Annotated in this window: 53 protein-coding genes (2 of these 53 running past the window's edge); 21 read left to right on the forward strand and 32 right to left on the reverse strand. The window is 61.3% G+C overall.

Annotated features, from left to right (window positions below; genetic code table 11):
- On the forward strand, window positions 1–128 hold the final stretch of the coding sequence (locus HALAL_RS0104025) for a phosphocholine cytidylyltransferase family protein (protein ID WP_025272766.1). Its footprint begins 565 nt before the window's first position; only the last 128 of its 693 coding nucleotides appear in the window; its start codon lies beyond the left edge, outside the window; its stop codon occupies window positions 126–128.
- A 130-nt stretch (window positions 129–258) separates the two neighbouring features.
- On the opposite strand, the gene HALAL_RS0104035 is transcribed toward HALAL_RS0104025, so the two are convergent.
- The 4 genes from HALAL_RS0104035 to HALAL_RS0104050 form a co-directional block, all read right to left on the reverse strand.
- Entirely contained in the window at window positions 259–1,476 is a 1,218-nt protein-coding gene (locus tag HALAL_RS0104035) for a fumarylacetoacetate hydrolase family protein (RefSeq protein ID WP_025272767.1), read from the reverse strand.
- A gap of 87 nt (window positions 1,477–1,563) precedes the next feature.
- Entirely contained in the window at window positions 1,564–2,397 is an 834-nt protein-coding gene (locus HALAL_RS0104040) for a tetratricopeptide repeat protein (protein WP_025272768.1), read from the reverse strand.
- 237 nt (window positions 2,398–2,634) lie between these two features.
- Window positions 2,635–3,126 carry a 2-C-methyl-D-erythritol 2,4-cyclodiphosphate synthase gene (ispF, locus tag HALAL_RS0104045; RefSeq protein ID WP_029767347.1) on the reverse strand — a complete coding sequence of 164 codons (492 nt, stop codon included), beginning with the start codon at window positions 3,124–3,126 and terminating at the stop codon, window positions 2,635–2,637.
- Between the two features lie 108 nt (window positions 3,127–3,234).
- The gene (locus HALAL_RS0104050) at window positions 3,235–3,732 is read right to left on the reverse strand and encodes a CarD family transcriptional regulator (protein ID WP_025272770.1); all 498 of its coding nucleotides are present in this window, start codon (window positions 3,730–3,732) and stop codon (window positions 3,235–3,237) included.
- Window positions 3,733–4,002: 270 nt separating this feature from the next.
- Between HALAL_RS0104050 and HALAL_RS17330 the strand changes: the two genes are divergently transcribed.
- The gene (locus HALAL_RS17330) at window positions 4,003–4,872 is read left to right on the forward strand and encodes a hypothetical protein (protein WP_025272771.1); all 870 of its coding nucleotides are present in this window, start codon (window positions 4,003–4,005) and stop codon (window positions 4,870–4,872) included.
- Between the two features lie 499 nt (window positions 4,873–5,371).
- Here HALAL_RS17330 and HALAL_RS0104065 read toward each other — a convergent pair whose 3' ends face one another.
- Complete coding sequence (locus tag HALAL_RS0104065) at window positions 5,372–6,052, reverse strand: exonuclease domain-containing protein (RefSeq protein ID WP_025272772.1); 681 nt, start codon at window positions 6,050–6,052, stop codon at window positions 5,372–5,374.
- A 277-nt stretch (window positions 6,053–6,329) separates the two neighbouring features.
- Here HALAL_RS0104065 and HALAL_RS0104070 point away from each other — a divergent pair, with 277 nt between their 5' ends.
- Both HALAL_RS0104070 and recD2 read left to right on the forward strand, forming a co-directional pair.
- Window positions 6,330–7,784, forward strand: a complete 1,455-nt coding sequence (locus tag HALAL_RS0104070; RefSeq protein ID WP_025272773.1) for an alanine/glycine:cation symporter family protein — start codon at window positions 6,330–6,332, stop codon at window positions 7,782–7,784.
- A gap of 79 nt (window positions 7,785–7,863) precedes the next feature.
- Complete coding sequence (gene recD2, locus HALAL_RS0104075; RefSeq protein WP_025272774.1) at window positions 7,864–10,104, forward strand: SF1B family DNA helicase RecD2; 2,241 nt, start codon at window positions 7,864–7,866, stop codon at window positions 10,102–10,104.
- Here the strand turns inward: recD2 and HALAL_RS0104080 are convergent.
- The gene (locus HALAL_RS0104080) at window positions 10,091–11,578 is read right to left on the reverse strand and encodes a glycosyltransferase family 2 protein (protein WP_211240421.1); all 1,488 of its coding nucleotides are present in this window, start codon (window positions 11,576–11,578) and stop codon (window positions 10,091–10,093) included. The two genes, recD2 and HALAL_RS0104080, sit on opposite strands and share 14 nt — an antisense overlap.
- A gap of 400 nt (window positions 11,579–11,978) precedes the next feature.
- On the opposite strand from HALAL_RS0104080, the gene HALAL_RS0104085 reads away from it, so the two are divergent.
- Window positions 11,979–12,821 (forward strand): ABC transporter ATP-binding protein, encoded by an 843-nt coding sequence (locus HALAL_RS0104085; protein ID WP_025272776.1) that lies wholly within the window; start codon window positions 11,979–11,981, stop codon window positions 12,819–12,821.
- The gene (locus HALAL_RS0104090) at window positions 12,818–14,746 is read left to right on the forward strand and encodes a CDP-alcohol phosphatidyltransferase family protein (RefSeq protein WP_025272777.1); all 1,929 of its coding nucleotides are present in this window, start codon (window positions 12,818–12,820) and stop codon (window positions 14,744–14,746) included. The genes HALAL_RS0104085 and HALAL_RS0104090 overlap by 4 nt, the downstream gene beginning before the upstream one ends.
- Before the next feature lie 141 nt (window positions 14,747–14,887).
- Here the strand turns inward: HALAL_RS0104090 and HALAL_RS0104095 are convergent, their stop codons facing one another.
- The 8 genes from HALAL_RS0104095 to HALAL_RS0104130 form a co-directional block, all read right to left on the reverse strand.
- On the reverse strand, window positions 14,888–15,286 hold the full coding sequence (locus HALAL_RS0104095; protein ID WP_025272778.1) for a type II toxin-antitoxin system VapC family toxin: 399 nt from the start codon (window positions 15,284–15,286) through the stop codon (window positions 14,888–14,890).
- The gene (locus HALAL_RS0104100; protein WP_025272779.1) at window positions 15,283–15,537 is read right to left on the reverse strand and encodes an AbrB/MazE/SpoVT family DNA-binding domain-containing protein; all 255 of its coding nucleotides are present in this window, start codon (window positions 15,535–15,537) and stop codon (window positions 15,283–15,285) included. Before HALAL_RS0104100 ends, HALAL_RS0104095 begins: the two co-directional genes overlap by 4 nt.
- A 359-nt stretch (window positions 15,538–15,896) precedes the next feature.
- On the reverse strand, window positions 15,897–16,796 hold the full coding sequence (mqnP, locus tag HALAL_RS0104105) for a menaquinone biosynthesis prenyltransferase MqnP (RefSeq protein ID WP_025272780.1): 900 nt from the start codon (window positions 16,794–16,796) through the stop codon (window positions 15,897–15,899).
- On the reverse strand, window positions 16,786–18,249 hold the full coding sequence (locus tag HALAL_RS0104110; RefSeq protein ID WP_025272781.1) for a menaquinone biosynthesis decarboxylase: 1,464 nt from the start codon (window positions 18,247–18,249) through the stop codon (window positions 16,786–16,788). The genes mqnP and HALAL_RS0104110 overlap by 11 nt, the downstream gene beginning before the upstream one ends.
- Window positions 18,250–18,429: 180 nt before the next feature.
- Window positions 18,430–19,251 (reverse strand): ectoine/hydroxyectoine ABC transporter ATP-binding protein EhuA, encoded by an 822-nt coding sequence (gene ehuA / locus HALAL_RS0104115; protein ID WP_342670452.1) that lies wholly within the window; start codon window positions 19,249–19,251, stop codon window positions 18,430–18,432.
- Window positions 19,232–19,903 carry an amino acid ABC transporter permease gene (locus HALAL_RS0104120; protein WP_025272783.1) on the reverse strand — a complete coding sequence of 224 codons (672 nt, stop codon included), beginning with the start codon at window positions 19,901–19,903 and terminating at the stop codon, window positions 19,232–19,234. Before HALAL_RS0104120 ends, ehuA begins: the two co-directional genes overlap by 20 nt.
- Entirely contained in the window at window positions 19,903–20,610 is a 708-nt protein-coding gene (locus HALAL_RS0104125; RefSeq protein ID WP_084471852.1) for an amino acid ABC transporter permease, read from the reverse strand. The genes HALAL_RS0104120 and HALAL_RS0104125 overlap by 1 nt, the downstream gene beginning before the upstream one ends.
- Window positions 20,611–20,720: 110 nt before the next feature.
- The gene (locus tag HALAL_RS0104130; protein ID WP_025272785.1) at window positions 20,721–21,647 is read right to left on the reverse strand and encodes a transporter substrate-binding domain-containing protein; all 927 of its coding nucleotides are present in this window, start codon (window positions 21,645–21,647) and stop codon (window positions 20,721–20,723) included.
- A gap of 362 nt (window positions 21,648–22,009) precedes the next feature.
- Between HALAL_RS0104130 and HALAL_RS0104135 the strand changes: the two genes are divergently transcribed.
- Entirely contained in the window at window positions 22,010–22,768 is a 759-nt protein-coding gene (locus HALAL_RS0104135; RefSeq protein WP_084471853.1) for a GntR family transcriptional regulator, read from the forward strand.
- Window positions 22,769–22,901: 133 nt separating this feature from the next.
- Here the strand turns inward: HALAL_RS0104135 and HALAL_RS0104140 are convergent, their stop codons facing one another.
- The 8 genes from HALAL_RS0104140 to HALAL_RS0104175 form a co-directional block, all read right to left on the reverse strand.
- Window positions 22,902–23,477, reverse strand: a complete 576-nt coding sequence (locus HALAL_RS0104140) for an Rv0361 family membrane protein (protein ID WP_156937591.1) — start codon at window positions 23,475–23,477, stop codon at window positions 22,902–22,904.
- Between the two features lie 152 nt (window positions 23,478–23,629).
- Window positions 23,630–24,886, reverse strand: a complete 1,257-nt coding sequence (locus HALAL_RS0104145) for an RNA-guided endonuclease InsQ/TnpB family protein (protein ID WP_029767355.1) — start codon at window positions 24,884–24,886, stop codon at window positions 23,630–23,632.
- A 578-nt stretch (window positions 24,887–25,464) separates the two neighbouring features.
- Window positions 25,465–26,067, reverse strand: coding sequence for an Rv0361 family membrane protein (locus HALAL_RS0104150; RefSeq protein WP_025272789.1), 603 nt, complete (start codon window positions 26,065–26,067; stop codon window positions 25,465–25,467).
- A gap of 271 nt (window positions 26,068–26,338) precedes the next feature.
- Window positions 26,339–26,980, reverse strand: coding sequence for an Rv0361 family membrane protein (locus HALAL_RS0104155; RefSeq protein ID WP_025272790.1), 642 nt, complete (start codon window positions 26,978–26,980; stop codon window positions 26,339–26,341).
- 205 nt (window positions 26,981–27,185) lie between these two features.
- Window positions 27,186–27,944 (reverse strand): nuclear transport factor 2 family protein, encoded by a 759-nt coding sequence (locus tag HALAL_RS18450; protein WP_156937592.1) that lies wholly within the window; start codon window positions 27,942–27,944, stop codon window positions 27,186–27,188.
- A gap of 188 nt (window positions 27,945–28,132) precedes the next feature.
- Window positions 28,133–30,025: a potassium channel family protein gene (locus HALAL_RS0104165; RefSeq protein WP_025272792.1), complete on the reverse strand. Its 1,893-nt coding sequence runs from the start codon at window positions 30,023–30,025 to the stop codon at window positions 28,133–28,135.
- Between the two features lie 81 nt (window positions 30,026–30,106).
- Entirely contained in the window at window positions 30,107–31,126 is a 1,020-nt protein-coding gene (locus HALAL_RS0104170; protein WP_025272793.1) for a GNAT family N-acetyltransferase, read from the reverse strand.
- A 224-nt stretch (window positions 31,127–31,350) separates the two neighbouring features.
- A complete protein-coding gene (locus HALAL_RS0104175) occupies window positions 31,351–32,205 on the reverse strand; it encodes a lytic transglycosylase domain-containing protein (protein ID WP_025272794.1) in 855 nt (284 codons plus the stop codon).
- A 604-nt stretch (window positions 32,206–32,809) separates the two neighbouring features.
- On the opposite strand from HALAL_RS0104175, the gene HALAL_RS0104180 reads away from it, so the two are divergent.
- The 8 genes from HALAL_RS0104180 to HALAL_RS0104215 all read left to right on the forward strand — a co-directional run bounded on the left by HALAL_RS0104180 (window position 32,810) and on the right by HALAL_RS0104215 (window position 41,364).
- A complete protein-coding gene (locus HALAL_RS0104180) occupies window positions 32,810–34,456 on the forward strand; it encodes an adenylate/guanylate cyclase domain-containing protein (protein ID WP_169732403.1) in 1,647 nt (548 codons plus the stop codon).
- A 101-nt stretch (window positions 34,457–34,557) separates the two neighbouring features.
- A complete protein-coding gene (hemL, locus tag HALAL_RS0104185; protein WP_029767356.1) occupies window positions 34,558–35,847 on the forward strand; it encodes a glutamate-1-semialdehyde 2,1-aminomutase in 1,290 nt (429 codons plus the stop codon).
- Window positions 35,844–36,497, forward strand: coding sequence for a histidine phosphatase family protein (locus HALAL_RS0104190; RefSeq protein ID WP_025272797.1), 654 nt, complete (start codon window positions 35,844–35,846; stop codon window positions 36,495–36,497). Before hemL ends, HALAL_RS0104190 begins: the two co-directional genes overlap by 4 nt.
- Window positions 36,498–36,638: 141 nt before the next feature.
- Window positions 36,639–37,241, forward strand: coding sequence for a TlpA family protein disulfide reductase (locus HALAL_RS0104195; RefSeq protein WP_029767357.1), 603 nt, complete (start codon window positions 36,639–36,641; stop codon window positions 37,239–37,241).
- Window positions 37,238–37,999, forward strand: a complete 762-nt coding sequence (locus HALAL_RS0104200) for a cytochrome c biogenesis CcdA family protein (protein WP_025272799.1) — start codon at window positions 37,238–37,240, stop codon at window positions 37,997–37,999. The genes HALAL_RS0104195 and HALAL_RS0104200 overlap by 4 nt, the downstream gene beginning before the upstream one ends.
- A 16-nt stretch (window positions 38,000–38,015) precedes the next feature.
- Window positions 38,016–39,602 (forward strand): cytochrome c biogenesis protein ResB, encoded by a 1,587-nt coding sequence (gene resB / locus HALAL_RS0104205; RefSeq protein WP_025272800.1) that lies wholly within the window; start codon window positions 38,016–38,018, stop codon window positions 39,600–39,602.
- Complete coding sequence (gene ccsB, locus HALAL_RS0104210; protein WP_025272801.1) at window positions 39,599–40,570, forward strand: c-type cytochrome biogenesis protein CcsB; 972 nt, start codon at window positions 39,599–39,601, stop codon at window positions 40,568–40,570. Before resB ends, ccsB begins: the two co-directional genes overlap by 4 nt.
- Window positions 40,571–40,731: 161 nt before the next feature.
- Window positions 40,732–41,364: a histidine phosphatase family protein gene (locus HALAL_RS0104215; RefSeq protein WP_025272802.1), complete on the forward strand. Its 633-nt coding sequence runs from the start codon at window positions 40,732–40,734 to the stop codon at window positions 41,362–41,364.
- Window positions 41,365–41,754: 390 nt separating this feature from the next.
- On the opposite strand, the gene HALAL_RS0104225 is transcribed toward HALAL_RS0104215, so the two are convergent.
- On the reverse strand, window positions 41,755–42,588 hold the full coding sequence (locus HALAL_RS0104225) for a hypothetical protein (RefSeq protein ID WP_035534353.1): 834 nt from the start codon (window positions 42,586–42,588) through the stop codon (window positions 41,755–41,757).
- 119 nt (window positions 42,589–42,707) lie between these two features.
- Between HALAL_RS0104225 and HALAL_RS17335 the strand changes: the two genes are divergently transcribed.
- Both HALAL_RS17335 and HALAL_RS0104235 read left to right on the forward strand, forming a co-directional pair.
- Window positions 42,708–43,379 (forward strand): winged helix-turn-helix domain-containing protein, encoded by a 672-nt coding sequence (locus HALAL_RS17335; RefSeq protein ID WP_084471855.1) that lies wholly within the window; start codon window positions 42,708–42,710, stop codon window positions 43,377–43,379.
- 70 nt (window positions 43,380–43,449) lie between these two features.
- On the forward strand, window positions 43,450–44,751 hold the full coding sequence (locus tag HALAL_RS0104235; protein WP_025272806.1) for an MFS transporter: 1,302 nt from the start codon (window positions 43,450–43,452) through the stop codon (window positions 44,749–44,751).
- Between the two features lie 101 nt (window positions 44,752–44,852).
- On the opposite strand, the gene ptsP is transcribed toward HALAL_RS0104235, so the two are convergent.
- The 5 genes from ptsP to HALAL_RS0104260 all read right to left on the reverse strand — a co-directional run bounded on the left by ptsP (window position 44,853) and on the right by HALAL_RS0104260 (window position 49,135).
- Window positions 44,853–46,535 carry a phosphoenolpyruvate--protein phosphotransferase gene (ptsP, locus tag HALAL_RS0104240; protein ID WP_051462724.1) on the reverse strand — a complete coding sequence of 561 codons (1,683 nt, stop codon included), beginning with the start codon at window positions 46,533–46,535 and terminating at the stop codon, window positions 44,853–44,855.
- A complete protein-coding gene (locus tag HALAL_RS0104245; RefSeq protein WP_025272808.1) occupies window positions 46,528–46,779 on the reverse strand; it encodes an HPr family phosphocarrier protein in 252 nt (83 codons plus the stop codon). Before HALAL_RS0104245 ends, ptsP begins: the two co-directional genes overlap by 8 nt.
- A gap of 29 nt (window positions 46,780–46,808) precedes the next feature.
- Window positions 46,809–47,255, reverse strand: coding sequence for a PTS sugar transporter subunit IIA (locus tag HALAL_RS0104250; protein WP_025272809.1), 447 nt, complete (start codon window positions 47,253–47,255; stop codon window positions 46,809–46,811).
- Between the two features lie 11 nt (window positions 47,256–47,266).
- Complete coding sequence (locus tag HALAL_RS0104255; protein WP_025272810.1) at window positions 47,267–47,497, reverse strand: PTS sugar transporter subunit IIB; 231 nt, start codon at window positions 47,495–47,497, stop codon at window positions 47,267–47,269.
- 270 nt (window positions 47,498–47,767) lie between these two features.
- Window positions 47,768–49,135 (reverse strand): PTS transporter subunit EIIC, encoded by a 1,368-nt coding sequence (locus HALAL_RS0104260; RefSeq protein WP_029767360.1) that lies wholly within the window; start codon window positions 49,133–49,135, stop codon window positions 47,768–47,770.
- 359 nt (window positions 49,136–49,494) lie between these two features.
- Between HALAL_RS0104260 and HALAL_RS0104265 the strand changes: the two genes are divergently transcribed.
- On the forward strand, window positions 49,495–51,735 hold the full coding sequence (locus HALAL_RS0104265) for a DEAD/DEAH box helicase (protein ID WP_025272812.1): 2,241 nt from the start codon (window positions 49,495–49,497) through the stop codon (window positions 51,733–51,735).
- A 13-nt stretch (window positions 51,736–51,748) separates the two neighbouring features.
- On the opposite strand, the gene HALAL_RS0104270 is transcribed toward HALAL_RS0104265, so the two are convergent.
- A complete protein-coding gene (locus HALAL_RS0104270) occupies window positions 51,749–52,342 on the reverse strand; it encodes a heme-binding beta-barrel domain-containing protein (protein ID WP_025272813.1) in 594 nt (197 codons plus the stop codon).
- Between the two features lie 270 nt (window positions 52,343–52,612).
- Here HALAL_RS0104270 and HALAL_RS0104275 point away from each other — a divergent pair, with 270 nt between their 5' ends.
- Entirely contained in the window at window positions 52,613–53,404 is a 792-nt protein-coding gene (locus tag HALAL_RS0104275) for an HAD-IIA family hydrolase (RefSeq protein WP_025272814.1), read from the forward strand.
- Between the two features lie 9 nt (window positions 53,405–53,413).
- On the forward strand, window positions 53,414–53,659 hold the full coding sequence (locus HALAL_RS0104280) for a DUF3263 domain-containing protein (RefSeq protein ID WP_025272815.1): 246 nt from the start codon (window positions 53,414–53,416) through the stop codon (window positions 53,657–53,659).
- Here the strand turns inward: HALAL_RS0104280 and HALAL_RS0104285 are convergent.
- The 3 genes from HALAL_RS0104285 to mdh form a co-directional block, all read right to left on the reverse strand.
- The gene (locus tag HALAL_RS0104285; RefSeq protein ID WP_025272816.1) at window positions 53,656–54,894 is read right to left on the reverse strand and encodes an APC family permease; all 1,239 of its coding nucleotides are present in this window, start codon (window positions 54,892–54,894) and stop codon (window positions 53,656–53,658) included. The genes HALAL_RS0104280 and HALAL_RS0104285 overlap by 4 nt on opposite strands.
- Before the next feature lie 4 nt (window positions 54,895–54,898).
- A complete protein-coding gene (locus HALAL_RS0104290) occupies window positions 54,899–55,687 on the reverse strand; it encodes a phosphatase PAP2 family protein (RefSeq protein WP_156937593.1) in 789 nt (262 codons plus the stop codon).
- Between the two features lie 184 nt (window positions 55,688–55,871).
- Window positions 55,872–56,822 carry a malate dehydrogenase gene (mdh, locus tag HALAL_RS0104295; protein WP_025272818.1) on the reverse strand — a complete coding sequence of 317 codons (951 nt, stop codon included), beginning with the start codon at window positions 56,820–56,822 and terminating at the stop codon, window positions 55,872–55,874.
- A 278-nt stretch (window positions 56,823–57,100) separates the two neighbouring features.
- Here mdh and HALAL_RS0104300 point away from each other — a divergent pair, with 278 nt between their 5' ends.
- On the forward strand, window positions 57,101–57,671 hold the 5' portion of the coding sequence (locus HALAL_RS0104300) for a sulfite exporter TauE/SafE family protein (RefSeq protein ID WP_025272819.1). 362 nt of this gene lie beyond the right edge of the window; 571 of the gene's 933 nt are visible here — the first part of the coding sequence; it begins with the start codon at window positions 57,101–57,103; its stop codon lies off the right edge, out of view.

The following is a 57,671-nucleotide window of genomic DNA, read 5'->3' on the forward strand; positions in this document are numbered from 1 at the left end:
AGCGCGGAGTGGAACTGGCGATCGAAAAGGACGGCCTACAGTTCGAGGCCATCGACATTTCCGCCCACAGCGTGATCGAAGTCGATTTCGCCGAGGACCTCGACGACGTCAACCAGCACTTCAACTAAGTCCACGACGGGCGACTCATGTCGCGCTTCGAATCGTGCAGTTTGACCGATCCGACGTTCGCCTGAACGCCGGTTCCGACTCTCAGCGCGCGGTCGATGCATCGACCGCGATCGGAACCGGCCGGGCGTCCTACCGGCGCGCCGGTTGAATCACCGTCTCCACTTCCCCAAGAGCGATCGTCGCTCCTTGCGGACCGGGTGCCGTGGCCGTCAGACGCACCTCGTCACCGTCCTCCAGATAGATCCTGGGCTCATTGCCCACCCGGAGCGGTTCCTGACCCGCCCAGGTCATCTCCAGAAGCGTCCCGCACTGTTCGCGCACCGCGCCGGACACGGCACCGGAACCGAACAACGTTCCCGCCCGGACCGGTACGCCGTTACTCGTCAACTGGCTCATCAGCTGCGGAGGCGTCCAGTAATTGTCCCCGAACTGTGGACGCGACACCACCTGACCGTTGATTTCCAACGCCAGCTGAATGTCGTAGCCAAAGCGATCGGATTCCTTCAGGTGGCCGACGGCCTGTCCGTCCTGTGCGGGGGCCATGGAAATGGCCGCGTCCAGAGCCTCCAGCGGCGTCACCCACGCGCTCATGGAGGTGGCGAATCCCTTGGACGCCTGCGGTCCGGTGGCGATGTTCTCCTCGACGCTAAAGTCGCGGGCCGTCCAATCGTTCAAAAGGACCGCACCGAAGACATGGCCGGAAAAGTCGTCCGGGCTAAGGGTGACCCCCAGTCCCGATTCACCTCCGACGATGAACCCGACCTCGGCCTCCACATCAAGTGCCCGCGTCGGGCCGTACTGCACGACACCGGTCTGATCGCGCCGATACCCCATGGGTCGGGCCAATTCGAGCCCGGAGGGAAACACGCTGGACGCCCTTCCGCTGTAGCTCTGGGGTTGTGCCCTCCAACCGGCCGGAAGCACCTCCGCACCGCTGCGACGCAACCGCCCCATGTTCGCGGCGTGCGCTTCTGAGGAATTGAAATCCACAAAATCCGTGACCAGCAACGGCGAATGCATCGCCACCTCGGAAAGCGGATGCATCCAGGTTTCGGCGACCTCCTCCAGACTCGGCTCCGTGACCGCCTGTACCACCTGGGCACGGACCGTCTGCCACACCGACTTACCCATCATGAGGAAACGGTTGAGAGCGGGGTCTCGCAATGCCGTACAGGACGGGCAGGTTTGGCAATCGCCGGATTCTACCGCCTTGTGCAGGTCCAGAACGTAATCTCCGATTCGAGCCCCGATGTGCGGAGTCTCGTCCTCCGCGGTGGAAAAAACCCCGAGGGGAAGATTGTGGCTGTTGAACAGGCTCTCATCGGCGCCCTTTATCCAGCTGCTCATGTATTCTCGCTCCTTGTGTCAAACCTGTTGGCACTGGAATAACGAGCGAGGCAGGCGAGGGTGACTCCGGGCGGCCACCGATACGGCTCAGTTCGGGTCCTGGCGATGTTTCTGCAGAACGATGGCCCAAGCGATACCGGCGGCCAAGGCAATGATCCCGAACATGACCCGACCCCCGGTCGGAGTGGCGGTACTCAACAACGCCAATACCCCGAACACTCCGGTGATCCCGGCCAGAACCGACCGCAGGAGCGGGCCACGCAGCGGACCTCCCGAGAACAATTTCTCGCGCCACTGCGGGTCGTCCGCACTGACCTCCACCGGTCGCGACTTCCCCGATTCCTCCTCCGGGCCCCGTTTGTCACGCAGTTCCTGTGGAGTGACGGTCTCCTGATCCACATCCTGCGCCGCCTGACGAGCGCGCTTGGCCAGGTCGTCCATATCCAGACTCTCGGCCACGGCCGCGAGAGTCAGATGCGTTCGCTGTTCGTCCGGTGCCAGACGCACCGCATTCCACGCCGCGTCCAAAGCCGGTTGAGCCGCACCGGACTCCCGAACGATCAAGGCGTAATGCACATTGAGCATCCACGAATCCGGATTGGTGGTCAACAAGGTCTCGGCCGCCTGTTTCGCCTCGTCGCGGCGCTTCAGACGTGCGAGCGCGTAGCCGCGGGTGATCCAAGCACGTTCGTGCAATGGTTCAAAACTGAGGGCCGTGGACGCATAGGTCAACGCGCCCTCGGCGTCCTCCTCCGCCAACGCGAGGGACGCCGCCAAAGCGTTGGCATCGACGTGGAACGGTTCGACGGCCAGGGCGGATTCGATCTCGGTTTTCGCTTCCGGCAGTCGATCGAGGTCGTAAAAGACCTCGGCTCGTTGGGTGAATTCGTCGGCCGTCCGGCGGGTGGAATCGTCGTCCAAGGCACATCCTTATATCGGTCGAGGCCGCTCAGGCGCCGCGCGGCACGTCGCCTGGCAGAGAGCGCGGTCACGCTCAACGCCGGTGCGGGAGGCCGGTCGGCACGCGTTGCGTGGCCCCGCAACACCGAGTCGTATGACCTCCGCCCCGCTTCACGTCGTTGGCGCTCGCGACCCTGTTCACATCGTTACAAGTCGTCTATTGGGTGGGAAACGGGTCGTCACCCACGTCCGGCCAGTTTAGCGCGAGTCGGTTGTCCCGGTGGGAGGCCGGATGCCGTACAGCAGCGCGGTGGAGGTGGCGGCCACACCTTCCCCACGTCCGGTGAAACCGAGACCGTCGGTCGTGGTGGCCGACAAGCGTACCGGCGCGTGAAGTATCCCGCTCATCGCGGATTCGGCTTCATGGCGTCGCGGGGCGATTTTGGGGCGCTTGCCAATGATCTGGATGCTGACGTTGACGATGCGCCATTCCGTCTGTTCCAGTCGTCGCAGCGTTTCACGCAACAGTTCGGCACCGGTGGCATTGGCCCATTCCGGCCGAGAGGTGCCGAAATTGCTACCGAGATCACCCAGTCCTGACGCACTCAGTAGTGCGTCGCATACCGAGTGTGCGGCCACGTCTCCATCGGAGTGCCCCGCCAGCCCGGGGGAGTCGGGCCATTCCAGACAGGCGAGACGACAGGGAGCATCCACATCGAAGCGATGGACGTCACTACCGTGCCCGATCACCAGTGCGGGCGGAGGAGGGACACTCGCGCCGGCCCTTGGTGTATTCGAATCGTCGTGGATTGCGGATGCGGTCTGTTCGTCGTTCACATCCGAAACGTAGCAGTCGCCTTAGCGAATGTGAGTCTCGGCGACCAGAATCTTGTCCATGATGACTTCGGCCTTGTCTTTATCGCATTGTTCGGCGAGTGCGATTTCTCCCACGAGGATTTCGCGCGCCTTGGTCAACATGCGCTTTTCCCCGGCGGACAGGCCACGATCTTGCTCTCGACGCCAGAGGTCACGAACGACTTCGGCTATTTTCAGCGGGGAACCGGAGGCGACTTTTTCGACGTTGGCCTTGTACCGGCGCGACCAGTTTGACGGTTCTTCAGTGAAAGGCTCACGAAGTACATCGAACACTTCGGTGAGTCCATCGCTGCCGACGACCTCGCGGACGCCGACCATCTCCACATTGTTCGCGGGAACCTTAACCGTGAGATCCCCTTGCTCGACTCGTAGTACGAGATATTCCTGTTGCACGCCTTTTATGACGCGTGTTTCAACAGCCTCAATCAAAGCAGCCCCATGATGGGGATATACAACGGTTTCACCAACACTAAAACCCATAGGATTGAAACCCCTTTCGCTGTGTCTAGCCTAACACGCGGGGACGGTTGGCCCCGAACGCTGATGACAGCTGACGCCCTGTTCAAATGGTATGTGATTGATTACTCTACGGCAGAAGAGCATGTATGAACCGATGAAACCTTGAAATGAGTGATCTTCGCACGCCCGTAAAGTAGTGGTCGCCACTCCATTTTCACCAGGTTGGTTCAGGCCGACTCACGACGTCCTTTAGGCTACGGGTAGTGCCTAAATTCCAAGGAGGAACCGACGGTGGCATCCGGAAACTTCAATCGCCGTCTCATGGGACGGACGGCAGCCCTTGCGATCGCTGCTGCTGCCGGCATCGGCCTGTCAGCATGCGGAGCGGGACTCAACTCCCAAACTGAAATCAAGCAGAGTGCCGTTGCGGGCATCAACGCGGATGCCGGCCCGGTCTCCCTACGTGACTTGCAGGTCGAATTCGACTCCCCCGAGGGCTACGCGGAAGGCGACAACGCCGCACTCCGCGTGTGGCTCGGAATCGGCCCCGACTCCACCGCCACTCTTACCGACGTCACGACCGACGCGGCCGACGACGTCACGTTCGTCTCCGCCGACGCGGCCGAGCCCGAACCGGAACAACCGGAAGAGGAGCCCGCCGACGAAACCGAAGGTGAAGGCGAAGAAGACGGCGAAACGGCCGACGAAGAGCAAGGCGACGGCGAGACCGCCGACGACGCAGCCGAAAACGACGCCAACGAAGGCACCGACCAAGAGGACGCCGAGGACGGCACCCAGGAAGGTGAAGACGCCGAAGGCGACGTTGACACAACCGAAGAGGATGCCGAAGGCACCGAGGACGAACAAATCACCGGCGGTGACATTGACATCACCCTCGAGAAGAACGGTTTCGTCCGTCTCGACAAGAACAGCCTCGAAGGCGACCAAACGCCCGGCTACCTACAGCTGGAAGGCCTCAACGAATCACTGGCGTCCGGACAAGATGTGGAGGTCACCTTCACCTTCGACATCACCACCACCGACCGCGACGGTGAGACCTCCGAAAGCACCGAGACGATCACGCTCAACCTCCCGGTAGGACAGGCCACTCAACAAGAAGAAGCCGAGCACGTCGAAGCCCCGGGGATGGGTGGACATTAGGTGAGGTGACCGCTCAGCTTGCCCCAGGCACTCCATCTTTGCGCTGTGGGGGCCTCTTGCGGCCATGAGGCCGCTGCGAGTCCTCCTCGCGCAAATCTGAAGCACCTGGAACAACCTGAGCTCTTCTCCAGCTCTACCGCCGCTGCACACGCGCTTCGCGCGTTGTTAGCGGCTCGCCAGTTGGTATATCCGTGGGAACCGTGCAGTGGTTGAGCTCTTTAGGGATCACAGGCAGCACTACCGCCGTGGGACACGCGCTGCGCGCGTAGTTAGCAGCTCGCCAGTTGGCTCGTCCCTGAGGATGGAGTGACGGCAACGCTCTATAGGGATCACAGGCAGCACTACCGCTTCTGCGTTCCGCAGGAAACTCGCTGGCTTTATGGCGCATGTTCAGTTCTGATGGCTGTTGATCACGTAACTTGATTTCTTGGACCCCGGCTTAGGCCGGGGTCCAATTTTGTGTTTGTGGAGCTGACACCGTTGGACGGGTCGCGCTGTTTTAGAGCGCCAGCGGCCACCGGCGATCGATATCGGCGTCACGGCCCTTCGACCGCAGCCAGGCTTCGAAGCGTTCTTTATCCGCCGCATACCATTCCTTCTGCGCCGCACACAGTTCCGCCGCGTCCATAGCGGCCAGATCCGCGAACCGTTCTCCCAGAATCCGTGCCAATGCCACCGAAGCACGGGCATCGGCCAACGCGGAATGGGCGTCGGACAGTTCGACGCGGTAATGGGCGGCGACGATGTCGAGCTTGCGCTTTCCCTTTCGGAAACGATCCATTTGCTTATCAAGCACGAGCGGATCGACGATGAGGAGGCGCTCCAGATCCACATCGGTGATGCCATGACGTTCGAACTCGTAGTACATCAGGGTGAGGTCGAACGGCGCGTTGTAGATCACGACGGGAATTCGCTCCTCGATCGCCGTTCTCAAGTGGGCGGCGACCTCTTCCAGAGCGGCCTTGGGATCGATTCCTTCGGCCTTTACCTTGTCATCGCTGATTCCGTGGACGGCCACCGCACCGGGGTCGATGGGGACCTGAGGATTGATCAACCAGTCGTGGTCCTTCTTCTCGGTGACGATTCCGGCCTGTATGACGCGATCTTTTTTCGGTACGACGCCGGTGGTCTCAGTGTCGAAACCCATCAACGGCCCTTGGTACCAAGCATTCTCAGACATGCCACTGACTGTAACGTCATGGTGTGTCAAACCGCTCGAACGGTGGCGTTGTCGCGTGGCCCGGCGTCGAGACCGAGCGGCGAAAGTACTATGATGGGGGCCACTTATAGGACCGATGATGCGACCCGCACGGCACGGGCCGCCCTGAATCGTCGGTCGCGTCCGTGCCCGCTGTCGCGTTGGCCAACCCAACGCAACCACCCCAGGAGAATCCGTGAATTTCCTAGACGAATTTGGCTCCAAGCTGGAAGAGTGGGTCAATTCCGCCACGGCCCCGATTGAGGGGGTCGTGAGCGCCACCAGCACTTTTGTATGGGGACCTTTTCTTCTGATCCCGCTCTTGCTTGGTGCCGGTATTATTTTGACCAGCGCCTTGGGCGGAATTCAGTTCCGCCGACTCGGTTACGGTCTCTGGCTGGCGTTCTTCAAACGCCACGAAGCCCGTGACACCGAAGGCGACATCAGCCACTATCAAGCCCTGTCGGTGGCCCTGGCCGCCACGGTCGGTGTGGGGAACATCGGTGGTGTGGCCGCCGCGTTCACCCTCGGCGGACCGGGTGCGCTGTTCTGGATGTGGATCACCGGTCTGCTCGGTATGGCCACCAAATACTCGGAAGCGCTGCTCGGTGTCAAGTACCGCACTGTCAATGAGCACGGGGAGCAATCCGGTGGACCGCAGCAATACTTGACTCGCGGCCTCGCCGACATCACCTACCTGTCCGAACCGGTCAAGAAACGCATCGGTGCGATTCTCGGCCTGTCCTTCGCCGTCTTCGGCGTTGTCGCCTCGTTCGGTATCGGTAACGCCCTCCAATCGGGCAACGTGTCGTCCGCTATCACCGGACAGTGGGAAGGCGTTGACAACAGCCTGGTCGGAATCATCATGATGGTCGTCGCCGGTTTGGTGATTCTGGGCGGTATCAAATGGATCGGACGTGTCACGTCCTTGTTCGTACCGTTCATGATCGTCCTGTACATCGCCGGAACACTGGCGGTCCTGATATTGAACATCGATCAACTCGGCGCGGCTCTCAATTCGATCTTCTCCGACGCCTTCACCGGCTCGTCGGCGGTCGGCGGGTTCGTCGGTGCCGGTATCATCACCGTGGTCCGCGCGGGTGTCGCCCGAGGGATCTTCTCCAACGAGTCCGGCCTCGGTACCGGCGGTATCGCGGCCGCAGCCGCCAAGACCGACGCCGCGCCACGCCAGGCCATGGTGTCCATGACGCAGACGTTCATCGACACCATCATCGTGGTCACCCTGACCGGCTTGACCATCGCCGTCACCGGCGTGCTGGGCACGGAACGGGTCAACGACGACGGCGAAACGGTCATGGTCGAAGGAGCCGACCTCACCCGTCTAGCCTTCGAGGAAGGCCTCTCCGGCTGGGGCGACGCCGGTGGTCTGATCGTCGCTCTGGCGGTGGTGCTGTTCGCCATGTCCACCATCTTCGGTTGGTCCTACTACGGGGAAAAGTGCCTGGAGCGCTTTGCCGGTGACCGCTTCAAACTTCTCTACCGCACGCTGTTCGTGCTAGTGGTGTTCGTGGGTGCCGTCACCAGCCTCGACGTCCTCTGGGGCATCTCCGACGTCTTCAACGGCCTCATGGCCATTCCGAACCTGATCGGACTGATCATGCTGACGCCCATCCTGCGGAAGGAGACCTCCAAGTTCTTCTCCAACCGCGATTGGCGTCTGCTGCCCACCGACGCACTGGAAAAGAACGGTTAGTTCCTCAGACGGAGTCACGCGCTAGACGGCGGGGCGAACGGGAGAGAATCCTGTCCGCCCCGCCGTTTAGACTGACACCATGACCGATGCGGGTGGGCACCACCAATCACAGCACCCCGGGCGCACGCTCGAGGTCGTCCTCGAACGCATTACCTTCGCCTCCGAAGAAACCGGCTACACCATCGCCCGGGCCTCACAGGGTCGGTCGAGCGAACTCATCACCATTGTGGGCCCGCTTTTGGGAGCCCAGATCGGAGAAAGCCTGGTGGTGACCGGACGCTGGACCGTTCACGCCAAATACGGGCGGCAATTCGAAGTCTGGTCATACCGCACCGTTCTGCCCGCCACGGTCCAGGGCATTGAGAAGTATCTGGGGAGTGGGTTGATAAAAGGTGTCGGCCCCAAGACGGCCGAAAAGATCGTGGGCCATTTCGGCCCCGACACACTGGACGTCATCGACACCGATCCCGACCGGCTGATCGAGGTTCCCAGCCTGGGCCCCAAACGCACCGCCACCATCACCGCCGCGTGGGAAGAGCAGCGGGCCATCAAAGAGGTGATGGTTTTCCTCCAGTCGGTGGACGTGTCCACCTCACTGGCGGTCAAGATCTACAAAAAGTACGAAGACGCCGCCATCGGCGTGGTCAAGAACGAGCCGTATCGACTGGCCAACGACGTGTGGGGCATCGGGTTCAAAACCGCCGACTCGATCGCCCAGGCGGTCGGCATCGCCCACGACTCCCCCGAACGCATCAAAGCCGCCCTGCAATACAGCCTGTCTCAAGCGACCGACGGTGGACACTGTTTCCTTCCGGAACCGAATCTCATCTCCGATACGGCCGCGATGCTGGAACTCGATACCGAATTGGTGGACAAGGCGCTCGAAGAACTGATCGCGGAAGACGAGTACGTGAAAGCCGACGACATCCCCTCGGCAGACGACTCCACGGTCCCGGCCCGCTATCTCACCCCGTTCTACCACGCCGAAGGTGGGTTGGCCCGCACCGTCGCACAGCTCCTGTCGGAGAAGGCCGACCGCATGTCGACGTTCCAGTCGGTGGACTGGGACCGGGCCCTGGATTGGCTGCGTCGTCAGACGGGCGCGGATTTGGCCGAACAGCAACGCGAAGCAGTCAGGCTGGCGTTGACGAGTAAGTTCGCCGTTCTGACCGGTGGCCCGGGCTGTGGGAAGAGCTTTACCGTTTCGTCGATCGTGGCCTTGGCGCGAGCAAAGAAGGCGAAGGTCATGTTGACCGCGCCCACCGGGCGCGCCGCCAAACGGCTTGCGGAGCTGACCGGTCACGAGGCGACGACGGTGCACCGCTTGTTGTCGCTACGTCCGGGTGGAGACGCCGCCTATGATCGGGACAATCCCCTGGACGTCGATCTTCTCGTGGTGGACGAATCATCCATGTTGGACACTATTTTGGCCAATAAGCTGGTGAAGGCCGTCCCTCCGGGGGCTCACGTTCTATTCGTCGGCGACGTGGATCAGCTGCCCTCGGTGGGTGCAGGTGAGGTTCTCCGAGACCTGTTGGCGGCGAATGATATTCCGCGCGTACGCCTGACCGAGGTGTTCCGTCAGGCCGCTGAATCGGGTGTCGTGGCCGGAGCGCACCAGGTCAATCACGGGCAGGAACCGGACGTCAAAGGCTACGACGACTTCTTCTTTTTCTCGTGCGAGGACAAGGAGATTCTGCCGGAGAAGGTGGTGGAGATCGTGGCACAGCGTATCCCGCAGCGTTTCGGCCTGCACCCCACGCGCGACGTCCAGGTGCTCACGCCGATGCATCGGGGCCCCTCCGGAGCGGGAAATCTCAATCGCCTCCTGCAGGAGACCCTCACCCCGGCGCGGGAGGGACAACCTGAGAAGCAGTACGGCGGTCGGATCTATCGCTCTGGTGACAAGGTCATTCAACTGCGCAATAACTACGACAAGGGCGCCAACGGCGTCTTCAACGGGACGGTCGGCAGGGTGATCGACATCGATACCGTCGCGCAGGCGGCCACGATCCGCACCGATGAGGACGAAGAGGTGGGGTACGACTTCTCCGAATTGGACGAGCTCACCCACGCCTACGCCATCACCGTGCACCGCAGCCAAGGCAGCGAGTATCCCGCCGTGGTCGTTCCCATGACCACCTCCGCCTACACCATGTTGCGGCGCAACCTCCTCTACACCGCGATCACTCGCGCCAAGCGTCTGGTGGTGTTGGTGGGTTCCAAGCGCGCCATGATGATCGCGGTGAAGTCAAAGGGAACCGGAAAGCGCCACACCGGCCTGACGGCCCGGCTGGAACGCAGTTTCAGCGACCTCTGAGGCGGTTCAGGTTTCGTTTCAACCAGCGGCGTTGGCGAGCGCTGAACAGGCGACGTATCGCTCGGCGTGGGAGGGAGTCGTGGCCTCCGGCGTTGGGGTCGAAGACCGTGGGGCAGAGGTTGAAGTCCGAGGTGTAGATATTGGCGTGTCCCCACACTCGATTCACCTCGGAGTCCAGGTCGTGCGGCTCGTATTGGCGTGCGCGGGCGAACGCCGCCTGTCGTTCCATCCTGACCTGTACGGCACCTCCGGTGGTGAGGAGCCCGAGGCGGTCGGCTTCCATGCGTTCGAAGAGGAATCGGATGCTGTCGAGTCCGGTGCGTCCTTCGTGCCAGTGGAGGCGGAAGGGGACGGCGGGGTCGACGTCGGGTTCGGTCCGGCCGAGTACGACGCGGGGTTCGGCGGCGTAGAGTTCGCGCACCAGGGGCCAGTGGCCGCCTTTGGCGTCGAGTACTTTTCCGCGTGGGGTGTCGGTGGCCTCGGCGGGGTTGATCAGGTGGACGCGGATGTCCGGCACGCTTCCGCCGAGAAGTGGGGCGAGGAGCTTATCCACCTGGGAGATTTTCATGTTATCCCGGTATTCCACGATGACGTCGACCAATGGGACCCGCCAGTTTCGTGCCGGTGCCAGGCGACGTTGCCGGTAGAGGGGGATGCGTTGGGTGAGAAAGGGGAGGCGTTGTTGTTGCCCTGCCTTGCGGGCGGTTTTCATCTGTCCCATTCCCAAGTGCCAGGATGAGGAGTTCGATTCGGGTATGAACACCGCTCCGGCCTGATTCAGGCGGTATCCGAATTCGGTGTCGGAGCCGAGTTTCATATCGCCGTCGAAGCCGCCGACGTCGTTGTAGAGCGTGCGGGGCAGTGATCCGGTCGCTCCGGTGAAGACGCGGAAGAGGTCGGAGGTTCCATACCGCAGGTCGTCGTGGTCGGAGATATAGCCTTCGATCCAGTGCGGTTCGGACATGGCCGTGTCGAACAGTTCGTTCGCTTTCCCGGAGGAGACGGCGTCGGTGACCTGTTGCGCCTCAAACGTTCCGGGTTTCCAGTCCACGAACCGTTTGTGGCCGAGTACGACGAGGTTGTCGGCGGCGTGGTGGTAGCGCATGTGGGCGGAGACGTGGTCGTGGAACACGAGCATGTCGGCGTCGAGACGCAGGACGATGTCGCCCTCGGCCCGCCGTACTCCGCTGTTGACGGCGTGGGCCGAACCCCAGTTGGCGTCGTCGGACAGGATGATCGTGGTGTTGGCCGGGTGGGGCCGTGACAGTTCCAGCGCGGGATCGCTGTGGTCGTCCACGACTATGACTTCGGTCAAGTCCTCGGGGTAGTCCTGTGCGGCGAGCGCGGCCAGGACGATATCTAGTTTCTCTTGACCACCGTATGCGGGGATGACAATCGACACAGTGAGGTGCGGGGTCCACGTGGCGGTGTCGGGGGGACGCAGCACGCTCCAGTCGTTGCGTCGGATTCGCACGGGGTTGTGTGCCGGGTTTGGCCGCCAATGGGGCGCTTGGGACGAAGACACATTGTGAGTCATGGTGTCAGCGAGCTTATCGGAATCGAATGCCCGGCATGGCTCGGGGCAAAGAATTTCGTCAACATAATTGCAGCTCACAATCCTGATAAGACCCTGGAAAGCCTAGCTTTTCCGGTAATTGGCGTAATATTCACATTACTGTCAGGTTTGTCCCGGGCCAAGTGCGTCGTCACCCGGTGTCGGAAGAGGCTTCCCGTTCCCCCGGGACTGCCAGCTGGGCTTCATCCGGGTTAAACTTGCCCACGAGGCCGCATGGCAGGGTCGCGGGTGGTGCCGTACCGCGCGTCGCGGGCCTCACCATGTATTTTCAAGCTACATCGTCATCTGGGAGGACGTCGTGATAGAGCCCATAATTCAGGCTCGCGACCTCGGTATTTGTTTCCCGAAGGGTTCAAAGAAAAAGGGTCGGCTGAAGGATCTGTTCGTCCGGCGTTCCAAGAACAAAGAAGGCAGCGCCAGCCAGGACTTCTGGCCGCTGCGCCACGTTAACTTCGACATCTTCCCCGGTGACGCGGTCGGTGTCATCGGATCGAACGGCACAGGAAAATCCACCCTGCTTCGCTTGATCACCGGCGTGTTGATTCCCGACGAGGGTTATGTCCGTCGGGAGGGGCGAGTGGCACCGCTCATCGCTCTCTCGGCCGGTTTCAGCGGTGACCTGACGGGCCGCGAGAACGTTAACCTGGTGGGCTCGTTGCACGGCATGTCGCGCAAGGAGATCAATGCCAGGTTCGACGACATCATTGAGTTCGCCGAGCTGGAAGACTTCGTCGACACTCCGGTCAAGCACTATTCCTCGGGTATGAAGGTTCGGCTCGGTTTTGCCGTCATCACCCAGCTGCCGCACCCCATTCTGTTGGTCGACGAGGCGTTGGCCGTAGGCGACCGGGCCTTTAAGGAAAAGTGCCACGGAGTGATTCAGGACCTGCTGGCCGAGGGCCGCACGCTGGTGTTCGTCTCCCACTCCGCCGGTGACCTCAAGCGTTACTGCAACCGCGGCCTCTTCCTCGACAAGGGCGAAGTGATCGTCGACAGTGATGTGGAGGAAGCTCTGACGGCGTACAACAAGGTCATCGATAAGAAGACCGCCGCGCGGAAGAAGAAAAAGAAAAAGCAGCAGCAGGCCGCCACCCCGGAAGCGGCGACAGCAGAGGCGTCATCGGTCAAGGCGGCCCAGTGACAACAGCGGTCGTCATTGACAACGATTCACCACTGTTCGCCGACGGCACCCCTCTCCGCACTCGTCTGGAAGAACAGCTCACCGAGGCCGGAGTCGACCGCATCGTGCACTCCGACGGTTCATGGGACGAGCTGGTATCCCTGGCCGAATCCGGCTCCGGGCATATGTACTTTGTGGACAGTCATCTGGTGGCCAGCCAGACGACTGTCAATACGGTCGTGGCCGATTCGTCACGACGGTCGGGGCTGCTGGTCGGCTCCGACCCCACCGACGGCCCCACGGTCGTCGTCGACCGAGGCCTGATCGTCCAAGAAGGACCGTCTGCGTCGTTCTACGCGGGACTCGTCAAACTGTCCAGCGCACATCGCGACGCCATGCACGGACACTGGGGACAACCCGGCGAACAACGCAATACCGTGCTCGCCCTGACCGAGGCACTGGCTCGCCAGGCCATCCCCGTCACCGCCTACCGCAGCGCGGGACTCCCCTATCTTTTGGCCACCGACCCACAACAGGCCGGCTCCACCCGCGAAAAAGCCGACGCGGTCGACCTCCGGCAATGGCGGCTGCGTAACGCGGTGAAAGCCGACGACGACATCTTCGCCACCTACACGGTCAGCTCCTGGTCGCCATGGTTGGTCAAACTAGCCGAACGTCTACGGCTCAAACCCACCACCATCACCTGGTGGTCCATCGCCTTCGCCGTAGCGGCCGCCGGAATCTTCGCGGCGGGATTCTCACCCTGGTACATCGCCGGTGCGGGATTGATGTACTTCAGCTTCGTCTTCGACTGCGTCGACGGGCAACTGGCACGTTTCACCCAGCAGTTCTCCTCCTTCGGCGGCTGGCTGGACATGATGGCCGACCGCACCAAGGAATACGTGATCTATGCCGGTCTCGCCGTCGGAGCCGCACAGAGCGGCGAATCGGCATGGTGGATCGCGCTTCTGGCCTTGGTGGTGCAGACCGTGCGCCACACCGCCGACACCTGGTACGCCGTACAGCTGGATACCGCTGTCGCCGAACGGGCACGCAACTTCGCCCGAGGAGAAGGCACACGCCTGAGTTCCGGAGCCGGATCAGCGCTCGGAGCCAAACTTGAGGCGGCGTCGAACAACGTCATCAGCGCCCACCGCTCGTTCCTCTACTGGGTCAAGCGCACGATCGTGGCCGGAGTCGGCGACCGTTGGGCGGTATTGGCCGTCGTCGCCGTGATCTGGGGACCGCAAATAGGACTGAGCGTCCTACTGGGCTGGCAACTGTTCGCGCTCGCCTACACCAGCGCGGGCCGACTGGTCCGTACCCTGGCCGCTCGCGCCGCAGCGTTGGACCGCTCCGACCGGGACACCCACCGCGACGACGGACTCTTGCTGATCATCGGCGGTCGCCTGTGGCCCTTGGGGACCGTGGCGCTCGGCGTCATCGCCGCCGCCATTGCCGTCGTACTGGCACTGGTGCTACCCACACAGCAGCAGTGGATCACCTTGGCCGTCGGTACCGTCGCCGTCGTGATCGGACTGGCGGGAGCCCGAGCCGCACACGTGCAGCTGTTCGACTGGTGGATACCGGCCGGATTGCGTGCCTTGGAGTTCGGAGTCATCGCCGCAGCCGGAATCGCCGCCGACGTCCCGCTCTGGGCCATTTACACGCTCATCGCCGTCATCGCCCTGTACTTCTACGACCTCGCAGCAGGGCTGGACAAAGCCGCCTCACCGGTGGACAACCGGAGTCTGGGGCTGGGGTGGCCGGTGCGTGCCGTCGCCATCCTCGCAATTACGGCAGTGGCGCTCGCCTTTGACGCTGCGGGTATCGCGACCGTGGTGTTCGTATTCCTCGCCGTCTACATGGCCAGTGTGTTCATTGGAGCCGTGCTCAGTGGAATGCGCAGCGCGAACAAGGCGAAAGAACCAGAGTTGGTTGTCTAGAGCGTTTGAGGGTTCCTCGACCTGAGCAGCGGGAACCCGGACAGTCCGCGAGGATTCCGCGCCATTCGGGCTCACCGCTTGGCGGGGAATCCTCCGGTTTTAGCCGTGGTGAGGAAGTCGAAGTTGCCATGCCTCGATACCTCAATCGCCGATCAAACGCATTCCCGCCCGATTTGCGGCACGTCGATCAAACGTCACGGTACATCCCACTCCCGCACGCAGCCCGATCCCAGCGATAAGCGCATCGGCGAGGTCCGAGCCTTGACGCTCGGCCGACCGGAGCCCGGCGAAGAAGACGTCAGGTTGTTCAACCTCTATTTCAGTGGATTCAGCGAGGTCGCGGAGCGCCTCGAGCGTGTCTGAAACAGGAAGTCGATAAACGCGGGAAAGGACCCAATACAACTCAACAGTTGTTATTAGGGTTACAAAACCCGGATTCTCCGCTGAAAGGGAGTCGATGACCTCCTCGGCAATCTCAGCCTGCTTGACGTCGTCACGAACGATATAGCGCGCTAGAACATTGGTGTCGAGACCAATCACTCTATATCTCCCATCCCGTCAGACGCGGCTTGAGCGATCGCTTCGTTCATTTCTTCAATGGAGACCGCGGGACCGGACCGGGAAAACCGTCCTTTCAATTCTCGAATCGACTTCTCAGCAGGCATCAATTCATACGTACCGTGGTCAGTAGCAACGAACCTGACGACCGATCCATCATGCAAACCCATAGCACGACGGATTGCCGCAGGTACTGTGACCTGTCCCTTACTTGTCACCTTCGCAATCGACATATCCTTCTCCTCATTCTCCTTACCTTATTGTAAGGAGAATTGGAAAGTGTGTCAATCAGACCGCTGTTTCGCCATGGTTTCCGTGGAGATGCGCCTTGGAGGCGACGGTTTACTATTCAAAATTCGCGTTACCCATGGGTATGAATTCGAGCGAGAGCACGGCAACTTAGGTCAATCAATACAGCGACCAATACGGAAACCACCACACGCAAGGTAAAATCGTCCAACCAGGAGACGGTGACGAAAACCGTCGCTGGGGCCACCACAAGGATCCCTCATACAACACGGGGCCCTTAGCTGTGGGAGATCACGTCGAACCCCAACGATGAAGCGGCGTCGCGCATGACGCCGCGTTCCCGCTAAAACCCTACGTACAAATCGAGACAGGCGAACACGAACAGTGCCACCGCCACGAATCCGTTGGCGGTGAAGAACGCCCGATTCGCTCGGCTCAGGTCATGCGGCTTGACGATGCTGTGTTCATACACCAGAATCGCCGCGACGACGGCAACTCCCATCCAGTACCACAGGCCTGCCGAAATCAGGAGCCCAAAGGTCACGAACAATGCCACGGCCACCGCGTGCGTAGCGGACGAAATGTGCAAGGCCGCCGCCTTGCCCCACCGTGCGGGAGTGGATTTCACTCCGATCTCGCGGTCGACCTCAATGTCCTGGCAGGCGTAGATCAGGTCGAAACCGCCGACCCACAGACCCACGGCCACCCCAAGCGCGATGGCAGGCCACGACCCGGCGAAGGTGCCGGTGACGGCCAGCCACGCCCCGACCGGCGCGACCGCCTGAGCCAGACCGAGAATCGCGTGCGGAAAGTTGGTGAAACGTTTTCCATAGGGGTAAACGATCAAAGGCGCTACCGCCAGCGGAGCCAATACCAGACACAACGGATTCAACATCGCTGCCGCCAGCACGAACACCACCAGCGACACCGCACAGCCCCAATAGGCCGTACGGAGGCTGACCGCACCGGTCACCAGCTCACGGCCGGCGGTACGCGGGTTCTGAGCGTCAATGGCACGGTCGATGATGCGATTGGCCGCCATCGCCAGTGTCCGCCCCGACACCATCGCCAGAGTCACCCACAACAACACCGTCCAGCTGAAAGCGTCGTTCAGACTCATGGCCGTCAACGCCGACAGGTACGCGAACGGCAACGCGAACACCGAATGCTCGAATGCCACCAGCTTCAGAAAAGCGCGGACGGGGTTGGAGGGTGCCTCGGAGGCGTCAAGGTTAGTGGTCAATGCCGTATTCTTTCCAGCGGTCGCTGACCGTCGCCTTGACGGCAGCGGTCATGGTCATCATGTCGGGCCAACCCCGAGTATATCCCTCCGTGGGGAATTTGGCCGTCGCGTCGATCCCGGCCTTACCTCCCCAGAACTGCTGGTATGAAGCGTGGTCGAGGTGGTCGACCGGTCCCTCACCCACTTGCAGATCACGGCTGTAGTCGACGTTTCCGAAAGCGCGCCAAGCAACTTCCCGCATATCGTGCACATCGCAGTCGGCGTCCACCACGATGATGAGCTTTGTGAGGCTCATCATGTGCGCACCCCAAATGGCGTTCATGACCTTCTGCGCGTGCTTGGGGAACTTCTTGTCGATCGACACGATCGCGCAGTTGTGAAACCCGCCCGACTCCGGTAGGTGGTAATCCACGATGTCGGGGATCATCACCTTCAACAGCGGGAGGAAAATCCGCTCGGTGGCCTTCCCCAGGCCGTAATCCTCCTGCGGAGGAGCCGAAGTGATGATGGAGTGGTAAATCGGGTTCTCCCGCATGGTCATGGTTTCCACGTGCATGTACGGGAAATCCTCGACGGGAGTATAAAAGCCGGTGTGGTCCCCGAAAGGCCCTTCGGGCAGTCGCTCGCCCGGCTCCGCCCAGCCTTCCAGGACGATCTGCGACGTTGCCGGAACCTGTAGCGGAACCGTCAGGCAGTCGACCATCTCGACGCGCTCGCCGCGTAGGAAACCCGCGAACAGGTATTCGTCGATGTCGGAGGGCAGCGGGGCGGTGGCTGCATAGGCCATGACCGGATCGGGCCCGATGGCGATGGCGACCGGCAGACGGTCGCCACGACGCTCGGCGTCAGCGTAGTGTGAGGTCGAGTTCTTATGGATCTGCCAATGCAGGCCCAGCGTGCGTTCATCGTGTTGCTGCAGGCGATAGAGCCCGACATTGCGTTTCGCCGATTCCGGGTGCTTGGTGTGCACGAGACCGAAATTGTGGAAGATGCCCCCGTCGCCGGGCCACACCTGCAGCCCCGGAAGGCGATTGAGATCGACCTCGTCGCCCCGGTAGACCACCTCCTGGCACGGCGCCTTACGTACCTTCTTGGGCGGAACACTCTTGAGTTGCATCAATTTGCCCAGGCCGTCGCGTACTCCGGCCCAGCCGACCGGGAGTTCCGGTTTGGCCAGCTCTCCGATTCGGTCGCCGATCTCATTGAGATCGTCCACGCCGAACGCCAACGCGGTTCGTTCCAATGTGGAGAAAAGATTGATCGCGATGGGCATCTCGCCCCGCGTGGGGTTCTCGAACAAAAGCGCCGGTCCGTCCTCTGCGATCACCCGATTGACGATCTCGGTGACCTCCAGGGTGGGATCGACAGGAGCGCTCACGCGTTTGAGCTCTCCGGCTTCTTCCAGAGTCGTCAGATACGACTGCAAGTCACTGTAAGGAAATTTAGTAGCCACGAACTCATTATGGACCACAACGAGCGACCGGTCAGCCTCCCGTACGCCGGGAATTCGTCGGCGTCATCGACTGCCCCTCCCGCAGCTGGGCATGCAATGGCACCGGCGCAAAAAGAAGAGGCCGACCGCCGATGCCTGAGCACCGTGCGGTCGGCCCCAAAATTCAACTCACCGCAGAAGTTAACCGGCAACGGCCTTGAGGAAGTCCTTTGTACGTTCCTCTTCGGGAGCCGTGAACATCTGCTCGGGGTTACCTTCCTCCACGATGACACCCTTGTCGAACATCATCACGCGATTCGACACGTCACGGGCGAAGCTCATCTCGTGCGTCACGATCAACATGGTGATGTCGGTGCTTGAGGCAATATCACGCAAGACTTCGAGGACATCGGCCACCAGCTCGGGGTCCAGAGCCGAGGTCACCTCGTCCAAGAGGAGAACCTCCGGCTGCATGGCCAGAGCACGGGCGATCGCCACACGCTGCTGCTGCCCACCCGACAACTGACTCGGGTAGTGGTCCAGCTTGTCGGACAGGCCCACCAGCTCCAAGTACTCCTTGGCGCGGACGTTGACCTCGTCCTTGTCCTGCTTCAGCGCGTGAATCGGGGCCTCAGTGACGTTCCGCAGCACCTTCATGTTGGGAAACAGATTGAACTGCTGAAACACCATGCCGACCTTGCTGCGTGCACGACGCAGATAAGCCTCGTGAGCAGGACGGAGCTTGCCGTGCTTTTCCTGGTGGCTATAGGGTTGCCCATCCAGGTAAATGACCCCGCCGTCCTTCTCAGGATGCTTGGTGGGCGTGACGTGTTCCAAGGTCATAAGCAGACGGAGAATCGTCGTCTTACCCGAACCACTGGGGCCGATGAGCGTCACGCGCTCACCCTTGTCAATCCCCATGTTCAACTGGTTGAGGACCGTCAAATCCCCGAACCGCTTCATCACGCGGTCAAAGTGAATATACGGATGCTGGTCGTCTGAATTAGAAGTTTGATTTGGCAAGACGGATCTCCAATCTTCTCGAAGCCAAGGCAATCGGGTACGACGCCACCAGGAACAGCAGACCCGCCATGGTATAGCCCTCAATACCTCCCACATAGGAGATGCTGGCGTACTCGCGAACCCGAGCGATCATCTCCATGACACCGATGGCGGTAAGGACGGGTACCTCTTTGAACATCGCCACCAACCAGTTGGTGACGGACGGCAGCGACCGCTTCAGCATTTGAGGCCCGATGACCGTACGCCACGTGTGAGTGCGAGGTAGCGACAGGGCCGTGGCCGCCTCCCATTGTCCTTTGGGAATGGCCTCGATACCGGCCCGGAACGACTCCATTACGTAAGAGGAATAGTGCACTCCCAACACAATGGCACCTACCACCATCGCCGTCAGGTTCAGTCCATTGAGAACGGTACTGGTGAAAGTGAACACCAAAAGGACTTGGACCAACAGGGGGGTATTGCGAATAAACTGCATGACACCGCTGATCGTGGCCGCGGCCCATCGTGGCGCGATCTGCAGAGCGATGGCCGCCAGGAGACCGAGCACGGTCGCGAGGAGCGCCGACCAGACGGCAATCTGTAGCACGACCAGGAATCCTTCCCACACATAGGGAAAGACGTTCTTAGCCGCTTCATTATCCCAATCGGTCATTACTTGCCTCCTGCTCCGGTCGCCATCCGCTGCTTCGGATCAATGCCGAGTCCTCGTTTGGCTCGATTCTCCAGAGCGCGCATTCCGCTCCAGATGAGCCAGGCCAGGAGGAAGTAGACGACCAGTACGAAGCTCAACTGGACCAGGCGATCCTGATCGGGGCGTTCACCGATCGTCTTGGCCATCTCGGTCAAGTCGACGACCGCGATCATCGACACCAGTGCGCTCGCTTTCAACAGCATGACGGCGAACGAGCACAGGGACGGAATCATTTCCGGCCACGCTTGGGGGAGAATGACGCGCCAGAACTTCTTGACTCCATGTATTCCCAGAGCGGTACACGCCTCATGCTGCGAATGCGGTACCGCCTGTAGGGCTCCGCGCACCACTTCGCTGCTGTAGGCACCGTAGTTGATGGCAAGCGCGATGATTCCCGCGACAATGAGGTAGTCGAATCGGAAATTAAAAAGGGCGGGCATCGCGTAAGCGAACCAGAACAGCTGCACTACGACCGAGGATCCGCGAATGAACTCGACAAAAGTCCGGGCGGGGGCTCGTAGAATCAATTTTGGGGAGTGCGTGGCCAGACCGAGACCGAAGGCAATGACCAGAGCCAGTGCCGCCGACGATACGGTAATGAATACCGTAGTGCCCAGGGGCTCGGCATAGTTGGGAAGCACTCCCACGACATCTGTAATTGCATCCAAGGATTCTCATCCTTAATTATGATCGTGCTGCCGCACGGATTTCCTTGATGGACCTTCCAGATTAATGGGGTGGTGCAACCATCTGTGCCACCACCCCATTCACGGATTGTCTACTGGTAATTCTCCGGACACAATGACTCAGCGGTCATGTCTTCCGGCGGGAAGTTCTCTTCCACGGTGAATCCGTAGTCGCCGACAAGGGACAGCCACTTGTCCTTGTCGTTGAGTACTTCGGCGATCTTCTCGTTGTACTGGTCGCGCAGCTTCTTATTGGCTTCACTGAATACGGCGGCACCGGCCCCGATAATTTCTTCGCCGTTCTCATCCTTAGGGTAGAAACCCTCGGTGACCTCGAGCTCGTCGTCCTGTTCTGCCTCCAGAGCGAGGTTGATCTGAGTCAGCTCGATGGCGTCGCAGCGACCGGCCTTCAGCTCGAGTTTGAGACCTTCCAAGTCGTCCTGCACATTAAGCTGATCCTCCGGAATACCCATATCCTTCGCAATGGTGTGACCGGTGGTTCCGTTCATGACACCCATAACGGCATCGTCGCTTTCGGCGACGTCCTCAATGGTGTGAATGTCCTTGGGGTTACCGTTCAACACCATCATGGCGTCGGGCATGACGTAGTCCGGGTCGGCGAAGTAGGCGTTTTTGCAACGCTTTTCATTGACGAACATACCGGCGATGACGATGTCGTGGGTGTTTCCCAGTCCGGCGATGAGACCGTCCCAGCCCGGGTCCGTCCACTCGATGCGGTCGGGGTCGGCTCCGAACTGCTCCAGAATATAAGTGTGGAGGGCGACTGACTGCCCTTCAACCTCATTGGTGTCCGGGTTACGGAACGAGTACGGGTTCTCATTGGCGTAGGCGATTGTAATGTCCTGGCCGCTAAGGTCAATGGTACCGTCGTCACCTTCGGAATCGCCGAGCGAATCGCGCTCGGCTTTGGAGCAGGCGGACGTGGCCAGTGCAATTGCCGCTGCCCCTCCCCCGGCTGCCATGAGTTGACGGCGGTTGAGGCTTGTGCGCTTGAACACGGGTTATCCCTCCAGAGGTTTTTTCGGATACCGGCAACAGACTACAGTCCGATTGTTCATATGTCTACAATCTGAACTCTGACAAACGATAACAATATCATCAATATTTCAGACGTCGACCTGGAGCCCAGCGTGTATATACAGTATGTGAGTAGGCGACTCCATTCCTGGTGTTGACATTGAGAATGTAGACTGTTGACAAATGAACGCCACATGAGAGAATTCTGGTGAGCGTCATTCGTATCGAACACACTGAACACGACGAGCATTCTCGCTGGGGACAGTGACGCATACGCGTCCGCCGGTAGTCACCCCGCCGGCCAACCATCCACGTGCACAACGACGACCATAGGGAGCGTGACATGGCTATTCCGAATCAGCGGCGACCAGGCGGTCTTGCGCCTGTGCGGCGCGCTTCAACCGTCGACCTCATTACGGAGGCGCTTAAAGAAGCAATAATGAACGGACAGCTGCGCCCCGGGTCCGCCTTGCGCGAAACCGAACTCTCCCAACAGCTCAACGTCAGTCGAGGACCGCTTCGTGAAGCACTGCAACGTCTCTGCACCGAAGGTATTGCCGTCTCTCGTGGACGGCGCGGCCTCGCCGTCGCGTCCATGGAAGCCAGCGACATCGTGGAGGTCCACTTCCTCCGCAAGGACATTGCCCTGAAAGCGATCGCTCGCCTGCATACGGTTGACGACGATATTTACGATCAAGCGCTGGATAGCCTGCGGCAGCTGCTGCATCGAATGAACGGAGCGGTGGACGACGAACACGCCCGCCAGTTGGGCGACAGCTACCACGTCTTCCACCAAACGCTGACCGACCTTGCCGGTTCTCAACGCCTCTCACGATTCATGCGCACCCTGTTGGTCGAGACCCGCCTGTGCACCTACACTGTCTACACCGACTACAAGATCCACTCCTCACTGGTCGAAGAACACGAGGACATCTGGAAAGCCCTGCGGAGGAAGAACTTCAACGAGGTTGAACAGCTTCTGGAGTCACACTTCCAGAACGAGATCGAACACCTGACGGGCGAACCTGAAGAGGACGAACAGTTGGAACACTCCGTTCCCCACAAACCACAACCCCTCGATCCCATCGACATCGCCTGGTAACTTCGCCGGAGTTACAAAGCATATGTACAACTCGGTGCCGCCCATTACAACTGAGGGCGGCACCGAGTTGTGTCGTTGGAACCTCCATCGATCTAACGTTGAAGCCAATCCTCTGGCCGGGAATCACCGTTGGTCACAGTTGCGGGTCGCAGATTCTCCAGACTCCGTCTTCTTTCCGCATCTGCCAAGGGAACCGCTCGACACTCAGCTCCGATTCAACGTCCTGACTCGAAGTGACCATCATTTTTACGTCGACCATCGCGCTGTCACCATCAACCTCGCTGCCCTTGACTTCCATGTCCACCTGCATGGAATTTCGCATGGGGAGGGCGGAACCGGTCTCGTATTCGTCGTTGTATTCGGCCTGGAGTTCAGGACAGAAAAACGATAGGCCCTCATCCCACGCGGCTTCATGGTCACCGTCCAAAAAATCCTGCACGGGGCCGTCGATGTACTTCTGCACCACGTCTTCAGGAGTGTCGTCTCGAGATGGCCCATTATTTCCACCGTTCAAAACGATGTACGCCGCGCCTCCGACGAGGGCCAGAATGACCACCCCGGCAACGAGGACAACGATCGGGGTTTTATTACCGCTCTTCTGCGGCGGTTCCTCGGAGTTCGGAGGATTGCCGTTCAGCTGCTGGGACTGTGGTTCCGGTCGCTGTCGGTTTGGGTCAGAACTCGGCCGTGAGGGTTGAGGTACCATCATCGTCCTCTATCGGGTAGGCAAAACGTAAGGCACGCTCAGGATAAGCATGTCGATCTTATGCTTGCCCCGCACCCCTTTGTCAGCAATTTGACATCCTCGTTTCCCTGAAGGGGAAGCGATTCCTGGCTTGGCTTCCAGCGTGGCTGGAGGCTCTACGGGCGGGTTACTGCTTCGACGCGCTGTGCCGGGACTCTCCTGGTCCTACCTGCGCTCCACGAGTCGTTTACCGTCTCCGCACGTCCTGCGGCGACCAAGCGCCTGCCTTCGGCGCGGATATTCTTCTCAGCGTTGGCATCCCGGTCATGGGACACCCCACACCCGCACTCCCAACGACGGACGGCCAAGCCCTCCAGGCCGGTCGGCCCGGTGAGCGCTCCGCACGCCGAGCACAGGCGGGTGGAGGGGAAGAACCGGTCGACCGTCACAAACGTCCGCCCCGCCCGGGCGGCCTCCGATTCCAGCCGGGTGAAAAACATCCCGAACGCCGCATCCTGTATCGACTTGGACATACCGGACCGCTGCAATCCCTTCACATTCAGATCCTCCACGATGATGCTATGGTTCTCGGCAACAATCGCGCAGACCTGTTTGTGTATCCAATCGGAACGGGAGTTAGTGATCTTTTCGTGGACCTTCGCCACACGGAGGCGCGCTTTGGCCCGATTGATAGAGCCCTTCTCCTTACGGCTCAGGGACCGCTGTGCCTTCTTCAGCTTGCGCTCCAGACGTTTAAAGAATCTTGGGTTGTCGATAGTCGTCCCGTCACGCAACACCGCGAAGTCCTTCAACCCCAGGTCGATCCCCGTGCCAGCGTCGTCGGGCAACGGATCAAGAAGGTCGGCACCGTCGTCTACCGCAACCACAAACGACGCGAAGTACTTGCCCGTGGGGGTTTTGATGATTGTGACGCTGGAGGGGTCGGAGGGAAGCTCTCTGCTCCAGGCGACCGTGAGGTCCCCAATCTTGGGCAGCCGCAACCGCCCGTTGCCGAGCACGCGGAACCGGGCGGCTTTTGTGAACCTGACCGTCTGTGTGCTCGCCCGGCGTTTGAACCGCGGTGGGCCGACACGCGGCCCCTGCCGCCTTCCGGTGAGAGAGTCAAAGAAGTTCTTATAGGCCCTATCGCAGTCCCGCATAGCCTGCTGCAGCACGACTGCCGAGACCTCGGACAGCCACTCGCGTTCCGGGGTTTTCTTCGCCTCGATGATCAGCGCCTTCGCCAACGACACCGACGACGGATAGCCCTCCCCGGCCGCGTAGGCCGCTCTGCGAACCGCGATGCAGTCGTTATACACCGTCCGCACACACCCGAATGTCCGCGCGAGCTGCCGCCGCTGCGGACCCGTCGGGTAGAGACGAAACCGGTACCTCAGATGCAAAGCAAGAAGCGTAACGGGAACGTCTGACATAGAAATCGCGAACCAACCAGCCTCCCGAAAGGCGCTACACCCCCGCCTTGAAAGACGGAGCACTGCGTCTGAAGATAATAGCCTCATAGGAAAACGCCGAGGTCTACCTCAATACAATCTGGCCCGGAACACCGGTGACAATAGAGCGATCACGTTGCTATCACGCTTAAGGAGCGAACCCTCCCGGATACGGACCCCCCTGCGGCGGCATACCTCCTTGTGAGGGCGGGTGCCCCTGCTGTTGCAGAGGATAACCGGGCTGCTGTCCCTACTGCTGATTCGGATTGAAACCGGGTTGAGGAGGTTGGTATGTCATCATCGCCCCTGACAATAGGTTGAGTATTCAAATACTCACAGTCTAGAAATGCCTTGCACTTCCGATGACCTTGTCACAGAGGCTTAGCGAGTGCGTGCTTTAAAGCTCGGATCACTCGCACACGCTCCACGGTATAGACAGACATAATCATAATCCCGCAGATACGAACAGTCTCCCGAGCATTACGGACGGCATCGTGTAAAGCGCATGGAACGTGCCCTGGTGCTGCTTGGAAGATCGAACCGTCTAGAACATTCGACGATCAAAACCTGGTGTCGCAAATCTTCCAGACTCCGTCTTCCTTCTTCATTTCCCACCGAACAGTCTCCGCCGCATACTCAGTTTTACCGTCGATTTCCATGGTGAGGCTTATATCAACATCCACCGTCGCCGTGTCACCATCGATATCACTTTCCTTGACCTCCATATGGACTTCAGTGGAGTCGTCCATCGTCTCAGCCGAGTCGGGATCATACTTATCGTTGAAATCGGATTTCAAGTCGTCACAAATGAACTCCACGCCAGTACTTTGAGCTGATTCCATATCGCCGTCTCTGGCATCCTGCAGGGGCCCATCGATATATTTCTGAACCACTTCTTCAGGAGTATCACCCTTGGAAGTTCCACCGCTACCTCCTCCAAGGAGGATGACCGCTGCCGCACCACCAACGATCAGGGCGGCCAATACAACCACGGTGACGATGATCGGGGTTTTGTTCGTAGTCTTCTGCGGTGGCGTAAGCCCGCCTGAGGGCGTTCCGTGCGGAGGTTGGCCCGTCTGTTGCGGCGGCATGCCATCCTGCAGTCCTTGCTGAGCCGGCTGCTGATTCGGGTCAAAACCCGGTTGCTGAGGTTGATACGACATCGTCGCCCCTTAGGAGTCGTAGAGCATTCAGACATTTACATTCTATACATGTATTGCACGTCCGATACCACTGTCGCAAAGCTATAGGGGGCTGATATTGGGGCCTGGACGCGGTGTCGCACTGTACGCGACCTGAGTGGCATCGACCTGGGTTTCGAAGGGCGAGGGAAACAAAGCCGCCCGTACCCAATCCGGGCGGCGTTGCGTTCGGCGTCAACGACGGATCCAGGTGAATCGCTCGGAACACCGAACCGTAAGGGATGACCGACGATCAGAATTCCGTGTCACAAATCTTCCAGGAACCGTCTTCCTTCTTCATATCGACCGGCTTCGTTTCAGTGGTTGACTGGGATTCGCCCTCGATTTCCATGGTGAGACTCAGTTCCACGTCCACCGTCGCACTGTCACCGTCGATCTCACTACCCTTGGCCTCCATGTGGACCTCCATGGAGTCATCCATAGCCGCAGCGGAATCCGGGTCGAACTCATCCTTGAAGTCGGACTTCATATCCTCACAGATGAACTCCTCACCAGTACTCTGAGCGGATTCCATGTCGCCGTCCATGGCATCCTGTAGTGGCCCGTCGATGTATTTCTGGACCACTTCTTCCGGAGTATCGCTGCTGGACGGCCCTCCGCTGCCGCCGCCCAGGAAAATGACCGCAGCTCCGCCCCCGAGGACCAAGACGGCCACTACGACCACGGTGATGATGATCGGAGTTTTATTCCCGCTCTTCTGCGGCTGTCCCTGCGGGGTAAACCCACCTGGAGGCTGGCCACCCGGAGGCGGCCCCTGTGGCGGCTGCCCCGGTTGTTGCGGCGGCATACCGTCGTGCTGCGGTGGATGACCGGGTTGCTGATCTTGCTGCTGCTGATTCGGGTCAAAACCCGGTTGCTGAGGTTGATACGACATCGTCGCCCCTGGTTCAATAGTAAATTCCGACACGACCAGCTTAGAAAGGCCTTGCTCGCCCTCAACGGTCGTATCCTGAGCTCAAACGAAAACGTCCGCAATGAAAAAGGTGCCACCCCACGATCGATGTGGAGTGACACCGAAGGTCGTCAGTCGCGGCTCAGGCAATCTACAGAAGGATATGGTTTTCAACCGAGGTACTCGGTTATGCCATACCGCCCATGTCGCAGATCTTCCACGTACTGTCTTCCTTCTTCAAGTCCCAGCTGAAGGTACGGGTTTCTTCGTTAGACTCACCCTCGAATTCCACCGTAACGGTGGCTTCAACGTCGACGGTCGCATTGTCTCCATCGACTTCGCTGCCTCCGACTTCGTACTGGATATCCATGTCCCCCATGCCTTCGGCCGCGGAGGTATCGACTTCCTCGTCGAAATTAGACTGCAGGTCTTCACAAAGATAGCCCTTCGCACTATCCTGCGCACCTTCGAAATCGCCGTTCATGGCATCTTCCATCGGACCATCCAGGAACTTCTGGACGACTTCCTCCGGACTGTCACTGCTGGACGGTCCACCACCGCTGCCCAGGAAGAAGAACGCGGCACCGCCACCGATGGCCAGGACAGCCACCGCAACAACGGCGATGATGATCGGGGTTTTATTCCCGCTCTTCTGCGGCGGTCCCTGCGGGGCAAACCCACCTGGGGGCTGACCACCCGGAGGCGGCCCCTGCGGTGGCATACCACCCTGCGGTGGCATACCGCCTTGCTGCGGCGGGTAGCCGGGCTGCTGAGGAGGCATACCCTGCTGGGGCGGCATGCCCTGCTGCGGAGGCTGTCCCGGTTGTTGCGGTGGCATACCGCCTTGCTGCGGCGGGTAGCCGGGCTGCTGGGGAGGATACCCGGGCTGCTGCCCCGGCTGTTGCTGATTCGGGTCAAAGCCCGGCTGTGGAGGTTGATACGACATCGTCGCCCCTTTGGTAAGTAAAAAATTCAGGTAGTCTCCGACAGGGTAACAATCGCCCGCAACCCGTAATGAATCGAATTCACCATTACCCACCGTGTCGTCACCATTGCATATCCGCAGTTCACGCAGGGCGACTTTCCTTAAACTCAATTGACCATCGCCGCCAATGCGACGCGACCGTAGTCCGCTCACCGTCGCTGCTTGGGTACGGTCTCCTCATCATCGTCCCTTACAACCGCGCTGGTCCGTTGCTCCAGGAACGCCAGCCCCGCTTGCGAGGCGAGAACCAGCAGCTGGTCTTCTTCCCGCAGAACCTCTTCACAGTCAGGGCACCAGATATCGTTGGGGCCGGAAACCTTGTTTCCCACCCGAACCATCTCACCGGATTCGTCCCATTCCTGACGTCGAATACCGATCAGACGGAAACCGCCCGGCTCGTCCACGACTCCGGCCTTCTCCCCCACGATGTTCGAGCCCGGTTCCACCCGCACCTGCGCTACGTGCACCAGCTGCCCGCGTACCGGAATCGTCGACAAGATCTGATCGTCGGTCACCAGAGCCGCAAAGGACGCCGCGGCCACTCGCGGGGCACTCCAGGACAGGTGCAGGGGCAGTGTGTCCAGCGGCCAAGCCCCCCGGCCATAATTGCGGCCACTGCGGCGCTGCCGCGCCAGGAAACGCGCGTTGAGGTTCTCGCGAACGAGTTCGGCGAACTCTTCGTCGTAAATGCGCAAGACCGTCCGTACATCGGCGCGGCAATGCACGGCGCACAGCGCGATTTCCAGGTTCTGCGAATCCAATTTAGCCATTGCTACGACCGACAGGCATTGCGCGATCCCCGCTTCGCGCAATATCTCCGGATTGCTGGCATTGCCGAACAGCACCTGAGCCCCTACACTGCGCGCGGTGTTGACTCCTGGAACGTCGTGGTCCTTCTCGATGGCCACGACCGGTTGACCCTGTGCCCGTAGCATCTCCACCACCCGCGTGCCGATGTTTCCCAATCCGACCACGATGATGTGCTTGCGCACGGGCTCGACGATCCGTCCGGTCGCGAGCGCGTACTTTCGCCCCACGAGACTCTGCACGATGGCACCGGTGACGACGGGGATGAGCAGGGCGCCGGACAGGGTGACGGCGACGTGGGCGTATCTCGACCAGGTGGGTGCTCCGAGGTCGGGGTCGATGCCGCCTCCGGCGGCGAGGGCGAGGATGTAGATGGCGTCCCAGATTCCGGAGGGGTTGGCGTCTTCGGCTCCGTGGACCCGCAGTATGACGATTCCGCTGATCATGATGACCAGTAGGAGGATGGTGGCCAGGCGTAGTTTGATGTCGATGGTGCGGCGGAATTCTCGGCTGAGGCGTTTGAGTCCGCGTGTGGTGCGTTGTCTGAGTCGGCTGAGTGTCTGGGATCGGGCGGCCGGTAGCAGGCGGAGGTAGCGGGGTGCTTCGTTGACCGTTTGGGGCAGGATCTGGGTGTAGGGGCGTTTTCCTTCGGCGATGATCCATTGGGTGTTGTCGCTGGGGTTGTTGGTGACGAGTAGTTCGCGTCCCCAGATTTGGATGCGTCCGGGTGGGATGTGGTGTTGGGCGGCGGCCGCGTAGGTTGGGGCGACCATGTCGGCGTCGGATTCGATGAAGATTTCGTTTTTTCCGACGAGGTGGCGTACGCGGGAGGTGAGTTGCCGGTTGTACATCCGGATGATCAACCGCGCCTGGGTGGTTTGTTTTTTCCGTCGGGCGCTCTGTTGGATGAGTTGCCGTAGTTTGAGGGCGAGGTGGAGGTTTCCGACGTCGTCTTGGGCGAGTAGGACGACCGCGTGGGCTTTTTCGAGCCCGTAGGAGGCGACGGTGTCGGCTTCGATGCGGTCGGTTTCCTGGACGCGGAGGAGGTCGTTGCGGGCCTGGGCGGCGCGGATTTCGAAGCTTTGAAATCCGCTGCCCGGGGAGATGACGGCTGTGACGGCCACGCCGAAGTTGTCGGTGAGGTTTCGGATGAATCTCAGGGCAAGTCCGGTGTCGCCCACCACGATGACGTGTTTGGTGTTGGGCGGCGGCCATTCTCGGCGTAGCGGCGACATACTTTGAGTGTAAACATGTGTCGCAATCTAATACCAGGTAGTTACATTCGTCTGTCTACTTGGCGGGGACGACGTTCCGTCTCAGGTGCCGTCGTTCAGGCTTTTCTTCAGCGTGTGCAGTGGTATTTCGTAGTCGTACCAATTGACGTCGTGGACGAATCCGAGTTGGGCGTTGACCCAGTTGACGTCTTGAGCGTCGGGTGACGTCCAGGTCTGTACGTCGTGCAGTTGCGGTTCGCGTTGACGTAGTTCGAGCAGCAGGGCCGCCTTCATGGTCATGGCGAGCCCGTAGGAACGGTGGCCGCTGGCGACGACGGTGTCGTACTGGTCGGCGCGGGTGGGTCGTTGGTTGGAGACGACCACCTCGGTCAGGCCGACGACTTCGTCGGTTCGTTCGTTGATCGCCACCATGATGTGCGGACGCATACCGCGTTTCCGCAGGGTGTCGAAGGCGGTGGCCAGCTGGTTGGCTTCCGCGGAGGGACGCCATTCCGGCAGCCAGACGATGGGGGCTTCGGGTGAATGCAGGTGTGCTTTGACGTCGGCGTACGAGTCGGCGTAGGAGGCGGGGACCGATCCGGGGAAATATCGCAGTTCATAGTCGGCGGCTACGCGCTTGGCGGCCGTTTCCATGAATTCCCAGTCGATGTTGTCCCAGCGTAGGAGGTGACGGTGTTCCAGCTCGGCGATCTCGAAGCCGAGACGGTCGTAGAATCCGACTGCCGGAGTGGTGGCGATGACCTCGGCGCAGACGGTATCGCAGCCCATCGCCTCGGCGCTGTCGGCGGTGTGGCGTAGGAGGAGCTTTCCGATACCTTGACCTCGCACTTCGGGGCGAGTGGCGATCTCCACGATACCGACGGGGTCGTCGCTGAGCCGAGTTATGACGCTATGGCCCAGGAAGTGGCCGCGGTCCTCGTAGGCAACCAGAAGTTTGCGCTGCGAACCGGGGAGGGTTTGGCTGAGGTAGTCCCTGAGGCGGTGACTGTTCCATTGCGGTTCGCCGGGCATGTCGGAATCGGTCATCGCATTGAGGACATCGCACCATTGTTCTATGTCATCGGTGGACATCTGGGCTGCGTTGAGCTCCTCCACTCGCATAGACCCTCCTGGTCATGTTGTGATCGGTCAGGCGGCCGCCCCACGGGGGTCGCCTTGGCGTTCCCCGGTTTCGGCCACCTGCCGCGCGGCGTGACGTGGGCATACCTGGGACCCGCGCGTGCGTTTCTCCTACTTCGCTGCTTTCTTTCCGTCGAGCCGATGGATTTCGGGGAGTACTCCAGTTTAGTGCAATCCCTTCGACGCCCGAAAGACAAGAGCGATAGTCATTTACTTTGTTCGCCGTATTGGTTGGCACGTTCGTACACATCGTGGACGTATGTGTCGAGATGGTTGTAGCTGTACACGGCTGCGTACCATTGGGCGGGATCGCGTAGATCCTTCCCGTCGGCACACAGGTAATCGGCCGCCGATACGGCGGCGTCGAAAACGTTCTGTACATTGACCGTGCCGTCACCGTCGCCGTCGGTGCCCCAGCGCTCCCAGGTGGGGGGAATAAACTGCATGGGGCCGGCGGCGCGCATGCGCTCGCCTTCGACGACGACTTCGGGTCCGTAAATGTCGTCACTGGTGTCGCCATTGGGCTCCAGGATGGCATTGCCGGTCGTTCCGTGGTTGGTTTCGACCGATCCGATACCCGCAAGAGTGGTCCACGACAGGTGGCACCCGGGGTTACGTGCTTGGGAGATCAGTTCGGCGCGACCGTAGGCTTCGAGGGCCACCGGAGAGATTCCCAGGTCGCTCAAGTCGTCGGCCCATTGGCTGAGGCTGACGTCGGCAGGACTCTCTTCGGGGCTGGGGCTGGGTGTGTCAGAGTCATCGTTGGGATCGGGACGCACGTCAACCGGTCGCCCACTGTCCGGAGGCTCCACGTATTCCTCGAAATAGGACAGTTCGGTAACCTCATTCCGTTCGGGTGGTGATCCGTAGGACCACGATGGTCCGGCAATGGGACTGACGAAGTAACCGACGGCGAAAAACGCCGCCAGTAGCGCGACGGTGAACGTGACTTGCAGCGCCAAACGACCGCCGGGACGGCGCAGCGCACCGAAACCGCCGCGCAGACCACGTAGTAGCGCCGCCGGAAGTGCTTTGATTCGTATCTTTCGCCTCAACCACACATTAGTGAGTATCTCTCATCTGTTATGCGTCATGAATCCGGCTCCACACTATGGGAATCTGCGAACTAAGCCGCTACCGGCCCTTTCTCCATTCGTTGACCTAACCGGGGACTTTAACCCGCAGCAATCAAATTGTTACCACAATTCGATAACGGTCTTCGACAAGTTGACTCCATACGGAACGCGGATCATATTATGATCGGTCGATAACATAAGGCGGTCCAAATGGGAGAGAGCTTGTTTCGTTATCGATCGTTTCGAACATATGGAGGTCAATTTGGTTGGCCACACTCGTGACCGTAGCGGTCCGGTTAACCGACGCCGGGCCTCGGCCCGTTAATTCTCCTATTTCGGTTGTGAGCGGACCACTACACCGCCTATAGAGAACCGGTAGGACTACGCGTGCCGCCGTTTCCTTACCAGGCAACGGCACCGAGCCGACATTACGGTCCGGACCGTGGTCGACTCCAGGGGAGGTGGAGCGACGCCTCCGGGGTTGACCCGAAGCCGATGACACGACCGACATGTCATCGGCAGTCAAGCGTAGGTCATGGCCAGACAAACCGCGCTTTGCATGCGGGGTACACAGAAAGCGATATTCTCGGTGGACACGACAGATCTGACAACCGCACCAATATCAACAGCCGTTACACAACGAATTCACACCACGACCGGCCTGCCGTCAGGATTCCTCACCTTCATCCTCACCGACATCGAAGGCTCCACGCCTTTGGTCTGCGAGCTGGGCGATGACCGCTATCGCGAACTCATCCAGCGACATCGCCGGATCATTCGCCAATGCCTGGAGAGATCCGGGGGATACGAAGTGGAGACGGAGGGGGATTCATTTCTTTTGGTATTCACCGACGCCCAAGCGGCACTACGGTGTGCCACACGTATTCAGTTCGCCCTCGCCGACACCGTATGGCCGTATTACGGATACGACCGCCCCGTCCGACCACGCGTTCGGATCGCCGCGCACAGTGGTTACGCCGAAGCGTCGGACCAGGGCTACAGTACGATCGAAATTCACCGCACTGCTCGGATCTGCTCGGCGACTCATGGAGACCAGATCCTCATCTCCGAGCAATGCCGGGCGGCCGCCCACGAACCTCACACCATCCACATCGGAGACTACGATCTCAAAGGCCTGAACGAAAGCCTTAGCCTCTACCAGCTCACGACGCCAGGACTCCGTGCCGACTTCGCTCCACCACCCGTACGCCGTCGGCGACACAATCTGCCGCAGCCGTACTCACACACCATCACCCACCCCGACCAGATGGAACGAATCAACCGGGCCCTGGAGGTCCAACGCCTGATCACCCTCACCGGGCTACCCCGCAGCGGCAAAACCACCACCGCCCTGTCCTGGGCACATGCCCACCTCGACGAATTCGAAGGAGGCGTCTGGTACGTCAACACCGACGACCTCGGAGGCGGACTACTGCGAGCGCTCGGCAAGCCGGTCGAACCGTTCCGAGCCCCGCTGGATACCGCCATCGAACATGTGCGGGACCGGCGCAGTCTCGTCGTCGTAGACGGCCAGGACCCGCGCCCCGATCCGGGACGGTTGCGCGCTCTGCTGGACGCGTGCCCCCGACTACGTGTCATCGTCTGCGCTCGCGAAGCCGTTGGGCTGGAGGGTGAATCCACTCTTCCGCAACTCGCCCCCGGCATCGAACGATGCGCAAAACTGTTGCGACAGGGCGTGCGGGCCCACGGCTCCGACCTCGACGACACCGACGCGCGCCGCATCGTCAATACCGTGGACTGCTTCGTTCCCGCCTTCGAACTGCTCAGCCAGTTGGTCGCCGTCAGCGGACCCATCGCAACACAGCAGGAACTGACCAACAACCCGTGTGAACTGTTCGAACACTCGGTGGTCGACCATAGCGTTCACTCCTGCGTGCGCGCACTCGACTCGACCCAGGAAGGACTGTTCCGGGCGCTGTTGACCTACGGCTCCGCCCGGTTCGGCATCGGTCTGCTCATGCGCACCGCGCGGAACCACGGCGCCCACTTCTCCGATCTCAAACGCATGATCGACATGGCGTTGCTGGTACCGACGTCTGAGGCGCACTACCGTATCCCGGCACCCATTCGGTGGCTGCATCGCCCCCGGTGGGACGACCGGTTGCGGCCGACCATGCCCAATCCGCCACTGTCACCCGCCTGGGCACAGGCCGAACAAGGGTTCGACACGCCGTCCTATGTTCAGGACGGTCTCGCCCTGAGCTCACCGCGTTAACGGTCGGCGATATGACTTATCTCCGCCAGGAGCGGCCATGTGAGCTTTCTCCGCCGGGGGCGGCTGTGACAACGGCGGACAATCATGCAAAGCTGGCATTCATGCAGGAAGTAAGTCATTCTAATTCCGAGAAATACACGCAGCGCGGCACAAAGGTCACGCCCGGAGGGGTCAACTCTCCGGTACGGGCCTTCGGCGGCGTCGGAGGCACCCCGGTGTACATGGAATCGGCCCAGGGTAGCCGAATGGTTGATGTGGACGGAAACAGCTACATCGACCTCGTCGGCTCCTGGGGCCCCATGATTCTGGGCCACGCCCACCCCGAGGTCGTCTCGGCCGTCACCACCGCTGCCGAACGCGGCACCTCCTTCGGCACCTCCTCGCCCGGCGAAGTGGAACTGGCCGAAGAGCTCGTCGCCCGCACCAACTGCGAACAGGTGCGCCTGGTGACGTCGGGAACCGAGGCCACCATGAGCGCCCTGCGGCTCGCCCGAGGAGCCACCGGACGCGACAAGGTCATCAAGTTCGCCGGCTGCTACCACGGCCACGGCGACGCCTTCCTCGCCGCCGCCGGCTCCGGCGTGGCCACTCTGGGAACACCGGACTCCCCCGGCGTCCCCGCCTCGGCCACCGCCGACACCATCGTGGTGCCCTATAACGACCTCGACGCCGTCACAGAGGCACTCCAGGCCAACGAAGGCCAGGTCGCCGCCGTCATCACCGAGGCCATTCCCGGAAACATGGGCTGCGTGGCCCCACAGGACGACTTCAACGAACGCCTCTACCGGCTCGCCCACGAACACGGCAGCCTCCTGATCAGCGACGAGGTCATGACCGGTTTCCGCGTCGGACGTCACGGCGTCAGCGCTCCCGCCGACCTCTACACCTTCGGTAAGGTCATGGGAGGCGGACTGCCCGCGGCGGCCTTCGGAGGACGACGCGACCTCATGGAACAGCTCTCCCCCACCGGCCCCATCTACCAGGCCGGTACCCTGGCGGGCAACCCCGTCACCGCCGCCGCCGGACTGACCACCCTGCACCTGCTGACCGACGAGGTCTACCAAAAGCTGGATACGCTCGCCGAACAGATCGGAACCATGGCCTCCGACGCGCTCACTAAAGCGGGTGTGGCCCACTACCTATCGGCACCGGGGAATTTGTTTAGTGTTTTCTTTACTGAGAACCAAGTAACCAACTTCGATCAGGCGAAAACGCAGAACACGGACCAATACGCGGCGTTCTTTCACGAAATGCTGCGCCAAGGCGTGTACCTCCCACCGAGCGCGTTCGAATGCTGGTTCGTTTCCGCAGCTATAACCGAGGAAGACCTGTCACAACTGGAGGCCGCCTTCGCGCGGGCCGCGAACGCCGCGGCTACAGTGCGGTCATGACCGGCTCCAAAACCATAGTTCACCTGCTCAGGCACGGCGAAGTCTACAACCCCGAAGGCATCCTGTACGGTCGCCTCTCGGGATACGGGCTCTCCGACCTGGGCCACGAGATGGCGATCGCCGCCGCCGAAAACCTCGCGGGGCGCGATATCGTCCATGTCGGCCACTCACCCCTCCTGCGGGCCGAACAGACGGCCGAACCCGTGGCGGCCTCACACCGTCTCGACCCGGTCGGCGACGCCAACCTCCTCGAACCGACCAACGTATTCGAAGGTCAACGAGTATCGGTCGGAGACGGAGCACTGCGTCAACCCAAATACTGGTGGCACATGCGCGATCCCTTCACGCCCTCCTGGGGCGAAGCGTACATATCAGTGGCCCGACGCATGATCAATGCCGTGGAAACCGCCCGACGCGCCGCACGCGGATCGGAAGCGGTCCTGGTCAGTCACCAACTGCCCATCTGGACCACCCGCCGATTCCTCGAACGCAAACGCCTCTGGCACGACCCACGCAAACGGCAATGCGGGCTCGCCTCGATCACCTCCCTTCACTTCGAAGGCCCCACGGTGACCCACATCGACTACACGGAGCCGGCCGCTGCGCTGGTCCTCAAATCCGAGACCGCCAAACGCGCCAAAGGAGCCTGAGGCAGGTCGGTCCCGGCTACGCCGGGACCGACCACGCCATCGTCGACCGCCCCTCCCCTGGCAGACGCCCTACCGCACCGGCGTCCGCCACACACCGGACCACCGACCGTCGCCCGACGGTCGCCACCCGAAGGACAACACATGAGGTTGAACCGCCGAAGCCTGCTGACCGGCTCAACGCTCCTCACCGCAGGAGCCCTGATCCCCCTGTCGGCCTGCAGCACGGATTCCGAGACCACCAACCGCGTCAACGAACTCAACCGCAAACGCTTCACCACCGCAGACGGAGACAACCTGCGCTGGAAACCCGAAGACCGCCCCGAAGCACCCGAATTCAAAGGCGACACCCTCGACGGCGACAACCTCAGCTCCCACGACTACCCCGACACACTCCTGGTCGTGAACTTCTGGGGCTCCTGGTGCACCCCCTGCCGCGAAGAAGCCCCCGCACTCGCCGCCAGCTCGGAAAAATGGCGCGACGAAGGCGTCCAATTCATCGGCATCAACATCCGCGACACCCCCGACAAGGCCCGCGCCTTCGAAGACCGCTTCGGCATCACCTACCCCTCCATCGACAACCCCTCCGGATCCATCGCCAACCAATTCATCGACATCGGCGTCAACCCCAACACCATCCCCACCACGCTGCTCATCGACACCTCCGGCCGCGTCGCCAGCATCTGGCGACAACCACTCGACGCCGACACGCTCGACGACGACATTGAAAAGGTCCTCGCCACATGACCACGATCGACCTCGCCTCGGGCTTCGCCGACGTGGCCGGAAACGGGCCGCTCCTCGCGGCGGTCGCCGTGGCCGCGCTCGCCGGACTCGTAGCGTTCCTGTCCCCCTGCACCTTGCCTCTCATGCCGGGTTACGTCGCGTACATAACCGGGTTGTCCGGATCGGATTTGTCCGCGGGACGCAAACGTGGCCGGGTGCTGCTGGGCTCTACGCTGTTCGTGCTGGGATTCAGTGCCGTCTACACCGCGACGAACTTCGCGCTGCAAAGCGTTGGGCGGGCGTTCCTCGACAACTCCACGCTCATCGAGCGGGTCGGCGGACTCGTCATGATCGCCATGGGGCTGCTGTTCATCGGGCTCATCCCGTTGGGACGCGGCTTCCAGATGAGGTGGCGTCCGGCCATGGGGCTCGCGGGTGCGCCGCTGTTCGGGGCGGTCTTCGCGCTCTCCTGGCTGCCCTGCGTCTCACCGGTATTGGTGGCCATCGTGTCGTTCAGCTACACGCAGGAGGGAACCGGACGCGGCGCGGCCCTCATGCTGGCGTATTGCCTGGGCATCGGAATTCCGTTCATCATCGTCGCCGTCGGCCTGCACCGCTTGGCGGGGGCCATGGACTTCTTCAAACGACACGGCAAGGTCATCTCCGCCATCGGCGGGGTCATGTTGATCGCCGTGGGGCTGCTGTTGACGACCGGAGAGTGGACGGGATTCATCAACTGGATGCGCGGCACCTTCGGAACCGGCGTAGGACTGATTTAGGCAGGCGGACCGACCCATGAGCAGATTCGTATCCACGCTGAAGAGCTTCGGCCGCCGCTGGTGGCATCAGCTCACCAGCATGCGCACGGCCCTGATCCTACTGTTGGCACTGGCACTGTCGGCCATTCCCGGCTCGGTGTTTCCGCAACGTGCCATCGCGCCCGAGGACGTCAACGCCTATTACGCGGAAAACCCCGACCTGGCTCCCTGGCTGGATCGCATCTGGTTTTTCGACGTGTACTCGTCACCGTGGTTTTCGGCCATCTACCTGTTGCTGATGGTGAGCCTGATCGGCTGCATCATCCCGCGCCTGCGGATACTGTGGGGGCAACTGCGGCAGAAGGTCCCGAACGCCCCGCGACTCATGTCGATCCTGCCGTTCCATCGCTCCGCCGACCAGGGTCCCAGCGCGGAGGACGTCCGCAAGCGTCTGTCCAAACAGCGCTGGCGCACCCAGGTGTACTCCGATGATGAGAGCACCACGATCGCGGCCGAAAAAGGCTACCTGCGCGAAATCGGGAACCTCGCGTTCCACATCTCCATCATCGGCATCCTCGTGGGAATGGCCATGTCAAGCTTCTTCTCCTGGTACGGCTACCGCATCCTCTCGGAAGGGCCACAGCAGGCGTTCTGCAACAACCTACAGCAGTACGACGAATACGGCCTCGGGCCGTATGTGAACGAAGATCAGCTACCCGACTTCTGCCTCCAACTGGACGAGTTCGAAGCCACGTTCAACGCCAACCAACCCACCGATTACCAGGCCGATCTGAGCTACAGCCACGAAGGCGAGGACGACGAATACAACCTACGGGTCAACCACCCGTTGAACCTGGACGGAACGAACGTCTTCCTCATCGGCCACGGCTACACGCCGGTGGTCACCTACACCGACCGGTACGGAAACTCCACGACGACGCGAGCGCCCTTCCTCGCCACCGACGACGCCCTCAACTCCGAGGGAGCCTTCAAGTTCCCCGACGCCAATGTCGACCCCGATACGCAGGAGCAAGACACGCTCAGTCAGACGGGCTTCGAGTCCATACTCGTTCCCACCTACGACCCGAGCACCGAGCGGCTCATCGGTGACGATCCCGAGTTGAACAATCCGGTTCTCGCTTTGACCGCCTATCAGGGCGATCTGGGGATGGACGACGGTTCGCCGCAGTCGGTCTATTCGCTGGACGCCGACATGATCGACGCGGGACTTCTGGAGCAGGACGGCGACGAGGTCACCGTCATCGGCATGGGTGACGAGCTGGAACTGTCGGACGGGTCAAGCCTGAGGTTCGACGACTTGGAAGAGTACGCCGTTCTCCAAGTGCGCTACAACCCCTCGCAGTTCGTTCTGCTGATTACGGCGGTCGTCCTCATGTCCTCGTTGATTCCGATGCTGGCGGTGCGCCGTCGCCGCTTCTGGGTGCGGCTACACGACGACGGAAGTGTGGAGTACGCCGGATTGACCAAGACGGAGTTCGACGGCTTCGACGAGGAGTGCGAGCGGTTGATCGAACTGGTCAACGGTCGGATCGACCCTGATGACGACGAAACGCCTCACGACACTAAGACCGATAGCACCGACCCGCAGGGAGAATCATCATGACAGGTGCCGAAATCGCCAATGCCCTCTTTGTAGGGTCCATTCTGTCCTTTGCGACGGCCATGCTGGCCGCCGCGGTGGACTTCGCGTTCAGTTCCACGCAGACGAAGGAGCCTGAGAAAGAGGCCGTGGCTTCGGGCGGCGGCGGTGCGGTCATTTCGTCGGCGCCGCCGGATTCGCACCAGGCTCCGGTGAACGCGGCGACCGCGCGGACGATCGGGCGTTTCGGCATCGGTTTGACCGTGTTGGGAACGCTGGCGCTGATCGCGTCGATCGTAGTGCGGATTTCAGCGGCGGGGCGTTTTCCCTGGGGCAACATGTTCGAATACACCGTCGGCGTCGCCGCCGTGGCGATGACCGTTTGGCTGGGTTTGATGCAGCAGGGGCAGGTGCCCCGGCGGATGAACGTGTTCGCCACCTTCACCGTCACCATGCTGCTGGGGGCGTCGGTGCGCTATTACGTGGAGGCGGGCCCGCTGGTTCCGGCCCTGGAATCGCCCTGGATCGTCATCCACGTGTCGGCGGCGATCATCGCCTCCGGGATTGTGACCGTCGGCTTCATCTACGCCGTGCTGCATTTGATGAAGCGCCGCTACGACGCGGTGGTCAGTGACGGGAAGACGCCGAACTTCCCGATCAACTTGGCGAGTAGGTTCCCCAGTGCGGCACGCCTGGAGAAGATGACCTTTCGGATGCACGTGTTCGCCTTCCCGCTGTTGACCTTCGGGATTTTCGCCGGGGCAGTCTGGGCACACTACGCCTGGGGACGTTTCTGGGCATGGGACCCCAAGGAGGTCTGGGCGTTCATTTCCTGGGTCGTCTACGCCGCTTACCTGCATTCACGCGTGTCGGGTCGGAGTCTGCGGGCGTGGGCGCCGTGGATCGCGATTCTCGGCTACGCCGTCACCCTGTTCAATCTGACAGCGGTGAACCTGGTTTTCCCCGGGCTGCACTCCTATTCGGGACTCTAAACCCGTTTCAAGGGCGAATCGGGGCGTGGGAGAGTCATCTGACCTCCGGCTGACCTTACGCTAGACGTTCACGTACCGACGCGGAATCTGTTGATCTGCTGATCCGGGCGGTGCGATACTGTGGAGTAGCCCACGCCCCAAGAGAACAGGTGGCTTTATATATGATCATCCTCGTACGTCATGCCGCGCCGTTGGTGGACGGTGAACGCCCGCCGTCCGAGTGGAGTTTGGGACGGGAGGGGCGTACTGAGACCGAGAGGATGTGCGCGCGCCTCGTGCGAGAGATCGGCACCCGTCCGAATGTGGTGTCCAGCCCTGAGCCCAAGGCACGGCAGACCGTCGCGCCGATCGGGGTAAGCGAGGTCGACGCCTGCTTCGCCGAGGCCACCATTGCCGCCTCCGATCTGCCGTTGTATCGACGGCAGAAGCGCCGGGAGTACGTCGAGGGCACCGAACACGACGGCTGGGAATCGCATCACGACGTAGTAGCGCGATTCGAGCGCGGTTTCCAGCGCCATAAGCACTTGGCGGACGAGCGACCACTGGTCATCGCCTCACACGGCATGGCCATGACCCTGTGGCTGCGGGAACGCTACGGGATCGACAAGCCCGGCGACTTCTGGCAGGAGCTGCGATTCCCGGACGCCTTCCGGCTTGATGAAGACGACTTCAGCCGCCTGTTCCAGGACGCATTAAATGTCGCTCAGGTACCGATTGCACCCGAACTCTCTCGCACAACCCATAAATGGCGACACGATCGAATCGCAATGCCGCAGGCGCTGAGCAAGGCGTAACTCTGCCTAATTTCCGCTTCGATCGGCTCGAATAGTAGATTCATCGGTCTGGTCCGCATCGAGTACCGCGATGTCCAATTCAGCGAGACCTCTGGCCTCGGTTCGATAGTCAGCGTCCATGCACCTGAACTGGCCTCGAGCGGTATGCTCCCACAACAAGCGTTTCAGCGTCTCGGATAGGCTCGTTCCACCACAATCGTCACGCGCAATACAAGCAATTTCATCGCGGACAGGTTGTGGCACAATAATATTCGTCTCGCCTGTCTTCTTCGTCGTCTTCAACCCGTCTTCCTGGAGGCAGCTACCTACCTCGCAAACCTACGCAGTTCATAGTACTTTCAAGAACACTGCCTACGGGAATGCCAGTAAAAACCACAATCGCGTCCAAGTTTAATATTGGGGCCATCGTCCCGAGTCGGATCGTGCGGGTGTGGGGTCATACAGCTGGCAGATCGCTTCGTGGTGTTCCATTGGCACATTCGTTTTATCCGGCCCCCAACGGTTCTTCTGCACCCGCACGTTCACTCGGGTGCCGCCGGTCGGTTCAACCTCGAATACCACGTCCGAGTCACGCAGCAGGAAGTCGTACGCCAACAATCCTTCCGCGCTGTCATCGCTCCCGTCCAGATTCAGCGGAACGGTCACCATGACCGTCGAGCGCAGGTGCGCGGCCGTTTGTTTCAAGGTTCGTGAGGTCAAGGCGATCTGGTCGGCACGAGTGGGACCGCCGTCCTCGTCGTCGTAGCCCGACCAACCGTATTGCTCTCCAGTAGGCGCGAAATCGAAGTTCTGAATCGAGTCGACGACCACCAGATCGCTGTCGGCCAGACTCGATTCCATGTAGTACTCGAAGTCTTCCAGACGACTGGCGTGTGCGATGTTGAGTTCGCGACCTTCCATACGTAGCCGCGCGCGGGTGTAGTCACGTAGCCGTTTTTCGTCTGGGGGGCTGAGCTTCGCACGACCTTCCGAGTCGAGGCGGAGCCCGAGGCTACATCGAGTAAGGCGATCGTCGAAACGCCCTCGGTTGCCTTTGGGTAGAAAATAGGAGCCGTAGAGTTCCTGCCGAAAGACGGCGTCGCTGAAGATGTTGGTCGCCAACAGCGAGGCCAAGTACGGCTGTGTCGACGCGATGGTAATGAGATTCTGCTCCGCGAAATACTGCACCGTATTGTCCAGCCCTGGATATCCGGTGGAAAACCCCGCTCGCATACCCTTTTCCATCACTCACACCTGTATCCACTCAAATCTCCATGTCGTCAGGACCAAGCGTAACCGTCCGCGCCGACACCGCCGCAGCCCATCGTTGTACCGCAGCTCGTCCTCTGTGGCACTCTTAAAGCATGCCTGAAAAGAAGTCTTCAGAATCTGCCGCAGCGGACGAGCACTTTACCATTTCGGACCCGAAACGTATGAAAGTGCTGTCGCACCCAGCACGCATAGCGGTGTTCGACCTCCTCAACGGCTCGGAGATTCGCGACGGTGACGGCATGACCGCCACGGAAATATCGCGGCACGTCGGCCTCTCCCCCAGCGCTACGAGCTATCATCTGCGGGCCATGTACAAGGCCGGCTTCGTCGAACCGGCCCCGGATCGCGGCGACAAGCGCGAGCGGGTCTGGCAGATGACCATGAAGAAGGTCAGCTTTCAGGCAGAGGAGGGTGCCCCCAGGAGTACCTACGTCGCTGAGTCGGAGATAGCTCGTTCGTTCATGGAAGCGGATTCCAATGCGTTTCTGCGAGCCATGGAGAATCGCTCCCACAGCCGTGACCAGGAAGCGATAGCCAAATCCATGAACTACGGCCGCCTGAACGTCATGTTGTCCGAGGAGGAGAACACCGAACTCATTGAACGCCTGATGGATCTACAGCAGGAATTTTCGGAACGAGCCGCCGGTCGCAGCAGGGAACGGAACGCTGACCACGATTACCGGCTGGTTCACCTACGCTTCCAGGTCTTTCCTGAGATCGGAGATCAAGACGACCGTGGGGACTCACCTCAACCGCAGAAGTAGTTATCGTTTTGTTATCAAAATTCGTGAAATACTTCTTTCATACTCAGATATGAAGTGATAACTTCGAAGTATGAGCTTCGAAAATAATTCTGAAGACTTTGCGCTTCGCGAAGTACTCTTCCTCGCCCTCACCGCTTGCGTGGGAGGCGCTGCTCTATTCACAGTGGACTTCATACTGGTACTTCAGCTGCAAAGTTCAGGATTCGGCGGTGCCGCAGTCGCTCTCCTCATCACCTGTGGCACCGTTCCGGTCGTCGCTCTCACTCCGATCGCCGGACGGATCGCCGACCGCTTCGACAGTCGCTGGATCATGTCGCTCAGCGGCCTCGCCCAGTCCGTATTCATCCTGGCCATGACCCAAACCAACGGCTATGTCGCACATTTGGTGCTGCTTTCCCTGTGCGCCTGCGGAACCGCCGTCATGGCTCCCACCGTGTCCGCCCTGGTCCCCCGCATGGCCTCCGGTAGAAAACTCCCCATCGCGATTTCCTTCGTGCAGACCGGCAATCTCCTGGGTATGGTGATCGGCCCCGCTGCCGCCGGCTTCCTCGTCGCCGCCTACGACACCGACGTCGCGCTCACCATCGTCGCGGCGGCCGCGCTGGGGCGTGCGCTCTTCAGCCTCACCATCCGCACGCGGCGGGGCGGTGCCGCCAACCTCGTCACGGATGACGCTGCAACCGAGAGTCGCACCTGGACTCTCCGGTCCGACCGCCTCATCCTGACGACCGTCATCGGCCTCGGCGGGTGCCTGATGGTGTTGAGCGCCGCGAACGTCCTCGAAGTCTTCCTGGTCCGCGAGGTCTATGGCGCCGGTGAGGCTACCTACGGAATCATCAACTCGAGTTGGACGTTCGGCATGACCATCGGTGCACTGATCGTCGGGTGGACCATCAGCCGCTTCACTCGGGACATGACCTTGTCTTGGAGTGTCATGTTCAGCGTGGGAGCCATGTGCGCGATCATCCTCGTCATCGCCCAGCCTCTGCCCAGCGTCAACCTCATCATCCCGCTGTACTTCCTCGGAGGGATCATGAACGCCGGGATCAATGCGGGCGTGCAGACGATCGTGGCACGGCGGGTACCGGAAGCCCATCGTGGACGTGCCGGAGCTCGCATCAACGGCACGGTACAGGGAGCGTCGCTGGTCGGATTCGGTTTTGGCGCTCTGCTCTCCACGATGTTCAGCGTGGAAACGGCACTCATGATCGCGGCCGGTGGGGGTCTGGCCGTCGCGATCGGATGCGTCCCCTGCATCAACCGCACCGCTCGGACTTCACCCGAACCCGCCGTGGACGGTGAAACCGACACCGTTCCGGCAGAAAAGGAAACCACCGAGACCGAAAAGGAGCCGCCGCTGGCGAAAGCATAGCTGAAGTATTCTTCGTGTTTGATACGGGTGTGGGGCCACCGTCACCGTGGCCCCACACCCGTTATTGCCAGGTATAACACTGCCTGCGACAGTCTTTCGTTTTACAATCCCAGTTCGCGCAACTCCGGCAGGTGCGCGAGCGCCGCTTCCTTGGCGTCTTCAGCGGTGGCCCCGCCGAGTGCCACGTCGGCCGCGTTTCGGCATTGTTCCAGCGTATGCCCGGCCAAGGCGGCTTTGACCATGGGAATGGCCGGGGCCGACATGGACAGGCTGGTGACGCCGAGTCCCACCAGTACACAGGCGAGAACCGGGTCGGCGGCCGCTTCACCGCAGACTCCGCATACCTTGTCCTCCACCGACGCACCTTGCGCTGCTTGGGCGATGAGGTGCAGAACCCCGGGCTGCCAGGGACTCTGGTAGCGGGCCAACGCGCCGATCTGTCGGTCGGCGGCGTAGGCGTACTGGGTCAGGTCATTGGTACCGATGCTGAAGAAGTCGGCCGCCTTCGCCAGGTGCGCCGAGGTGATCGCCGCCGACGGTACTTCGATCATGATTCCGGCGGTGTTCAGACCGGCGGTGGTGGCTTTGTCATGGAAGTATTTGGTGTCGTTCAGGTCCGCCACCATTGGAGCCATGACCCACAGGTCGGCGTGAGAGTCGGACTGCACCTGCGCCAGGGCGCGCAACTGTTCGTCGAGGACATCGTCGTGGTTGAACGCCAGTCGCAGTCCGCGTACGCCTAGGGCCGGGTTGGGTTCGTCGTCGTTGTTGACGAACGGCAACGGCTTGTCGGCACCCGCGTCCAGGGTCCGCACGACGACTTTCTGGTTCGGGAAAGCGTCGGCTACCTCTTGATAGGCACGGACCTGTTCGTCGAAGCCGGGCTTGTCATTGCGGTCGAGGAAGAGGAATTCGGTGCGGTACAGACCGACCCCTTCGGCTCCATTGTCTTGGGCGTCCGCCACATCGGCGGGGCCGCCGATATTGGCGAGCACGGAAATGCGCTCGCCGTCCTTGGTGGCTCCCGGCCCGGTGGCGGCTTTGGCCGCTGCGGCGCGTTTGGCGGCCACGGCCTTGGCGCGCTCGATTTGTTCCTCGGCGGGCGATAGAGTGACCTCTCCGCTCGATCCGTCGACCAGCACGGTCGTACCGGTTTCCACGTCGGTCGCGCCTTCCATGGCGACGACGGCGGGGATACCCATGGTGCGGGCCAGGATCGCGGTGTGTGATGTCGGTCCGCCTTGGACGGTGACGATCGCGGTGACGATGTCGGCGTCGATTCCGGCGGTGTCGGCGGGCGCCAGATCCTCGGCCACGAGGACGAACGGTTCGTCGGATTCGGGGATGCCGGGGACGGGTTGACCGGTGAGCACGGCGATCACTCGATCGCGAATGTCGTCGAGGTCGGCCACGCGTCCGGCCATATAGCCACCGGCGGCGGCGAGCATGTCGCGGAAGGTTCCGAAGGACTCGTAGATGGCCCGTTCAGCGGACAGTCCTTCTCCCATTTTGGCCGCTGCCGCGTCGACCAGTCCCGGGTCGGAAGCCATCATGATCTGCGCTTCGAGGACCTCGGCGGCCTCGTCGCGTCCGAGTGAGCTCGCCTTGTCCGCCCGCGCCTGAAGATCTTCTGAAACGGCCTTGGTCGCGGCGGCGACGCGCGCTTTTTCGGCGGACGCGTCGCCGTTCAGTTGACCGTTCGGATCCGGTTCGGTTATGGGAGCGGCCATTTTACGAACGGGGCCGACACCGACCCCGGCTGAAACCCCTACGCCTTTAGGCACCGGTGGTCACCAGCACTTCCAGTTTGTCGAGGACGCCATTGTCTTCGGTTTCCAAGGTAATTTGGTCGCCTTTGCGGACGTCGAGTCCCATGAGCGACAGCATCGATTTGGCGTTGACGGGGTCCCCGTCGCCTTTGGCGATCGTGACATCGACGTCACTTTCACTCGCCGTCTGCACAAACTGAGCGGCGGGGCGTGCGTGTAGCCCCGTCTCGAGGGTGACCTCTAGGGTTTTCTGTGCCATTGTGTTCGTCCCTTTTATGATCTATATGCTTACTGCCACGTGAAAAGGCGATCTCCCGCGGAGACTTCCCCGGTGGCGTGATCGGTTATCGCATCGGGTTGTCCGTCGAGCGCGACGACGGGGCAAACGGTGTCCTTGCCTCCGGCCTTGATCTCAGCGGGATTCCACTCCACGATCGCTTGGCCGGCGGTGACGGTGTCGCCTTCAGCGGCCAGGAGTGTGAATCCTTCGCCTTTGAGTTCGACGGTGTCGATTCCCAGATGCACGAGGACTCCACGCCCGTCGTCACCGGTGATGACGTAGGCGTGCGGATGGAGTTTGGTAACCGTGCCGCCGATGGCGGCGACTGCGGTGGTGGGCTCGGCGACCGGTGTGACCGCCAGCCCCGGGCCGACGAATCCCTGCGCGAAGACCGGGTCGGAGACCTGGTCGAGCGGGGTGATGTCGCCGGCCACTGGAGCCAGTACTTCAGCCATGCTGTATGTCCTTATCGCAGATCTTCGATGTCGGAGGCGATGTTGTCGGCTTCCGGCCCGACGACCACTTGAATGACGTTTCCGGAGGACATGACCCCGAACGCACCGGCCTTCTTCAGCGCGGCTTCGTCGACGGCCCCTTCGTCCTCGACCTCGGTACGCAGACGAGTGGCGCACGGTTCGATCTCGAGAATGTTGTCGAGTCCACCCAGACCGGCAACGATGGCTTCGGCTTTGTCCATGGTTGTTCCCTTTCCGTAGGGGATTCTCATCCCGTTAAACAGCGTAAGTCGCCTGAGAGGTTCGCGAGGCGCCTTTGGGACGTCCGCGACGGCTCACCGTCCCTGAAACGGTTCGCGCCCGCTTTGCCCTGGGGAGGTGAGTTCCCGGCACTGCTGCAACAGTGCCACGACCGGCGCCTGTTCCGCCCGTTTCTGTTCTGAAACAGACAGTGACGATGTCGCAGGCGAGGGCGATCCGACTGAGTGCGGTCGCCCTCACCTGCGCGAGTGCTAGTGGTTCTTATCGTTCTTCGGTTTGTCCTCGGACTCGGACGTCGTGGAGCCGGAAGAGGACTCCTTATCGGCCTTGGCCTCGGCCTTTTCGTCGCCGTCGTCGGCCGTGCCGTTGCCGTCCAGGGCCTCACGTCCCGGCGTCGGCAGGTTGAGCTTCTTGATCAGGAAGGTGAAGATCAAGAAGTATACGGCGAACATGATCAGACCGATGAGCACCACACCCAGCGGATTTTCCGTATTGGACTTCGTAAAGTTCAATACGTAGTCGATTGCGCCCGCTGAGAATCCGAAGCCTATCTTGACCCCCAATATGTCGGCCAAGAACAGCGACACACCGGTCAGCACGGCGTGAACACCGAGCAGCAGCGGAGCGATGAAGATGAAGGCGAACTCGATCGGCTCGGTGATACCGGTGACGAACGAGGTCACACCCGTGGCGATGGCGAAGGAGGCGACGGTCTTCTTGTTCTCCGGACGAGCGGTCACGTAGAAGGCGAGCACAACGGCCGGCATCGCGAACATCATGATCGGGAAGAATCCGGCCATGAACGTACCGGTTCCTTCCACACCTTGGAAGTAACAGTTCAGATCCCCGGTGTAGGTCTGGCCGTCCACTTCACAGTTGGGAACGGTGAACCAGACGACGGAATTGAGAATGTGGTGCAGACCGAACGGCAACAGCAGACGGTTGATGACACCGTAGATACCGGCACCGATGGCACCGTAGTCGGTCAGGAAGTTACCGAAGTCGTCGATGGGGCCGGAAACGGCGGGCCATACAAAGCCGGCCAGAACCGCCAACAGCAGTGCCGACACGGCGGTAACGATGGGCACGAAACGACGTCCACCGAAGAACGACAGCCAGGTCGGCAACTTGATGCGGTGGAAACGTTGCCAAAGAAGCGCGGCGACGATACCGATGACGACACCGCCGAGAACCCCGGTCGGGTTCTGCATGCCGAGGTTGAGCAGCGGCTCTCCTTCGGCGTCCTGAACCATGACATCGTCGGAAATGCTGGAGTCAGCGAACATGCTCATGCTGACGTTATGGAAAACGAGGTAGCCGACGAGACCGGCCACCGCCGCCGAGCCGTCGCCTTTTTTGGCGAATCCAAAGGCGATACCGACGGCGAAAAGAATGGGGAGGTTGTCGAAGAGCGAGCCACCGGCCGCTCCGACCACCTTCGCCACGGGGTTCATCCAGTCGAGATATTGACCGAGACCATCGGGGCCGAGCAGGTCATCTTGTCCCAAACGTAGTAGCAGAGCCGCCGCGGGCAGAGTCGCGATCGGCAACATGAGGCTTCGCCCGAGCCGCTGTAGAACAGCGAGGGCACTTCCTCCGGATTTAGTGGACGACGCCACGGTCTCCTCCTTGAGTATTCCGTTCACTTCCAGCATGGGCGTGCTGGCACGTATGCGACAGCTTTTGTATCACCCGGCATTTGCCCCCGACAAGCCATTGAACGAGCCGCATGACGACTATCCGTAATCGAGTGTGTCGATTATGTACCATCAAAACGGAAATTTCGGGCAATTTCGTGATTTATACTCGTTCTCCACAGTAGAAATATTACGGAAATCTAGTGGTAAACATCACTCGTAAACTAAACTTAATGATCAAACGCCATGATAGAACCCCTGATGAGCGCTCAAGTTTTCTGTGCAAAAAATTGCACCACCAATTATCGGTAACTCTCATACCCACACGGCATCATTGGAGAATGCGGACTCCCGACCTAGCCGCCGATATTTGCGGAGAGAACCTCACCCACCTGCACCAACTCCCCAGCCGCCTTCCCCAAGCCGTCACGTGGCCCGACTGGGCCACGCCCGAACTACGCGACGCGTTCTCCCGCAGTGGAATCGATCAACCCTGGGCTCATCAAGTCGACGCCGCCACCAGTGCCTACGACGGCCACGACACCATCGTCTCCACAGGAACGGCCTCCGGAAAAAGCCTTGCCTACCTCCTACCCACCTTGGAGGCCATCTCGAGCTCCGAACACGCCAAGACTCTCTACCTCTCGCCCACCAAAGCGCTCGCCGTCGACCAGGCACGCGCCGTCACCGACATCGAATTCAGCGGCGTCGTTCCCGCAGTCGTGGACGGAGACACCCCCTACGACGAGCGCCGCTGGGCCGCTGCCTACGCCAACATGGTGTTCACCAACCCCGACCTCCTCCACCACTCCCTACTGCCCCGCCACCGGCGCTGGCGCGCCTTCCTTTCCGGGCTGCGCTACCTCGTCATCGACGAAACCCACCTGTACAGGGGCATCTTCGGTTCGCACATGTCCTGGGTGGTCCGCCGTCTCCTACGCCTCGCCCGGCACTACCATGCCGATCCCACCGTCATCGCCGCCTCCGCCACCTGCGCCAACCCGGCCGACCTCCTGGAAACCCTCACCGGGCGTCCCGCTCACGCCGTCACCGGTGACTCCTCCGGTCGACCGGACACCACCGTCGCCCTCACCACCTGCAGTTCCATTGAAATGGGCGGAGAGACCATCAGCGTCTCCACCCTCAGCGAAACCGCCCGGCTGCTTGCCGACCTCACTTCTCGCAACTACCGCACCCTCGCGTTCGTCCCGTCTCGACGCGGAGCCGAAATCGTCGCCTCCGAGACCAAAGACCGGCTCGGGGCCGACCCGGTCGGCGACCGTATCGCCGCCTACCGCGCCGGATACCTCCGGCAACACCGTCGTGAACTGGAAGATCGACTTCGCGACGGCTCACTCATGGGGCTGGCCACCACCAACGCGCTCGAACTGGGAATCGACATCACCGGACTGGACGCGGTCATACTCTGCGGATACCCGGGCCGTCTGGCGTCATTCTGGCAGCAGGTCGGGCGTGCGGGTCGAACGTCCAAAGACGCGCTGGCCGTATTCATCGCCAAGGACGATCCGCTGGACACCTACCTCATTCACCACCCCGAACGACTCCTGGAACATCCAGTTGAGGCAGGGGTGTGCGACCCGGCGAATCCGTATGTCCTGGCCGGTCATCTGTGTCTGGCCGCCGGGGAAAAACCGCTCCTGGAATCGGAGCTGGAAGGACTACCGGGAGCGATGGACGTCGTCTCCGAACTGTGCTCGCAGAAACTCCTCCGCCGCCGCGCCGGAGGTCGTTATTACTGGGTGGGAGACGAACGACCCGAGGTCAATCTGCGTGGTTCGGGTCCCGGCGAAGTGGACATAGCCGAGATCGACAGCGGGGAACTCATCGGCACGGTGGATCTCTCGGCCTCCCACCGCCTCGTGCACACCGGTGCGGTATACGTCCATCAAGGACAGACTTTTCTGGTCGATGAGCTCGATCTCGACGGTCGAGCGGCCCTCGTGCACCGCGCCAACCCGCCATGGACCACCTCGACGCAGGACATCTCCCACCTGGAGATCATCGATACCGAAAGCGTGGAGCAATTCGGCGACATCTCCATGTATTACGGCTCGGTGGAAGTCACCAATGCGGTGGTGTCCTACCAGCGCCGACGCTCTCCCAGCGGGGAGGTCATTGATACCCGTCCACTCGATCTACCCGCCCAAACGCTACAGACCAAGGCGGTGTGGTGGACGTTCCAGGAATCAGTCGTCAGCGATATCGCGGACCTGGCCGGTGCCCTGCACGCCGCCGAACACGCTGCGATCGGTCTATTGCCACTGATCGCCACCTGCGACCGGTGGGACATCGGCGGACTGTCGACCGACCTGCATCCCGATACCGAGACTCCGACCATCTTCATCTACGACGGTCATCCAGGAGGAGCGGGTATTGCCGCAGCCGGATACCGGGACATGGCCACCTGGTTGTCGGCCACTCGGGAAGCCATTGCCGACTGCGGATGCGAGCGCGGCTGCCCCTCCTGCATCCATTCCCCCAAGTGCGGCAACGGCAACGACCCTCTGTCCAAAACCGGAAGCATGACCGTTCTCGATCGCCTCCTGAAACGGGCGACCTGAGGAGCGGCGTGGTTCAGCCTTCGACGCGCTCCAGGCGGGCCGAGAGGTGCGGCGTCATGGGGTGGCCTTCGGCGGCCATCTCTATGGCGTACATCAGGGCACCTTCCACGATCCCGTACAGCCGCTTTTCCGCCGTCACTTCCTTGGCGTGGGGGCTGCGCATGACGGCGTCGGTACCGACTTCGATCTGCGTGCCCTTGGCCTGGCCGTAGAAGAGCTCTTGGATTCCGGTGGGGTGGGCGATCATGGCTTCGACTTCGGGCTGGTTGCCCTTGCCGGTTTCGATCTTCCAGTACCCGGATTCCTGCGCGGCGGGGCGAATGGCCTTGCCGTCCGCGTCGACGATCCACGACCGTGCCCGGTAGTACAGGAAGGGGCGACCGTCGTGGGAGAATTCCACTTCCTGGGCGTAGAAGAAGTCCTCCACGTCCGGGTAGCCGCCTTGTCCTCGGCCGCGCCATTTGCCGACCAAGGGCAGCAGGGGAAGCAGGTCACCGTGTAGGTCCGGGCCTTTGCGAAGGTTATTCGTCTCCTCATAGGGGTACGGCTCGACCGACTGGTAGGTGGTGGCGAACTCTTCGGGCACGTCGCTTTCTTGGCCAGTCACTTATTTCTCCCTAGCTTAATGGTCCAGTATCCCAGTAGGCCCGCCATCGCGCCGGAAGCGACGACAAGCGAGGCAGCCAATACGATATACACAACCGCCAGGATACGTGTCCCTGCCCCGGCGCGAGGGAGACGACGCCTACCTCGCCCATGCCGATCAAACGACGATACGATGACACCGACGTAACCGATCCATCGCCAACGTCACCGCCACATGAAGTTTTCCGCTCCCAAGTGGCCGATAGACCGCCTGGATGGCAGACTTAACCCCATGACAAACACACCGCCACCCGGACCGTTTGACTCCTGGCTGTCGGATATGGACGGCGTCCTCGTCCACGAGGGAGCCCCCGTTCCAGGAGCCAACAAATTCATCGAACGCCTACAGGAAGCCGAGAAACGCTTCCTCGTGCTCACCAACAACTCCATCTACACTCCACGCGACCTCCACGTGCGTCTGAAGAACTCCGGGCTGCACGTACCCCTCGAATCCATCTACACATCCGCGCTGGCCATGGCCGACTTCCTCAAAAGCCAACGCCCCGGCGGCTCGGCCTACGTCATCGGCGAAGCCGGGCTCACCACCGCCCTGCACGACATCGACTACATCCTCACCGATTACCGCCCCGACTACGTCGTCCTCGGCGAAACTCGCCGCTACGACTTCGCCTCCATCACCACCGCCGTACGGCTGATCAAGGACGGCGCTCGCTTCGTCTGCACCAACCCCGACGCCACCGGCCCCTCGCAGGACGGACTGTTGCCCGCGACCGGTGCCGTGGCGGCGATGATCAGCAAGGCCACCGGCAAGGAGCCCTATTACGTCGGTAAGCCGAATCCGGTCATGATGCGCCACGCCCTGCGTAAACTGCAGGCGCATTCGGAGTCGACGGTCATGATCGGCGACCGTATGGACACCGACGTGCTCTCCGGACTCGAAGCCGGACTGCATACCGTGCTGGTTCTGTCGGGGGTTACCAACACCATGGACGAGGTGGAGCAGTATCCGTTCCGCCCCAATCACGTCACCGATTCGGTGGCCGACCTCATCGACTGGATTTAGGAGCCGACCATGACGGCGTCACTCACCGATCGACAGCGCGACATCCTCGACTTCGAGGCCCGGTGGTGGCAGGAAAGCGGTAATAAGATCCAGGCGATCGTCGATGACCTGGGTATGAAACCGGAGGCCTATTTTCAGGCGCTGGCGCAACTGGTGGACTCTCCCGCCGCCGAGAAACACCGTCCCGAGGTCGTCAGGGCCTTGCGGGCGGCACGTGATCGGCGGCGCCGCGAAGTGGTCGGCGAGGAGCACTAAGCGGCGTCGGCTCGGTTTCTCCCGGCTCGACGTGCCAGGACAAAGTACACAAGCATTCCGAGCGCAATGACCGTCGCACCGGAGAGCGCGGATTCGGGCGGAAGTGCGATCGCCATGAGCAGACACCCCACGAGCCCTAGCCAGGGTACGACTTTCCGCCCGTTGAGGGTGGTGGCGGAGGCGTTGGCGACGGCGTAGTAGATGAGGACGCAGAAACTCGAGAATCCGATGGCCGTGACGATGTCAAAGACGCTGACGATGACGATGGCGGCGGTCGCGGCGGCGACTTCGGCGACCCAAGGGACACTGAACCGCTCCGAGACGGCCGTGAATCGCCGCGGCAGCCAGCCGTCCCGGGCCATGGCCAATGCCGTCCGTCCCATCCCCGCGAGCAGAGACAGCAGCACTCCAGTGGCCGCCACGGCCGCACCGATGGCCACGATCGGGATCAAGGCCGGGTTTACGGCAGCGGCCACGTCGGCCAAGGCCGTGGTGCTTTCCGACAGGGTGGCCGAACCGAGCACGTGAAGTGCGGTGGCAGCGACCAAGAGGTACACGGCCACGGTCAAGACAAGCGCGAGCGGAATAGCACGGGGGATCGTCCATTGCGGACGTCGCACTTCCTCTCCCAGGGTGGCCAGGCGGGCGTATCCGGCGAAAGCGAAGAACAGCAGCCCGGCGGCGGTGAAGGTGCCGTGGACACTGGCCTCGTCCAGAGTTTCGCGCCAGCTTCCCGCCGACCAGCCGGTGGTAATGATGATGGCAAGTATTCCGAGCGTGACCAGGAGAAAAATCGCGGTCGCGATGGTGGTTTTCCGAATACCCAGGAGGTTGACGGCCAGAAGAACAATGATCGCGGCTACGGCGAGCGGCTTGGCGTAGTCGGGGGCGAGGTAGCTGCCGAGGGTGAGTGCCATGGCGGCGGCGGAGGCGCTTTTCCCGGTGAGAAACGACCATCCGGCGAGAAATCCCGCCGCCGGATTCAGCCGTTTATTGCCGTACAGATAGGCTCCCCCGGACTGCGGGTACCTGGCGGCCAGTCGTGCCGAGGAATCGGCATTACAGTAGGCGACGCCGGTAGCGATGGCGAGCGCGATGAGAAGGGTGATCGCCGACCCGGCGGCCGCGACGGCCGGTCCCCAAACGGTGAACACTCCCGCGCCCAGCATGGACGCCATGCCGATGGCGACGGCTCCGGGCAGGCCGAGCTCACGTTTGAGTTGGGTCCGGCTCATCGGGCTATTGATACTTCCGTTCGGGTTCCAGTATGGCGGGCAAGGGAATCGTCGTCCAGGGCACGCGGTACACGATTCGGATGATGATCCCGCCGAAGAGAAGTCCGGCCGGGATATCCCAGAACCAATGATAGTGGAGCCCGATCATGGAGATATAGGCCAGAATCGGGGGTGTGAGTAGGATGGCCTTCCGCATCCAGGGGCGCAACAGGTATCCCGTGCAGAGAACGATGATTCCGCACCACACGATCGTGTTGACCGCGTGCCCGGAGGGGAAGGAATCGGCGGTTTCCAGCCCGGAAAAGAGTGTGGCGTGGAAGGCGTCAACGTAGTCGCCGACTGAGGAGCAGTCGCTGTAACCGGTCTGCTCGCTCGGCATCCGACAGCGGGGCGCGGGGCGATCGGTGATCCACTTGTACGGTGCGAGCAGCCCCATCATGAAGTAGGCGGCCACCCAGGCGAGCAGGGGCCGGACGGTGGTGTAGCGGTAGGACATGAGTCCGGCGAGGACGAGGGCGGTCCCGCCGAGGACTCCCCCTTGCCCGCTCCACACGAGGGTGAGAAACACCCACCTGAGCCATTCCGGGCGGTGTTCCATCACAAAGTCGCGTAGGTCGACGTCGAAATGCACCAGGGCGCTCGGCGATACGAGCAGGTAGGTAATGACGGCAAGCATCACCAGCATGGCGATGTCGGGCACCCAGGAGGTTGGTTTTCCTGGTATATAGGGCCGCCATGGCTGCGAGGATTGGCCCGCCAACCAACGGATCGGGCGTTCGAGGACAGCGATCACAGCTTAAGCCTAGCGAGTCGCGGGAGTGTTGGTGATTCGAGACTGCTTTGAGACTTCTTCGTAACGTTTTCAGCAGGGTCGTTAAGTGAACAATAATCTAATTTGGTATCTTGCTCAAATTAATTTGAGGGCGCGAGCCGCCGTTCACAGCACGCGCCCCCGACAATCCAGTTCGTGGACCGCGCTACATGTCGGCGACGTCGGCCTGCTTGGCACGGACGGCCTCGGCGGCGGTCTTCAAGTTCGCGGACTCGTCATCGGTCAGCGGGGTCTCCACGACCTCCTTGACACCTTCGGCGCCGATCCGGGCGTTCACACCCAGGTAGACGTCGCTGATGCCGTACTGGCCGTCGACCCAGGCGCAGACGGGCATGGTGTCACCGGAGTCTTCGGCGACGGCCTTGGCCATGCGGGCGGCGGCAGCGGACGGGGCGTAGTAGGCCGAACCGGTCTTGAGCAGAGCGACGACCTCAGCACCGCCATTGCGGGTGCGGTCGACGAGTTCGTCGATCTTGTCCTGCGAGAGGACGTCGGACAGTGGCTTGCCGTCCACCGACGACTGGCTCGGCACGGGGACCATGGTGTCGCCGTGCGACCCGAGCGTGAGAGTCTTGACCGACTTGACCGGCACGTCGAGCTCGCCGGCCACGAAGTTGGTGAAGCGAGCGGTGTCGAGCATGCCCGCCTGACCGAGGACGCGGTTCTTGGGGAACCCGGAGGCGATGGACGTCAGCGCGGTCATTTCGTCGAGCGGGTTCGAGACGACGATGATGACGGCGTCGGGGGAGTGAGCCACCAGGTTCTCGGTGACCGAACGAACGATCTTGGCGTTGACTTCCAGGAGGTCCATGCGGCTCATACCGGGCTTACGGGGGAGTCCGGCGGTGATGATGATGATGTCGGAACCAGCGGTGGGCTCGTAGCCGTTCCCGTCGTTGTCGGTGGTAGTACCGACCACGGTGGTCTCAAATCCCTCGACGGGGCGAGACTGGTTCATGTCGAGCGCCAGGCCCTCCGGCTTTCCCTCCACGATGTCGGTCAGCACGACGGTGTCGAAGACGTCGTACTCGGCGAGACGCTGAGCAGTGGTGGAGCCGTAGAATCCTGCGCCTACGACGGTAACTTTCTTACCCATGTTCAATTGCTCCCATTCTGGTGCTTCTCTGCAAGTCAACGGGCGGACTCATGCCCCGCTATCAACGCTATGACGTCGGTCATGACTCGGCTCAGGTGGGTGGCACTCGGATGGCGAACATCTCGCACGTGCGCATTCCAACGGGACGGTGCAACACGGCGCCCACAGCTTCAGCACAGTCACATCAGAGGCTTGGATCCCCCTGCTTCTTTTCCATACTAAATTGGTAGAGTTTTAATATTCAGTACTCGTTATCCTATCTCGCCAAAGGATTTACCATGATCACTATCTTCACCGCCGCCGTCGGAGGGATCTTGGCGCAAGCGGTTAATGGCTCCCTTGGCATGGGATACGGGACTATCGCCACCACAATCCTGCTCAGCGCCGGTATCACCCCCGTCGTCGCCAGCGCGACGGTCAACGTCGCCACCGCCGGAGTCGGTTACGCCAGCGGACTGTCGCACTGGAAGATGGGAAACGTCCACTGGAAGCTCACCGGGCTGCTCGCCGTTCCAGGCATGCTCGGAGGCTTCTTCGGTGCCACGGCCCTGACCTCCCTGTCGATCAACGCCGCCACACCCGTCACCGCGATCATCCTGGCCGGACTGGGCATCATCATCATCCTGAAGTTCGCCCGCCGCACCGATCGCGACGTCATCGTCGCCCCCACCCGTCTCGGCTTCGCCATGCCGACCGGTCTCATGGGCGGATTCTTGAACGCCCTGGGCGGCGGCGGATGGGGCCCCGTCGCGACTCCCGCCATGTTGGCGACCTCGGGCCTGCCGCCCGCCAAAGTCGTGGGATCGGTATCGGTGGCGGAAGCACTGACCGCAACGGCGATCGTGGTGG

The sequence above is a fragment of the Haloglycomyces albus DSM 45210 genome (assembly GCF_000527155.1).
GTDB lineage: Bacteria > Actinomycetota > Actinomycetes > Mycobacteriales > Micromonosporaceae > Haloglycomyces > Haloglycomyces albus.

What these genes read in the sequence shown, in the direction of transcription:
- HALAL_RS0104035 (WP_025272767.1), bottom strand. Translation starts at nt 1,476, where the DNA reads ATGAGCAGCTGGATAAAGGGCGCCGATGAGAGCCTGTTCAACAGCCAC.
- HALAL_RS0104050 (WP_025272770.1), bottom strand. Translation starts at nt 3,732, where the DNA reads ATGGGTTTTAGTGTTGGTGAAACCGTTGTATATCCCCATCATGGGGCT.
- HALAL_RS0104065 (WP_025272772.1), bottom strand. Translation starts at nt 6,052, where the DNA reads ATGTCTGAGAATGCTTGGTACCAAGGGCCGTTGATGGGTTTCGACACT.
- recD2 (WP_025272774.1), top strand. Translation starts at nt 7,864, where the DNA reads ATGACCGATGCGGGTGGGCACCACCAATCACAGCACCCCGGGCGCACG.
- HALAL_RS0104100 (WP_025272779.1), bottom strand. Translation starts at nt 15,537, where the DNA reads ATGTCGATTGCGAAGGTGACAAGTAAGGGACAGGTCACAGTACCTGCG.
- HALAL_RS0104120 (WP_025272783.1), bottom strand. Translation starts at nt 19,903, where the DNA reads ATGACCGATTGGGATAATGAAGCGGCTAAGAACGTCTTTCCCTATGTG.
- HALAL_RS0104135 (WP_084471853.1), top strand. Translation starts at nt 22,010, where the DNA reads ATGGCTATTCCGAATCAGCGGCGACCAGGCGGTCTTGCGCCTGTGCGG.
- HALAL_RS0104140 (WP_156937591.1), bottom strand. Translation starts at nt 23,477, where the DNA reads ATGATGGTACCTCAACCCTCACGGCCGAGTTCTGACCCAAACCGACAG.
- HALAL_RS0104145 (WP_029767355.1), bottom strand. Translation starts at nt 24,886, where the DNA reads ATGTCAGACGTTCCCGTTACGCTTCTTGCTTTGCATCTGAGGTACCGG.
- HALAL_RS0104150 (WP_025272789.1), bottom strand. Translation starts at nt 26,067, where the DNA reads ATGTCGTATCAACCTCAGCAACCGGGTTTTGACCCGAATCAGCAGCCG.
- HALAL_RS0104155 (WP_025272790.1), bottom strand. Translation starts at nt 26,980, where the DNA reads ATGTCGTATCAACCTCAGCAACCGGGTTTTGACCCGAATCAGCAGCAG.
- HALAL_RS18450 (WP_156937592.1), bottom strand. Translation starts at nt 27,944, where the DNA reads ATGTCGTATCAACCTCCACAGCCGGGCTTTGACCCGAATCAGCAACAG.
- HALAL_RS0104165 (WP_025272792.1), bottom strand. Translation starts at nt 30,025, where the DNA reads ATGTCGCCGCTACGCCGAGAATGGCCGCCGCCCAACACCAAACACGTC.
- HALAL_RS0104170 (WP_025272793.1), bottom strand. Translation starts at nt 31,126, where the DNA reads ATGCGAGTGGAGGAGCTCAACGCAGCCCAGATGTCCACCGATGACATA.
- hemL (WP_029767356.1), top strand. Translation starts at nt 34,558, where the DNA reads ATGCAGGAAGTAAGTCATTCTAATTCCGAGAAATACACGCAGCGCGGC.
- HALAL_RS0104190 (WP_025272797.1), top strand. Translation starts at nt 35,844, where the DNA reads ATGACCGGCTCCAAAACCATAGTTCACCTGCTCAGGCACGGCGAAGTC.
- HALAL_RS0104195 (WP_029767357.1), top strand. Translation starts at nt 36,639, where the DNA reads ATGAGGTTGAACCGCCGAAGCCTGCTGACCGGCTCAACGCTCCTCACC.
- HALAL_RS0104200 (WP_025272799.1), top strand. Translation starts at nt 37,238, where the DNA reads ATGACCACGATCGACCTCGCCTCGGGCTTCGCCGACGTGGCCGGAAAC.
- resB (WP_025272800.1), top strand. Translation starts at nt 38,016, where the DNA reads ATGAGCAGATTCGTATCCACGCTGAAGAGCTTCGGCCGCCGCTGGTGG.
- ccsB (WP_025272801.1), top strand. Translation starts at nt 39,599, where the DNA reads ATGACAGGTGCCGAAATCGCCAATGCCCTCTTTGTAGGGTCCATTCTG.
- HALAL_RS0104215 (WP_025272802.1), top strand. Translation starts at nt 40,732, where the DNA reads ATGATCATCCTCGTACGTCATGCCGCGCCGTTGGTGGACGGTGAACGC.
- HALAL_RS0104225 (WP_035534353.1), bottom strand. Translation starts at nt 42,588, where the DNA reads ATGGAAAAGGGTATGCGAGCGGGGTTTTCCACCGGATATCCAGGGCTG.
- HALAL_RS17335 (WP_084471855.1), top strand. Translation starts at nt 42,708, where the DNA reads ATGCCTGAAAAGAAGTCTTCAGAATCTGCCGCAGCGGACGAGCACTTT.
- HALAL_RS0104235 (WP_025272806.1), top strand. Translation starts at nt 43,450, where the DNA reads ATGAGCTTCGAAAATAATTCTGAAGACTTTGCGCTTCGCGAAGTACTC.
- HALAL_RS0104245 (WP_025272808.1), bottom strand. Translation starts at nt 46,779, where the DNA reads ATGGCACAGAAAACCCTAGAGGTCACCCTCGAGACGGGGCTACACGCA.
- HALAL_RS0104250 (WP_025272809.1), bottom strand. Translation starts at nt 47,255, where the DNA reads ATGGCTGAAGTACTGGCTCCAGTGGCCGGCGACATCACCCCGCTCGAC.
- HALAL_RS0104255 (WP_025272810.1), bottom strand. Translation starts at nt 47,497, where the DNA reads ATGGACAAAGCCGAAGCCATCGTTGCCGGTCTGGGTGGACTCGACAAC.
- HALAL_RS0104265 (WP_025272812.1), top strand. Translation starts at nt 49,495, where the DNA reads ATGCGGACTCCCGACCTAGCCGCCGATATTTGCGGAGAGAACCTCACC.
- HALAL_RS0104275 (WP_025272814.1), top strand. Translation starts at nt 52,613, where the DNA reads ATGACAAACACACCGCCACCCGGACCGTTTGACTCCTGGCTGTCGGAT.
- HALAL_RS0104280 (WP_025272815.1), top strand. Translation starts at nt 53,414, where the DNA reads ATGACGGCGTCACTCACCGATCGACAGCGCGACATCCTCGACTTCGAG.
- HALAL_RS0104285 (WP_025272816.1), bottom strand. Translation starts at nt 54,894, where the DNA reads ATGAGCCGGACCCAACTCAAACGTGAGCTCGGCCTGCCCGGAGCCGTC.
- mdh (WP_025272818.1), bottom strand. Translation starts at nt 56,822, where the DNA reads ATGGGTAAGAAAGTTACCGTCGTAGGCGCAGGATTCTACGGCTCCACC.